General features: G+C 67.3%; 61 protein-coding genes, 5 tRNA genes and 2 pseudogenes. 1 reads left to right on the plus strand and 67 read right to left on the minus strand.

Translation table 11 applies throughout. From position 1 onward, the window contains the following. The 60 genes and pseudogenes from carB to rplM form a co-directional block, all read right to left on the minus strand. The coding region (gene carB / locus HY049_06035; protein MBI3448462.1) for a carbamoyl phosphate synthase large subunit at positions 1-656 on the minus strand (656 nt) is incomplete at its 3' end. Continuing rightward, positions 657-1,187, minus strand: coding sequence for a 50S ribosomal protein L17 (gene rplQ / locus HY049_06040; protein MBI3448463.1), 531 nt, complete (start codon positions 1,185-1,187; stop codon positions 657-659). It abuts the gene before it with no gap. A 70-nt stretch (positions 1,188-1,257) separates the two neighbouring features. Beyond that, the gene (locus HY049_06045) at positions 1,258-2,289 is read right to left on the minus strand and encodes a DNA-directed RNA polymerase subunit alpha (protein MBI3448464.1); all 1,032 of its coding nucleotides are present in this window, start codon (positions 2,287-2,289) and stop codon (positions 1,258-1,260) included. 61 nt (positions 2,290-2,350) lie between these two features. Then, positions 2,351-2,977: a 30S ribosomal protein S4 gene (gene rpsD / locus HY049_06050; GenBank protein ID MBI3448465.1), complete on the minus strand. Its 627-nt coding sequence runs from the start codon at positions 2,975-2,977 to the stop codon at positions 2,351-2,353. An 18-nt stretch (positions 2,978-2,995) separates the two neighbouring features. After that, positions 2,996-3,391, minus strand: coding sequence for a 30S ribosomal protein S11 (gene rpsK / locus HY049_06055; protein MBI3448466.1), 396 nt, complete (start codon positions 3,389-3,391; stop codon positions 2,996-2,998). A gap of 8 nt (positions 3,392-3,399) precedes the next feature. Further along, the gene (gene rpsM / locus HY049_06060; GenBank protein MBI3448467.1) at positions 3,400-3,786 is read right to left on the minus strand and encodes a 30S ribosomal protein S13; all 387 of its coding nucleotides are present in this window, start codon (positions 3,784-3,786) and stop codon (positions 3,400-3,402) included. 58 nt (positions 3,787-3,844) lie between these two features. Beyond that, on the minus strand, positions 3,845-3,958 hold the full coding sequence (gene rpmJ, locus HY049_06065; protein ID MBI3448468.1) for a 50S ribosomal protein L36: 114 nt from the start codon (positions 3,956-3,958) through the stop codon (positions 3,845-3,847). 22 nt (positions 3,959-3,980) lie between these two features. Then, entirely contained in the window at positions 3,981-4,199 is a 219-nt protein-coding gene (infA, locus tag HY049_06070) for a translation initiation factor IF-1 (GenBank protein MBI3448469.1), read from the minus strand. A gap of 21 nt (positions 4,200-4,220) precedes the next feature. Further along, entirely contained in the window at positions 4,221-4,985 is a 765-nt protein-coding gene (map, locus tag HY049_06075; GenBank protein MBI3448470.1) for a type I methionyl aminopeptidase, read from the minus strand. Next, the gene (locus HY049_06080) at positions 4,982-5,629 is read right to left on the minus strand and encodes an adenylate kinase (GenBank protein ID MBI3448471.1); all 648 of its coding nucleotides are present in this window, start codon (positions 5,627-5,629) and stop codon (positions 4,982-4,984) included. Before HY049_06080 ends, map begins: the two co-directional genes overlap by 4 nt. A gap of 22 nt (positions 5,630-5,651) precedes the next feature. Then, a complete protein-coding gene (gene secY / locus HY049_06085; protein ID MBI3448472.1) occupies positions 5,652-7,031 on the minus strand; it encodes a preprotein translocase subunit SecY in 1,380 nt (459 codons plus the stop codon). Then, positions 7,028-7,489 (minus strand): 50S ribosomal protein L15, encoded by a 462-nt coding sequence (rplO, locus tag HY049_06090; GenBank protein MBI3448473.1) that lies wholly within the window; start codon positions 7,487-7,489, stop codon positions 7,028-7,030. Before rplO ends, secY begins: the two co-directional genes overlap by 4 nt. Then, positions 7,482-7,712, minus strand: coding sequence for a 50S ribosomal protein L30 (rpmD, locus tag HY049_06095; protein ID MBI3448474.1), 231 nt, complete (start codon positions 7,710-7,712; stop codon positions 7,482-7,484). Before rpmD ends, rplO begins: the two co-directional genes overlap by 8 nt. Further along, positions 7,709-8,236, minus strand: a complete 528-nt coding sequence (rpsE, locus tag HY049_06100) for a 30S ribosomal protein S5 (protein MBI3448475.1) — start codon at positions 8,234-8,236, stop codon at positions 7,709-7,711. The genes rpmD and rpsE overlap by 4 nt, the downstream gene beginning before the upstream one ends. 16 nt (positions 8,237-8,252) lie before the next feature. After that, positions 8,253-8,621 (minus strand): 50S ribosomal protein L18, encoded by a 369-nt coding sequence (locus HY049_06105; GenBank protein ID MBI3448476.1) that lies wholly within the window; start codon positions 8,619-8,621, stop codon positions 8,253-8,255. A gap of 85 nt (positions 8,622-8,706) precedes the next feature. Continuing rightward, positions 8,707-9,246: a 50S ribosomal protein L6 gene (gene rplF, locus HY049_06110; protein ID MBI3448477.1), complete on the minus strand. Its 540-nt coding sequence runs from the start codon at positions 9,244-9,246 to the stop codon at positions 8,707-8,709. Between the two features lie 9 nt (positions 9,247-9,255). After that, positions 9,256-9,657 carry a 30S ribosomal protein S8 gene (rpsH, locus tag HY049_06115; GenBank protein ID MBI3448478.1) on the minus strand — a complete coding sequence of 134 codons (402 nt, stop codon included), beginning with the start codon at positions 9,655-9,657 and terminating at the stop codon, positions 9,256-9,258. An 11-nt stretch (positions 9,658-9,668) separates the two neighbouring features. After that, positions 9,669-9,854, minus strand: coding sequence for a type Z 30S ribosomal protein S14 (locus HY049_06120; GenBank protein MBI3448479.1), 186 nt, complete (start codon positions 9,852-9,854; stop codon positions 9,669-9,671). Between the two features lie 19 nt (positions 9,855-9,873). Further along, a complete protein-coding gene (gene rplE, locus HY049_06125) occupies positions 9,874-10,425 on the minus strand; it encodes a 50S ribosomal protein L5 (GenBank protein MBI3448480.1) in 552 nt (183 codons plus the stop codon). A gap of 16 nt (positions 10,426-10,441) precedes the next feature. Continuing rightward, the gene (locus HY049_06130; protein MBI3448481.1) at positions 10,442-10,774 is read right to left on the minus strand and encodes a 50S ribosomal protein L24; all 333 of its coding nucleotides are present in this window, start codon (positions 10,772-10,774) and stop codon (positions 10,442-10,444) included. A 3-nt stretch (positions 10,775-10,777) separates the two neighbouring features. Beyond that, positions 10,778-11,146 carry a 50S ribosomal protein L14 gene (rplN, locus tag HY049_06135; protein MBI3448482.1) on the minus strand — a complete coding sequence of 123 codons (369 nt, stop codon included), beginning with the start codon at positions 11,144-11,146 and terminating at the stop codon, positions 10,778-10,780. A gap of 197 nt (positions 11,147-11,343) precedes the next feature. Next, positions 11,344-11,592: pseudogene (gene rpsQ, locus HY049_06140) on the minus strand (30S ribosomal protein S17). Between the two features lie 177 nt (positions 11,593-11,769). After that, positions 11,770-11,952, minus strand: a pseudogene (rpmC, locus tag HY049_06145) (50S ribosomal protein L29). Positions 11,953-11,963: 11 nt separating this feature from the next. Further along, complete coding sequence (rplP, locus tag HY049_06150; protein MBI3448483.1) at positions 11,964-12,392, minus strand: 50S ribosomal protein L16; 429 nt, start codon at positions 12,390-12,392, stop codon at positions 11,964-11,966. A gap of 7 nt (positions 12,393-12,399) precedes the next feature. After that, positions 12,400-13,080 (minus strand): 30S ribosomal protein S3, encoded by a 681-nt coding sequence (gene rpsC, locus HY049_06155; protein ID MBI3448484.1) that lies wholly within the window; start codon positions 13,078-13,080, stop codon positions 12,400-12,402. Between the two features lie 76 nt (positions 13,081-13,156). After that, on the minus strand, positions 13,157-13,723 hold the full coding sequence (gene rplV, locus HY049_06160) for a 50S ribosomal protein L22 (GenBank protein MBI3448485.1): 567 nt from the start codon (positions 13,721-13,723) through the stop codon (positions 13,157-13,159). Between the two features lie 61 nt (positions 13,724-13,784). Next, a complete protein-coding gene (gene rpsS / locus HY049_06165; protein MBI3448486.1) occupies positions 13,785-14,087 on the minus strand; it encodes a 30S ribosomal protein S19 in 303 nt (100 codons plus the stop codon). A gap of 1 nt (position 14,088) precedes the next feature. Next, on the minus strand, positions 14,089-14,913 hold the full coding sequence (gene rplB / locus HY049_06170) for a 50S ribosomal protein L2 (GenBank protein MBI3448487.1): 825 nt from the start codon (positions 14,911-14,913) through the stop codon (positions 14,089-14,091). 3 nt (positions 14,914-14,916) lie between these two features. Continuing rightward, positions 14,917-15,216, minus strand: coding sequence for a 50S ribosomal protein L23 (locus HY049_06175; protein ID MBI3448488.1), 300 nt, complete (start codon positions 15,214-15,216; stop codon positions 14,917-14,919). Continuing rightward, a complete protein-coding gene (gene rplD / locus HY049_06180; protein ID MBI3448489.1) occupies positions 15,213-15,842 on the minus strand; it encodes a 50S ribosomal protein L4 in 630 nt (209 codons plus the stop codon). Before rplD ends, HY049_06175 begins: the two co-directional genes overlap by 4 nt. A gap of 18 nt (positions 15,843-15,860) precedes the next feature. After that, the gene (rplC, locus tag HY049_06185) at positions 15,861-16,526 is read right to left on the minus strand and encodes a 50S ribosomal protein L3 (protein ID MBI3448490.1); all 666 of its coding nucleotides are present in this window, start codon (positions 16,524-16,526) and stop codon (positions 15,861-15,863) included. A 51-nt stretch (positions 16,527-16,577) separates the two neighbouring features. Then, positions 16,578-16,895 carry a 30S ribosomal protein S10 gene (rpsJ, locus tag HY049_06190; GenBank protein ID MBI3448491.1) on the minus strand — a complete coding sequence of 106 codons (318 nt, stop codon included), beginning with the start codon at positions 16,893-16,895 and terminating at the stop codon, positions 16,578-16,580. A gap of 33 nt (positions 16,896-16,928) precedes the next feature. Further along, positions 16,929-18,131, minus strand: coding sequence for an elongation factor Tu (gene tuf, locus HY049_06195; GenBank protein ID MBI3448492.1), 1,203 nt, complete (start codon positions 18,129-18,131; stop codon positions 16,929-16,931). A gap of 10 nt (positions 18,132-18,141) precedes the next feature. After that, a complete protein-coding gene (gene fusA, locus HY049_06200) occupies positions 18,142-20,232 on the minus strand; it encodes an elongation factor G (protein MBI3448493.1) in 2,091 nt (696 codons plus the stop codon). An 18-nt stretch (positions 20,233-20,250) separates the two neighbouring features. Next, positions 20,251-20,721 (minus strand): 30S ribosomal protein S7, encoded by a 471-nt coding sequence (gene rpsG, locus HY049_06205; protein MBI3448494.1) that lies wholly within the window; start codon positions 20,719-20,721, stop codon positions 20,251-20,253. Positions 20,722-20,823: 102 nt separating this feature from the next. Beyond that, positions 20,824-21,198 (minus strand): 30S ribosomal protein S12, encoded by a 375-nt coding sequence (locus HY049_06210; protein MBI3448495.1) that lies wholly within the window; start codon positions 21,196-21,198, stop codon positions 20,824-20,826. 211 nt (positions 21,199-21,409) lie between these two features. After that, positions 21,410-25,615 (minus strand): DNA-directed RNA polymerase subunit beta', encoded by a 4,206-nt coding sequence (gene rpoC / locus HY049_06215; GenBank protein ID MBI3448496.1) that lies wholly within the window; start codon positions 25,613-25,615, stop codon positions 21,410-21,412. A 25-nt stretch (positions 25,616-25,640) separates the two neighbouring features. After that, complete coding sequence (gene rpoB, locus HY049_06220) at positions 25,641-30,047, minus strand: DNA-directed RNA polymerase subunit beta (GenBank protein MBI3448497.1); 4,407 nt, start codon at positions 30,045-30,047, stop codon at positions 25,641-25,643. 37 nt (positions 30,048-30,084) lie between these two features. Next, complete coding sequence (gene rplL, locus HY049_06225) at positions 30,085-30,465, minus strand: 50S ribosomal protein L7/L12 (GenBank protein ID MBI3448498.1); 381 nt, start codon at positions 30,463-30,465, stop codon at positions 30,085-30,087. 45 nt (positions 30,466-30,510) lie between these two features. Next, positions 30,511-31,044: a 50S ribosomal protein L10 gene (gene rplJ / locus HY049_06230; GenBank protein MBI3448499.1), complete on the minus strand. Its 534-nt coding sequence runs from the start codon at positions 31,042-31,044 to the stop codon at positions 30,511-30,513. A 1-nt stretch (position 31,045) separates the two neighbouring features. After that, positions 31,046-31,741: a 50S ribosomal protein L1 gene (locus HY049_06235; protein MBI3448500.1), complete on the minus strand. Its 696-nt coding sequence runs from the start codon at positions 31,739-31,741 to the stop codon at positions 31,046-31,048. An 84-nt stretch (positions 31,742-31,825) separates the two neighbouring features. Next, positions 31,826-32,254, minus strand: a complete 429-nt coding sequence (gene rplK / locus HY049_06240) for a 50S ribosomal protein L11 (protein MBI3448501.1) — start codon at positions 32,252-32,254, stop codon at positions 31,826-31,828. Positions 32,255-32,265: 11 nt separating this feature from the next. Then, positions 32,266-32,796: a transcription termination/antitermination protein NusG gene (gene nusG, locus HY049_06245; GenBank protein MBI3448502.1), complete on the minus strand. Its 531-nt coding sequence runs from the start codon at positions 32,794-32,796 to the stop codon at positions 32,266-32,268. Between the two features lie 11 nt (positions 32,797-32,807). Beyond that, positions 32,808-33,023, minus strand: a complete 216-nt coding sequence (secE, locus tag HY049_06250; GenBank protein ID MBI3448503.1) for a preprotein translocase subunit SecE — start codon at positions 33,021-33,023, stop codon at positions 32,808-32,810. Between the two features lie 88 nt (positions 33,024-33,111). Beyond that, positions 33,112-33,189 (minus strand) — tRNA-Trp (locus HY049_06255). Between the two features lie 19 nt (positions 33,190-33,208). After that, complete coding sequence (rpmG, locus tag HY049_06260; protein MBI3448504.1) at positions 33,209-33,358, minus strand: 50S ribosomal protein L33; 150 nt, start codon at positions 33,356-33,358, stop codon at positions 33,209-33,211. Between the two features lie 61 nt (positions 33,359-33,419). Then, a tRNA-Thr gene (locus HY049_06265) sits at positions 33,420-33,494 on the minus strand. A 19-nt stretch (positions 33,495-33,513) separates the two neighbouring features. After that, positions 33,514-33,589 (minus strand) — tRNA-Gly (locus HY049_06270). A 57-nt stretch (positions 33,590-33,646) separates the two neighbouring features. Further along, positions 33,647-33,732 (minus strand) — tRNA-Tyr (locus tag HY049_06275). 94 nt (positions 33,733-33,826) lie between these two features. After that, a tRNA-Thr gene (locus HY049_06280) sits at positions 33,827-33,902 on the minus strand. 62 nt (positions 33,903-33,964) lie between these two features. After that, the gene (gene rlmB, locus HY049_06285) at positions 33,965-34,720 is read right to left on the minus strand and encodes a 23S rRNA (guanosine(2251)-2'-O)-methyltransferase RlmB (GenBank protein ID MBI3448505.1); all 756 of its coding nucleotides are present in this window, start codon (positions 34,718-34,720) and stop codon (positions 33,965-33,967) included. After that, a complete protein-coding gene (locus HY049_06290; GenBank protein ID MBI3448506.1) occupies positions 34,717-36,240 on the minus strand; it encodes a glutamate--tRNA ligase in 1,524 nt (507 codons plus the stop codon). Before HY049_06290 ends, rlmB begins: the two co-directional genes overlap by 4 nt. Then, complete coding sequence (locus HY049_06295; protein ID MBI3448507.1) at positions 36,237-36,788, minus strand: 2-C-methyl-D-erythritol 2,4-cyclodiphosphate synthase; 552 nt, start codon at positions 36,786-36,788, stop codon at positions 36,237-36,239. Before HY049_06295 ends, HY049_06290 begins: the two co-directional genes overlap by 4 nt. Positions 36,789-36,820: 32 nt before the next feature. Next, positions 36,821-37,537 carry a 2-C-methyl-D-erythritol 4-phosphate cytidylyltransferase gene (gene ispD, locus HY049_06300; GenBank protein ID MBI3448508.1) on the minus strand — a complete coding sequence of 239 codons (717 nt, stop codon included), beginning with the start codon at positions 37,535-37,537 and terminating at the stop codon, positions 36,821-36,823. 21 nt (positions 37,538-37,558) lie between these two features. Continuing rightward, positions 37,559-38,116: a ribosome recycling factor gene (frr, locus tag HY049_06305; GenBank protein MBI3448509.1), complete on the minus strand. Its 558-nt coding sequence runs from the start codon at positions 38,114-38,116 to the stop codon at positions 37,559-37,561. A gap of 1 nt (position 38,117) precedes the next feature. Further along, positions 38,118-38,840, minus strand: a complete 723-nt coding sequence (locus HY049_06310; protein MBI3448510.1) for a UMP kinase — start codon at positions 38,838-38,840, stop codon at positions 38,118-38,120. A 14-nt stretch (positions 38,841-38,854) separates the two neighbouring features. Further along, positions 38,855-39,460 carry a translation elongation factor Ts gene (gene tsf, locus HY049_06315; protein ID MBI3448511.1) on the minus strand — a complete coding sequence of 202 codons (606 nt, stop codon included), beginning with the start codon at positions 39,458-39,460 and terminating at the stop codon, positions 38,855-38,857. 48 nt (positions 39,461-39,508) lie between these two features. Further along, on the minus strand, positions 39,509-40,411 hold the full coding sequence (rpsB, locus tag HY049_06320) for a 30S ribosomal protein S2 (GenBank protein ID MBI3448512.1): 903 nt from the start codon (positions 40,409-40,411) through the stop codon (positions 39,509-39,511). A 51-nt stretch (positions 40,412-40,462) separates the two neighbouring features. Further along, the gene (gene rpsI / locus HY049_06325) at positions 40,463-40,858 is read right to left on the minus strand and encodes a 30S ribosomal protein S9 (protein MBI3448513.1); all 396 of its coding nucleotides are present in this window, start codon (positions 40,856-40,858) and stop codon (positions 40,463-40,465) included. 65 nt (positions 40,859-40,923) lie between these two features. Continuing rightward, positions 40,924-41,370, minus strand: a complete 447-nt coding sequence (gene rplM, locus HY049_06330; GenBank protein ID MBI3448514.1) for a 50S ribosomal protein L13 — start codon at positions 41,368-41,370, stop codon at positions 40,924-40,926. A 221-nt stretch (positions 41,371-41,591) separates the two neighbouring features. Here rplM and ubiE point away from each other — a divergent pair, with 221 nt between their 5' ends. Continuing rightward, positions 41,592-42,281 carry a bifunctional demethylmenaquinone methyltransferase/2-methoxy-6-polyprenyl-1,4-benzoquinol methylase UbiE gene (gene ubiE / locus HY049_06335; GenBank protein ID MBI3448515.1) on the plus strand — a complete coding sequence of 230 codons (690 nt, stop codon included), beginning with the start codon at positions 41,592-41,594 and terminating at the stop codon, positions 42,279-42,281. Here ubiE and argF read toward each other — a convergent pair. The 7 genes from argF to HY049_06370 all read right to left on the minus strand — a co-directional run bounded on the left by argF (position 42,214) and on the right by HY049_06370 (position 49,168). Continuing rightward, on the minus strand, positions 42,214-43,242 hold the full coding sequence (gene argF / locus HY049_06340; protein MBI3448516.1) for an ornithine carbamoyltransferase: 1,029 nt from the start codon (positions 43,240-43,242) through the stop codon (positions 42,214-42,216). The genes ubiE and argF overlap by 68 nt on opposite strands. A gap of 34 nt (positions 43,243-43,276) precedes the next feature. Continuing rightward, positions 43,277-44,263 (minus strand): carbamate kinase, encoded by a 987-nt coding sequence (locus tag HY049_06345; GenBank protein MBI3448517.1) that lies wholly within the window; start codon positions 44,261-44,263, stop codon positions 43,277-43,279. A gap of 1 nt (position 44,264) precedes the next feature. Beyond that, the gene (locus tag HY049_06350; GenBank protein MBI3448518.1) at positions 44,265-45,554 is read right to left on the minus strand and encodes a GTPase; all 1,290 of its coding nucleotides are present in this window, start codon (positions 45,552-45,554) and stop codon (positions 44,265-44,267) included. Between the two features lie 246 nt (positions 45,555-45,800). Then, positions 45,801-46,709, minus strand: a complete 909-nt coding sequence (locus HY049_06355; protein ID MBI3448519.1) for a hypothetical protein — start codon at positions 46,707-46,709, stop codon at positions 45,801-45,803. Beyond that, entirely contained in the window at positions 46,706-48,076 is a 1,371-nt protein-coding gene (locus HY049_06360; protein MBI3448520.1) for a sigma-54-dependent Fis family transcriptional regulator, read from the minus strand. The genes HY049_06355 and HY049_06360 overlap by 4 nt, the downstream gene beginning before the upstream one ends. Beyond that, entirely contained in the window at positions 48,073-48,663 is a 591-nt protein-coding gene (locus tag HY049_06365; GenBank protein MBI3448521.1) for a hypothetical protein, read from the minus strand. The genes HY049_06360 and HY049_06365 overlap by 4 nt, the downstream gene beginning before the upstream one ends. 40 nt (positions 48,664-48,703) lie before the next feature. Then, positions 48,704-49,168: a hypothetical protein gene (locus tag HY049_06370; protein ID MBI3448522.1), complete on the minus strand. Its 465-nt coding sequence runs from the start codon at positions 49,166-49,168 to the stop codon at positions 48,704-48,706. Between the last annotated feature and the right edge of the window lie 55 nt (positions 49,169-49,223).

Below are 49,223 nucleotides of genomic sequence, written 5' to 3' on the forward strand. Positions count from 1 at the left end.
TCCAGCTCGAACTCTTTCCACCCGATCACCGACTCTTCGACGAGCACGGTGCCCACCGGCGACTGCTGGAGCCCCCAGCGCACGGCCTCCTCCAGCTCCTCGGCGTTCCAGGCGATGGAGCCCCCGGTGCCCCCGAGGGTGAAGGAGGGCCTCACGATCGCGGGGAAACCAACCTCGGCCAGCACCTCCTCGGCCGCGGCCACCGAGTCGGCGTAGCCGGAGAGGGGCACCTCGAGGCCGATCTTCTGCATGGTCTTCTTGAAGAGGAGGCGATCCTCGGAGAGCCGGATCGCCGGGAGGGAGGCGCCGATGAGCTTCACGCCGAAGCTGTCGAGGACCCCCTCGTCGCCGAGGCGCATCGCGATGTTGAGCGCGGTCTGGCCGCCGACGGTGGGGAGGAGGGCGTCCGGCCGCTCGCACTCGATGACGCGCGCGACCATCTCGGGGGTGAGGGGCTCGACGTACGTCCGATCCGCGAACTCCGGATCGGTCATGATCGTCGCCGGGTTCGAGTTGATGAGGACGACTTCGTAACCCTCCTCGCGGAGGGCCTTGCAGGCCTGCGTGCCGGAGTAGTCGAACTCGCAGGCCTGCCCGATGACGATCGGTCCGGAGCCGACGATCAGGATCTTGCGGATGTCGGTCCGCTTGGGCACCTACTTCTTCGTGCGCGGGGCGCGCGCCTTCTTCGCGGCTCCCGCCTCGGGCGCGTCCGGCCCCTCGGAGGCGGCGTCCCCTTCGGGGGCGGCGTCCTTCTTCTTGCCGCGGAGCCGCTCCGCCAGGCGCCCGCCCATCGTGGTCTTCTTCTCGGGAGCCTTGTTGAAATCGGGCTCGGAGCCGAGAAGCTCGACGATGGCCATCTCGGCATTGTCCCCCTGACGATGGCCCAGCTTCAGGATGCGCATGTACCCCCCGTGCCGATCCACGTACCGGGCGGACAGGGTGTCGAACAGCTTCTTGACGATCTTCGGGTCACGGATCTGCCGCGCGACGAGACGGCGCGCGTGAAGGTCCTCGCGCTTCGACATGGTGATGAGCTTCTCCGCGTACGGGCGGAGCGTCTTGGCGCGGGGGAGCGTGGTCGTGATCCTCTCGTGCTCGAACAGGGAGGTCGACAGCGACCGCAACGCGGCGTTCCTGTGGGCCGTCTTCCATCCGAGCTTGCTTCCGATCTGTCGGTGGCGCATCGTCTTTCCCTCGCGTTCCGGGGCTTGCTTTCGTTCAGGCGGCGCTGGGCGTTCAGGCGGCGCTGGGCGTTCAGGTGGCGCTGGGCGTCGGCGTCGGCCCGAGCATCGGCGGCGCCGGCGCGGCGCCGAGCCGCTTCAGGCGCTTCTCGTCGATCTTCATGCCGAGACCGAGGTCCATCTTGGTGAGGATCTCCTTGATCTCGTTGAGCGACTTGCGGCCGAAGTTCTTGGTCTTCAGCATCTCGGCCTCGCTCTTCTGAACGAGCTCGCCGATGGTGCGGATGCCCGCGTTCTTCAGGCAGTTGTACGAGCGGACGGAGAGCTCCAGCTCGTCCACGCTGCGGGAGAAGTACTCCGCGAGCCGGTCGTCCTCGGGGGTGCGCTCCTCGTCGGACTCCTCGACCTGCTCCTCGAAGTTGATGAAGATGCTGAGGTGGTCCTTCATGAGCTTCGCCGCGAGGGCGACGGCGTCCTGCGGGAGGACCGCCCCGTTCGTCCACACCTGCATCGTGAGCTTGTCGTAGTCGGTCGCCTGGCCGATGCGGGCGTCCTCGACGGCGTAGTTGACCTTCTTCACCGGCGAGTGGACGGAGTCGATCGGGATGTAGCCGATGTCGAGGTCAGCGTCGAAATTGCGGTCGGCCGAGACGTATCCGCGGCCGGGCTTGACGCGCATCTCAATCGTCAGGCGCCCCTCCTCGGAGAGCGTGGCGATGTGGATGCCCGGATCGAGGATCTCGACGTTCGAGCTGGTCTCGATGTCGGACGCCTTGACCTCGCGGGGCCCCTCGGCGCGGATGAAAATCGTCTCGGGGTGATCGACGTTGATCTTCAGCGGGATCGACTTGAGGTTCAGGATGATGTCGGTCGTGTCCTCGTTGACGCCCGGGAGCGAGGAGAACTCGTGGAGCACCCCCTCGATCTTCACGGCGGTGATGGCCGCCCCCTCGATGGAGGAGAGGAGCACCCTCCGGAGGGCGTTGCCGACGGTGGTCCCCCACCCGCGCTCGAACGGCTGCGCGTGGAACTCACCGTACAGGTTCGTCAGCGAATCCCCACTTGACTCGAGCCGCTTGGGCTTCTGAAAGCCTTTCCAGAGCATGTCACCTCTCCGGGGGAGTTCCCCCCAACCTGAAGTCCTGTGGCGCGCTTGTTCGCTCCGGCTACTTCGAGTAGAGCTCGACGATGAGCTGCTCCGTGATGGGCATCGTGATGTCCTCGCGTCGCGGCATCGTCGTGACGGATCCCGTGAAGTTGGCGGCGTCGAGCGAGAGCCAGCCCGGCAGGCCGCGCCCGCGCGCCGACTCGACCGACGCCTTGACCCCTTCGTTCTTGCGCGTCGCGTCCTTGAGGCTGACCGAGTCCCCCATCCGCACCTGGAAGCTCGCGACGTCGACCTTGTGGTTGTTCACGCGGATGTGGCCGTGCGCGATCAGCTGGCGCGCCGCGGCCCTGGAGGTGGAGAAGCCGAGACGGTAGACCACCGTGTCGAGCCTCCTCTCGAGCATCAGGAGGAGGTTCGCCCCCGTGATCCCCTTCTTCCGCTCGGACTCGCGGAAGTAGCGGCGGAACTGCCGCTCGAGGAGGCCGTAGATCCTCTTCACCTTCTGCTTCTCGCGAAGCTGGATCCCGTACCCCTCGATCTTGGTGCGCCGGTTGCCGTGCTGGCCCGGAGCGTACCCTCTCTGCTCGATCGCGCAGGAGGGCTTGAAGCAGCGCTCGCCCTTCAGGAAGAGCTTGAGCCCTTCGCGACGGCACAGCCTGCAGACCGGACCTCGATGTCTCGCCACGTGCTTCTCTCCTTTAGGTCAGACCCGGCGCCGCTTCGGGGGCCGGCAGCCGTTGTGCGGAATCGGCGTCACGTCCTTGATGGCCTTGATGTCGTACCCGGCGGCCTGGAGGGCGCGGATGGACGATTCGCGCCCCGCGCCCGGCCCGCTGACGCGGACCTCGACCTGCCTCAGCCCGTGCTCGCGCGCCGCGGTCGCGGCCGCGGTGGCGGCCTGCTGCGCGGCGAACGGCGTTCCCTTGCGCGAGCCCTTGAAGCCCTGGATGCCGGCGGACGACCACGCGAGGACGTTCCCGTCGAGATCGGTGATGCTGATCACGGTGTTGTTGAACGTCGCGTGGACGTGAGCCACTCCCACGGGGATGTTCTTCTTTTCCTTCTTCTTTCCGGTGGCCTTCTTCTTGCCGACAGCCATGGTCTACCTCAACCCTTCTTGCCGACGGCGCGCTTCTTGCCGGCGATCGCCATGCGGGGTCCGCGCTTCGTGCGGGCGTTCGTGTGCGTGCGCTGGCCGTGACACGGGAGGTTCCTCCGGTGCCGGTAGCCGCGGTAAGAGCCGATCTCGATCAGGCGCCGCACGTCCTGCTGGATGTTCTTGCGGAGATCTCCTTCGACGCCGCCCTCCTCGGTGATGACCTGGCGGATGCGGGAGACCTCCTCCTCCGACAGATCCTTCACCTTGGCGTTCACGCCGACGCGGGCCTTGCCCAGGATCGCGTTCGAGCGCGCCCGGCCGATCCCGTAGATGTACGTCAGCCCGATCTCCACCCGCTTGTTCTGCGGGAGGTCCACTCCGGCGATGCGTGCCACGTCTTACGCCTCCTGTTGACGGGGAGCCCTTCGGGCTCCCTTGCCGGGGCCCTGAGGGCTATCCCTGGCGCTGCTTGTGCTTCGGATTCTCGCAGATCACCCGGATGATTCCCTCGCGCCGGATGATCTTGCACTTGTCGCAAATCTTCTTGACGCTGCTGCGGACCTTCATTCAATCCCACCCACGCTGCGGCTCACTTGAGCCGGTAGACGATTCGGCCTCGGGTCAGGTCGTACGGCGAGAGCTCGACCAGAACCCTGTCCCCGGGGAGGATGCGGATGAAATTCTTGCGCATCTTTCCCGAGATGTGCGCCAGGACCCGATGCTTGTTCTCCAGCTCGACGCGGAACATGGCATTGGGCAGCGGCTCCACGACCGTCGCCTCGACCTGAATCGCGTCCTCTTTCGGCATCCATTCCTCCGACTGCTGCGGTCAGCTCGCCGCGGGCGGCGGCGTTTCGCCGAGAATCCACGGACCCCTCGGCGTCACCGCCACGGAGCGCTCGAAATGCGCCGCGAGGCTCCCGTCGGCGGTCCGCGCCGTCCACTGATCGTCCTCGACGACGACCTCGCTGCTCCCGGCGCAGAGCATCGGCTCGATCGCCAGGACCATCCCGTCGGTGAGCCGCTCGCCGAAGCCCGGCTTCCCGTAGTTCGGAACCTGAGGGTCCTCGTGGAGGCGCCGGCCGATCCCGTGGCCCGTGAACTCGAGGACCACGGTGTAGCCGTGCTTCTCCGCGTGGGTCTGGACCCGGTGGCCGATGTCCTGGACCCGGTTCCCGATCTTCACCTCTTCGATGCCGAGGTACAGGCTCTCTTCCGTGACCTTCATGAGCTTTTCGGCGGCGGGGCTGACCGTTCCCACCGGAAGGGTCATGGCTCCGTCGCCGTAGAATCCGTCGATGATCACGCCGTAGTCGAGCCCGATGATGTCCCCGTCGCGCAGCGCCCGCTTCGACGGAATGCCGTGCACGATGACGTCGTTCGGAGAGGCGCACAGGGACTTCGGGTAGCCGCGGTATCCCTTGAACGCGGGGATCGCGCCCGCCTGCTTCGTCCACTCCTCCGCCTTCCGATCCAGATCGTCGGTCGTGACGCCGGGGGCGACGATCTCCTTGAGACGCTGGAGGACGTCCAGGACGACCCGGTTGCACCGGTCCATCGTCTGGATCTCCGACCACGTCTTGCAGAAGATCATGCCGCACCGAGCGCCGCGAGCGCGCGCCGCTTCACGTCTTCGATGCTGCCGGTCCCGTCAATCTCGCGGAGAAGCCCCCTCTTCGCGTAGTGAGCCGCAAGCGGGGCCGTCTGCTCGCGATAGACCTCGAGACGCTTCCGGATGACGTCCTCCCTGTCGTCGTCGCGCTGCGTGAGGCTCGTGCCGCACGCGTCGCAGATGCCGTCGCTCTTCGGCGGCGAGAAGGCGACGTGGAACGAGGCGCCGCACTTCCCGCACGTCCGGCGCCCCGAGAGCCGCCTCACCACCTCGTCGTCCGCCAGGTTCAGCTTGACGACGTGATCGAGCGACTCCTTCCGCGCCTGGAGCACCACCTCGAGGATCTCCGCCTGACGCAGCGTGCGCGGAAACCCATCGAGCAGAAACCCCACCCTCGCGTCGGCGCGCGCGAGCCTCTCGGCCACGATCTCGCCGACCACCTCGTCGGGAACGAGAGAACCGGCCCCGACGAGGGCCTTCACCCTCAGTCCGACCCGGGTGCCGGCCGCGATCGCCTCCCGGAGCATGTCCCCCGTCGAGATGTGGGGGACACCGAGCTTCGCCCGGATGGCCGCGGCCTGCGTCCCTTTCCCCGCTCCCGGCGGGCCGAACAGAATCAATCTCAACGCCACCAACCCGCTTCGCCTCTCAGGCGCGCCGGCCGCGCACGCGGGATCCCTTCAGGAACCCGTCGTAGTGCCTCATGATGAGCTGCGACTCGACCTGCTGGACGGTGTCCATCGCGACACCGACCACGATGAGGAGCGACGTGCCTCCGAAGTAGAACTTGACCCCGAGGCCGCTCGTCATCCATTCCGGCAGCGTCCTCTGCAGCATGGGCCCCACCCCCGGCAGCGCGCCGACGTTCAGCCCGCTGATGAGGAAGACCGGGAGCAGCGCCACGAGCGCGAGGTAGATCGCCCCGCCGAAGGTGATGCGCGAGAGGATGCGATCGATGTACTCGGCGGTGCGGCGGCCGGGGCGGATGCCGGGGATGAAGCCGCCGTACTTCTTCAGGTTGTCGGCCGTGTCCACCGGGTTGAAGATGATCGACGTGTAGAAGTAGCAGAAGAAGACGATGAAAACCAGGTAGAGCAGGTTGTAGAGCGGCATGTTGTAGTCGATCTGCCGCAGCGCCGCGCCGAGCCACGAGACGTCGCTGAGCCCCACCGCCTGCGCGAACATCCTGGGGATCGAGAGGATGGACGACGCGAAGATGACCGGGATGACGCCGCCGGTGTTCACCCGCAGGGGCAGGTGCGTCGCGACGCCGCCGTACATGCGCCGCCCGACGACCCGCCGGGCGTACTGGACGGGGATGCGCCTCTGGGCCCGCTCGACGAAGACGACCACCGCGACGACGGCGATCATGACGGCGACCAGCGCCAGGATCGCGAAGAGGTTCAGCGAGTGGCTCTGGTAGTCCTCGTACGTCTTCACGATCGCGCGCGGGAGGCCGACGACGATCCCCGAGTAGATGATGAGGGAGATGCCGTTCCCGATCCCCCGCTCGGTGATCTGCTCGCCCAGCCACATGATGAACGCGGTTCCGGTCGTGAGCGTGAGGATGGTGCATATCTGGAATTTCAACGCCCCGTACGACACCGCGTCGGGAAACTGCTTGCGGATCCACACCGCGATGCCGGCCGACTGGATGAGGCTGAGGACGACCGTGCCGTAGCGGGTGTACTGGGTGATCTTCCGGCGGCCGATCTCCCCCTCCTTCGAGAGCTTCTCGAGGTAGGGCCAGATGACCGTGAGGAGCTGGAGGATGATCGACGCGGAGATGTACGGCAGGATCCCGAGGGCGAAGATCGTCAGCCGGCTGAGGTTCCCGCCCGAGAAGAGATCGACGAGGCCGAGCATGTTGCCCGCCTGCGCGCGGAAGAACTTCTCGAGGGCCACCGAGTCGACGCCGGGCGTCGGGATGTGGGCGCCCACGCGGTAGACGGCCAGGAGGCCGAAGGTGTAGAAGACCCTCCGCCTCAGGTCGGGAATCGCGTAGATGTTCTTCAGGCTCTCGATCACAACAGCTCGACCTTTCCGCCCGCGGCCTCGATCTTCTTCTTCGCGTCGGCCGACGCGGCGTGCACCTTCACCGTCAGGGCGCGCGTGACCTCACCGCGCCCGAGGAGCTTGACCTTCCCCTGGGCCTTCCGCACGAGGCGGCTCTTGCGCAGCGCTTCGGGATCGACCGTGGCGCCCTTCTCGAACCGCGCCTCGAGGTCGTCCACGTTCACCACGAGGTACTCCTCGCGGAAGATGTTCGTGAAGCCGCGCTTCGGCACGCGCCGGTGGAGGGGCATCTGGCCCCCCTCGAAGCCGCGCTTCTGCGACGAGCCCGAGCGGGACCAGAATCCCTTGTTGCCGCGGCCGGCCGTCTTCCCCTGGCCGGAGCCCGGCCCGCGGCCGAGCCGCTTGCGGTTCTTGGTCGAGCCCTTCGCGGGCGACAGGTTGTTCAAACGAAGCGGGGTCTTCTCAGCCACGCGGGCCTCCCGTCGCGGGTCCGACGACGCGGACGAGGTGGGGGATCGCCCCTACCATCCCGCGGATCGCGGCGTTGTCCGGCCGCTCGACCCGCTGGTTGAGCTTGCGGAAGCCGAGCGCGCGGAGCGTCCGCTTCTGCTGCTCCTGGCAGCAGATGCCGCTCCGGTACTGCTCGATCACGATCGTGCCCGCCTTCTTCGTCGGCTTTGCCCTGGCTGTCACGGCTCTCCCCTGCCTCGCGACTCGGAAAGATCGGGAACGTTCTTCCCGCGCAGCCTGAGCTGCGTGTCGGGATCCTTCAGGCTCGCGAGACCGGCGAAGCACGCCTTGACGACGTTGTGCGGGTTCGCGCTCCCGAGCGACTTGGTCAGGATGTCCTGGACGCCGAGCGACTCGAGGACGGCGCGGACCGCGCCTCCCGCGATGACGCCCGTTCCCGGCGACGCCGGAAGCATCAGCACCCGCCCCGCCCCGAACCGTCCGGTGACCGGGTGCGGGATCGTGGTCCCCTTCAGCGCGACCTTCATGAGCGTGCGCTTCGCCCTCTCGATCCCCTTCGCGATCGCCGACGGGACCTCCTTGGCCTTGCCCATGCCGTATCCGACGTTTCCCCTGCCGTCGCCGACCACGACGAGAGCACTGAAGGAGAAGTTCTTGCCGCCCTTCACGACCTTGGTGACGCGGTTGATGTGGACGACCGTGTCCTTCAGGTCGAGCCCGGACCTGTCTACCCTCGGGTTCGCCATGAAACTGCTGCCTCCGTCAGAACTTGAGTCCCTTCGCGCGCGCGCTGTCCGCGATCGCCTTGATGCGGCCGTGGTACTGGTAGCCTCCGCGATCGAAGGTCACCGTCGGCACGCCCTTCTCGGTGAGCCGCGCCGCAATCACCTCGCCGACGATCTTCGCCGCCGCGATGTTGCCGCCGTTCTTGATGCGCGACTTGACCTCGGCGTCGAGGGTCGAAGCCGCCGCGATGACCCGGCCTGCCGTGTCGTCCACCACCTGCGCGTAGATGTGATTGAGGCTGCGGTACACGCACAGCCTCGGCCGCGCGGGAGTCCCCGCCACCTTGGCGCGGTAACGAAGGCGCCGGCGGCGCCGAATGACCTGTCGATCCCGTCTGGTTTCCATCTCTCTCTAAGCTCCGGTCGTTCTTTCGCCCGGCTACGCGCCGGACATCTTTCGCCCGGCTACGCGCCGGACATCTTTCGCCCGGCTACGCGCCGGTCTTGCCAACCTTCTTCTTGACGTACTCGCCGGCGTAGCGGATCCCCTTCCCCTTGTAGGGCTCGGGGGGCCTGAAGCCGCGGATCTCGGCCGCGACCTGCCCGACCCTCTGGCGATCGGTCCCCGCGACCATGATGCGGGTCTGCTTCTGGTCCACGGAGATCGCGACCCCCTCCGGAACCGGGTAGACCACCTGGTGCGAGAAGCCGAGAGCCATCTCGAGGTTCTTTCCCTGGACCTGCGCCTTGTATCCGATGCCGATGATCTCCAGCTCGCGCGTGAACCCGTCGGTGACGCCCTTCACCGCGTTCGCGAGGAGCGCCCGCGCCATGCCGTGCAGCGCCTTGTCGCGCTTCCCGTCGGCGCGGCGCTTGAGCGTCGCGGCGGTCGCGGTGACGTCGCAGGAGATACCGTCGGGGAGCGGCGTGTGGAGCGTTCCCTTGGGCCCCTTCACCTGGATCGCCGACGGGGTCACGGTGAGCGTGACTCCCTTCGGGAGGGTGACGGGGAGCTTTCCGATTCGCGACATGATCCGCTCCTACCAGATCTTACAGAGGACTTCGCCGCCGAGACGGCGCTGCCGGGCGTCGTCGCCCGACATCAGGCCGCGGGACGTCGACAGGATGGAGATGCCGATGCCGCCGAGGACCTTCGGGATCTCGTCCATGCCGGCGTACACGCGGCAGCCCGGACGGCTCACGCGCTCCAGGCCGTTGAGGACGCGCTCGCCGCGCGGACCGTAGCGGAGATCGAGCACGAGCCGGCTGTGCCTTCCCTCCTCGTCGACGACCTTGAAGTTGTCGATGTACCCCTCCTCCTTGAGGATCTTGGCGATCTCCACCTTGATCTTGGAGGCGGGCATCTCGGTGCGCGCGTGCTTGCCCATCAGCGCGTTCCGCACGCGGGTCAGCATGTCCGAAATCGGATCCGTCATCACCATGGCTTCTTTTCCTACCAGCTCGACTTGGTCACGCCGGGGATCTCCCCGGAGAGCGCCAGCTTGCGGAAGCAGAGCCGGCAGAGCGCGAACTTGCGAAGGAAACCGCGGGGCCGGCCGCAGGAGCGGCAGCGATGCCGCACCCGGACCATGAACTTCGGCTTCCTCTCCATCTTTGCGAAGAACTTCGTGCTTGCCATACCGCCTCTGCCCCGCGACTCAGGGCTTTCTGAAGGGGACGCCGAACGCCTGGAGGAGCGCGCGCGACTCGTTGTCGGTCCTCGCCGTGGTCACGATCGTGATGTTCATTCCCTTGATCTTCTCGACCTTTCCCGTCGTCACTTCCGGGAAGATCGACTGGTCCGTGACGCCGAGCGTGTAGTTGCCGCGGCCGTCGAACGCCTTCTCCGAGACGCCCTTGAAGTCGCGCACGCGCGGCAGCGCGATGCTGACGAGGCGATCGAGGAACTCGTACATCCGGTTGCCTCGGAGCGTCACGCAGCACCCGACGGGGACTCCCTCGCGCAGCTTGAAGTTCGCGATGCTCTTCTTGGCGCGGCGCAGCGCGGGGCGCTGGCCCGTGATGAGCCCGAGCTCCTCCACCGCGGCGTCGAGAATCTTGATGTTCTCCTTCGCCTCTCCGACGCCCATGTTGACGACGATCTTCGTGATGCGGGGCGCCGCCATCGGGCTCGGATAGGCGAACTGCTTGGTGATCTCCGGGAGGATTTCCTTGCGGTAGCGCTCCTGGAGTCTCGGCGTCGTGGCCATGTCGGTCTCGCTCTCCCTACTTTCGATCCAGCATTCCCTGGCACTTCCGGCATACCCGGTGCCGCTTGCCGTCCTCGAGCATCTTGCGGGCGACCCGCACCGGCTTGCTGCACTCCGGGCAGATGACCATCAGGTTCGAGACGTGGATGGGGGCCTCGCGCTCCACGATGCCGCCCTTGATGTTCTTCGAAGGGTTCGGCTTCGTGTGCTTCTTGATGAAGTTGACCCCCTCGACGATCGCCCGCATCTTCGCGGGGTAGACCCTCAGCACCTTGCCCCGGGGCCTCTCCTTGCCGCGCTTGCCGGCGATGACGAGGACCATGTCGTCCTTGCGCACGTGGAGACTCATCGGTTAGAGGACCTCCGGGGCGAGCGAGACGATCTTCATGAACTTGCGCTCTCTCAGCTCGCGGGCCACGGGACCGAAGACGCGCGTCCCGACCGGCTCCTTGGCGTCGTTGATGAGGACGGCGGCGTTCTCGTCGAAGCGGATGTACGTGCCGTCCTTGCGGCGCTGCTCTTTCTTCGTGCGGACGATGACCGCGCGCACGACCTGTCCCTTCTTGACGGTTCCGTCGGGGCTCGCCTCTTTGACGTTGGCCGTGATGATGTCGCCGAGCCTCCCGTAACGGCCGATGGATCCGCCGCGGACGTGGATGCACGAGATCCGGCGCGCTCCCGAGTTGTCGGCGACCTCGAGGATCGTCCGCATCTGGATCATGGCGCCTTCACCTCATCCTTGGCGGGCTTCGCCGTCTTCCCGGCCGCGCGCTTCCCGCCTGCCGCCTTCGGCGCCTTGACGGCAGCCTGCGGCGATGCCGCGTCCGCGGCGGCGGCCGCGGCGGCGCGGCGCCTGAGCTTCGGGCTCGGGGCCGCCGGGGCGGCGACCGCGGCCGCGGCCGTCACGGTCCGATCCACGGGCTGGCCGCCGCGCAGGATGGAGCGCACGCGCCACCTCTTCAGGCGGCTCAGCGGCCGCGTCTCGACGAGCGTGACGACATCGCCGATCTTGCAGGCGTTCGCCTCGTCGTGCGCGTGGAACTTCGACGTTCTCTTCACGACGCGGGAATAGCGCGGATGCGAGACGCGCCGCTCGACCGCGACGACGATGGTCTTGTCCATCTTGTCGCTGACGACGATTCCCACCGTGGTTCGGCGCCGCCTCAGGGCGACGCCTTCGGTCTGATCGGACATCTCTGTTGGCTCCAACTAGGCACCCTCACTCTTCGCACGACGCGGGCGCTTGCCCGACTTTTCCTTCACGGCCGCGCCCGCCGCGGCGCCCGCGGAGACCGGCTCCGCCGCCTTCGACTCCGCCCCGGCGCCCCCCTCGGCCTCCCGGTGCCGCTCGATGCCGAGCTCGCGCTCCCGGAGGAGGGTCTTCACCCTCGCCAGGTCGCGGCGCGTATGCCCGAGCCTCGACGGATTCTCGACGTTTCCCGTCTGGAGCTGGAACCGGAAGCGGAAGATCTGCTCCGAGAGCTTCGCTTCCTCGACGCGCAGCTCGTCGACGCCCAGCTCGGCCATCTTCTGGATCTTCACGCGTGCTCCTCGCCCGCACCGGGCCGCTTCACGAACTGGGTCCTGACGCCGAACTTGTGCGACGCCAGGCGCAGAGCCTCGGTGGCGTCCGCCAGCGGAACCCCCTCGATCTCGTACATGATCCTGCCGGGCTTCACGACGGCCACCCATTCCTCGGGCGGCCCTTTCCCCTTGCCCATGCGCGTCTCGGCCGGTTTCTTCGTGACCGGCTTGTCGGGGAAGATCCGGATCCAGAGCTTGCCGCCGCGCTTCATGTGGCGCGTGATCGTGACGCGGGCCGCCTCGATCTGGCGGCTGGTCACCCAGCCGGCCGAGAGCGACTTGAGCCCGTAGTCGCCGAACGCGAGCGTGGACCCGGTCCACGCCTTCCCGGCCCTGCGCCCGCGCTGCTGCTTGCGGAACTTGACCTTCTTGGGCATCAGCATGGCGCGATTACCTCAGGCCTTCCTGCGGCACGAGCCGTCCGCCCTGGTCGCGACGGCGGCCGAGCTGGTCCAACTCTCCCTTGTAAATCCACACCTTCACGCCGATCTTCCCGTACGTCGTCTGCGCCTCGGCGAAGCCGTAGTCGATGTCGCTCCGGAGCGTGTGCAGCGGAAGCCGGCCGTTCAGGTACCACTCGGATCGGGCGATCTCAGTCCCCGCGAGGCGGCCGGAGCAGCGGATCTTGATGCCCCGCGCGCCGAACCTCACCGCGGCCTCGATCGCCTTGCGCATGGCGCGCCGGAACGCGACGCGCTTCTCGAGCTGCATCGCCACCGACTCGCCCACGAGCTGCGCCTCGAGCTCGGGCTTGAGGATCTCCTGGATATTGATGAAGACCTCGCGCCCTGTCTTCTTCTGGATCTCGTCCCTGAGCTTGTCCACCTCGGAGCCGCGCTTGCCGATGATGATGCCGGGGCGGGACGTGAGGATGTTGATCTTCAGCTTGTTCGCCGCGCGCTCGATCTCGATGCTCGAGATGCCGGCGTGCGCGAGCCTCTTCTTGAGCTCCGCGCGGAGCCTGAGGTCCTCGTGCAGCCACTCGGCGTACTTCCGCTTCTCGTACCAGCGCGATCGCCACGGCTTGTTGAACCCAAGCCGGAACCCGTAAGGGTGAACCTTCTGTCCCAAGGAAACTCCTCGCACGCCCAGAGGCCCCGCCCCGGTGAGGGGGCGCGGCCCATCGGTCATTCGGATGATGACGCTGTTACTTCTTCACCTTCGTGGTCTTCGTCGATTCGGATTTCGTCGTTCCGGGCTTCGCGGTCGCCGGCTTAGCGCTTCCCGTCCTCGCGCCCGCCTCGGCCTTCGCGCCGCCCTGAGCCTTCTCCCCCGATCCCTTCGCGACCTTGTCGCCGGCGGCTTTCGCGGACCTGTCACCGGCGGCTTTGGCCGACTCGGCGCGGCGCCTGGCGCGCGACTCGCGCGGCCTCGCCTCCTCGCGGGCGTCGAGCTCCAGCGTGATGTGGCACGTCCGGCGCAGCACGCGGAAGGCGCGGCCGAACGTGGCCGGCCGGATCCGCTTGAACGACGGCCCGCCGTCCACCACCGCGCGGCTCACGTAGAGCGTGTCGGCGTCGACTCGCTGGTCGCCCTTCTCGGCGTTCGCCACCGCGGAGCGCAGGACCTTGACGACGTCCCGCGAGACCGCCTTCGGGCTCTCGCGCAGAAGCGCCACGGCGCGGTTCACGCCCAGACCCCGGATCTGGTCGATGACGAGGCGCGTTTTCTGCGCCGACGATCTCAGGTACCGCATCCTTGCCCTGGCGATCATGTTCCCCTTGCCTCGAGTGGGTCTTCGTGATCCACGACGGGTCGAGCGACGACGGGTCGAGCTAAGACGGGGTCTCGGGGGTTCCCACGGCGGCGGTCTTTTCACCCTTCGCCGTGTGACCCTTGAACGTCCTGGTGAAGCTGAACTCGCCGAGCTTGTGCCCGACCATGCTCTCGGTCACGTAGACGGGGATGAACTTCCTCCCGTTGTGCACCGCGATCGTGTGGCCGACGAAGTCGGGGACCACCGTGGATCGCCGCGACCACGTCTTGACGACCTTCTTCTCGAACTTGCGGTTCATCTCGTCGATGCGCTTCTTGAGGTGCCCGTCGACGAAGGGGCCCTTGCTTATGGATCGGCTCATGCTACCGCTGCCGCCTCCTGACGATTTGCGCGTCGGTTCTGGGGTTGTTGCGCGTCTTGTACCCCTTCGTGGGCTTGCCCCACGGCGTGACGGGGTGACGGCCGCCGCTGGTCTTTCCCTCGCCGCCGCCGTGCGGGTGGTCGATGGGGTTCATCGAGACGCCGCGGTTGATCGGGCGCCGTCCCATCCACCGCTTGCGCCCCGCCTTGCCGATGGAGACGTTCTCGTGATCGAGGTTGCCGACCTGCCCGATCGTCGCCATGCAGTCGAGGTGGACGAACCGGACCTCGGTCGAGGGGAGCCTCACCTGCGCGTACTTCCCTTCCTTCGCGAGGATCTCGGCGGAGCCGCCGGCCGAGCGGACCATCTGCCCGCCCTTTCCGATCTTCAGCTCGATGTTGTGGATCGGGATTCCCGGCGGGATGTTCCGCAGCGGGAGCGCGTTGCCGACCTGGATGTCGGCCGCAGCCCCCGAGACGATCTTCTGTCCCACCTGGAGCCCCGCCGGCGCGATGATGTAGCGCTTCTCCCCGTCGGCGTACACGAGGAGCGCGATGCGCGCGGAGCGGTTCGGGTCGTACTCGATCGTCGACACCGTGGCGGGGATCCCGAGCTTGTCGCGCCGGAAATCGATGATGCGGTACTGGCGCTTGTGGCCGCCCCCGCGGTGGCGGATCGTCATCCAGCCGCGGTTGTTCCGGCCGCCCGTGCTCTTCTTTGGCTCGAGCAGGCTCTTGAGCGGCGTGTGGACGGTGATCTCGTCGTTGGTGAGCCGCGTCTGGAAGCGCACGCCCGGCGATGTCGGGGAGAGCGTTCGGATGGGCATCGCCTACGTCCCCTCGAAGTATTCGATCATTTTTTCGCCGTCCTTCAGCGTCACGTAGGCCTTCTTCCAGCTGGACTGGTACCCCTGGGTCTTTCCCCGCCGCTTCATCTTGCCGGCGACGTGGATCGTCCGGACCCCGCTGACCTTGACCTTGAAGAGCATCTCGACGGCGCGCTTCACGTCGATCTTGTTTGCGTCGGGGTGGACGCGGAAGCACAGCGTCCGGGTCCTGTCCTTGAGCTCGGTCGTCTTCTCGGTGACCACGGGGCCGAGAATCGTCTGGTGGAGCGGGCGCAGGCTCATGCCGCGAGCACCTCCGCGAGCACCTTCGCCGCCGACGTGGACATGACGAGGTACTCGTACTTGAGGAGATCGACGATGTTGAGCGACGCGGAGCGCAGCACCTTGCACCGCGGCAGGTTCCGGGCCGCGAGCATCAGGTTGCGGCCGATCGGCTCGTCGAGGATCAGCGCCCCCTTGACCACGCCGAGCGCCTCGAGGGACTTGACGAGCTCGGCGGTCTTGTGGGACGAAAGCTCGAGGTCCCTCACCACGAGAATTCTCCCCTCGCGAAGCTTCTCGGAGACGGCCGCGCGGAGCGCGCCCTGCCTCTTCTTCTTCGGGAAGGCGAAGCCGTAGGAGCGGGGCGTCGGGCCGTGCACCGTGCCGCCGTGCCGCCACAGCGGTGAGCGGATGGAGCCGATGCGGGCCTGCCCCGTCTTCTTCTGCTTCCAGAGCTTGCGTCCCGCGCCCTGGACCTCGCCGCGCGTCTTCGTGTCGTGCGTTCCCGAGCGCGCCTCGGCGAGATAGTGCTTCACGGCCTCGTGGACGAGGGCGCGGTTGGTCGCCGCGCCGAAGACGTCCTCGGGCAGCGATTCCTCGCCGACCTCGTGCTTCGCCAGATCGTAGACCTTCACGGTGGATTCCATCTCGAGACTCCGCGGGCCCTAGGACTTCTTGGACTTCTTACTGACCACTCCGCGCGACGACTTCGCCTTCTTGATGTACAGGATCGCCCCGCGGGCTCCCGGGACCGCGCCGCGCACGACGAGCAGGTTGTTCTCCTCGTCCACGCGCACGACCTGGAGGTTCTTGACGGTGACCGTGTCCCCGCCCATTCGGCCGGCCATCCTCTGTCCCTTGAAGACGCGGGACGGGAACGACGAGGCGCCGATCGAGCCGGGGGCGCGGTGGAACATGGAGCCGTGCGACGCGGCGCCCCCGCTGAAATGGTGCCGCTTCATGACGCCCTGGAACCCCTTCCCCTTGGAGGTGCCCACGACGTCGACGGTGTCGGCCGGAGCGAACATGGTCACGAGCACGCGGTCGCCGACGTTGACCTCGGCCTCGTCGAGGCGCGAGAACTCCTTCTGCGTGCGAAGGAGGGGAAGCGAGTGCTTCTCGAGGTAACCGCGCTGCGGCTTGTTGACCCGGCGCGTGTTCACCTTCTCGACGTAGCCGAGGCGCACGGCCTCGTAGCCGTCGCGCTCTTTCGTGCGCTTCGCGACGACGACGCAGGGGCCGGCCCGGAGCACGGTGACGGGCACAGCGGTCCCGTCCGGCTCGTAGAGCTGGGTCATTCCCACCTTGCGCCCGATCAATCCTTCGACCACTTCGCTGCTCCGTTCGCCGTCAGGCTCCGAAAAATCCCTCTGTCATCTCTCTCAGGAACCGAATGCCTTGATCTCGACGTCCACGCCCGCCGGCAGATCGAGCTTCATCAGCGCGTCCACCGTCTGAGGGGTCGGCTCGAGGATGTCGAGGAGCCGCTTGTGCGTCCTCATCTCGAACTGCTCCCGCGACTTCTTGTCGACGTGCGGCGACCTCAGAACGCAGATCATGTTCCGGTCCGTCGGCAGCGGGATCGGCCCCACGACCCTCGCCCCGGTCCGCTTGGCGGTGCCCACGATTTCGCTCGTGGACTGGTCGAGGATCCTGTGGTCGTACGCCTTCAGCCGGATTCTGATCTTCTGGTTCAACATCAACTCTCCAGTCTCGACGCGGCAGCGCGCCCTCTACTCGACGATGTCCGTGACCGTGCCCGCGCCGACCGTCCGGCCCCCCTCGCGGATCGCGAAGCGGAGCCCGCGGTCCATGGCGATGGGCGTGATCAGCGTGATCTCGAGCGTCGTGTTGTCGCCCGGCATGACCATCTCGACGCCGGCCGGCAGCGTGGCGCTTCCCGTGACGTCCGTCGTCCGGAAGTAGAACTGCGGACGATAGCCGTTGAAGAACGGGGTGTGGCGGCCGCCCTCCTCCTTCGTGAGGATGTAGACCTCGGCCTTGAACTTGGTGTGCGGCGTGATCGACCCCGGCTTGGCGCAGACCTGGCCGCGCTCGACGTCCTCGCGCTCCGTGCCGCGGATGAGCAGCCCGACGTTGTCGCCGGCGAGTCCCTCGTCGAGGAGCTTCTTGAACATCTCGACGCCGGTCACCGTCTTCTTCTGCGTGTCGCGAACGCCGATGATCTCGATCTCCTCGTCGACCTTCACCTTCCCCTGCTCGATGCGGCCCGTGACGACGGTGCCCCGGCCGGAGATGCTGAAGATGTCCTCGACGGGCATCAGGAACGGCTTGTCGAGAGCGCGCACGGGGATCGGGATGTACTCGTCGACCGCGTTCATGAGCTTCACGATGGCGCCGCAGTCGGCGCAGTCGTCCTTGCCGCAGCCGTGCTGGCCGGCCTTGAGCGCGGAGCCGCGGATGATGGGCGTCTCGTCGCCGGGGAACTTGTACTTGTTGAGGAGGTCGCGCACCTCGAGCTCGACGAGCTCGAGCAGCTCGGGATCGTCGACCATGTCGACCTTGTTCAGGAAGACGACGATCTTCGGCACGCCGACCTGGCGGGCGAGCAGGATGTGCTCGCGCGTCTGGGGCATCGGGCCGTCGTTCGCCGCGACCACGAGGATGGCGCCGTCCATCTGCGCCGCGCCGGTGATCATGTTCTTGATGTAGTCGGCGTGGCCCGGGCAGTCGACGTGCGCGTAGTGGCGCTTGTCGGTCACGTACTCCACGTGGGCGGTCGCGATGGTGATGCCGCGCTCGCGCTCTTCGGGAGCGTTGTCGATCGAGTCGAACGTGCGCACCGCGCTCTTCGGATTACGGGCGTGCAGGATCGTCGTGATCGTCGACGTCAGCGTGGTCTTGCCGTGGTCGATGTGGCCGATCGTGCCGATGTTGACGTGCGGCTTGCTCCGGTCGAACTTTTCCTTCGCCATCTATCTCCTCCTAGGGGGCTGGCGTGCCCTGAATGCCGGCCACGACCTCCTCGGCGATGTTGCGCGGCGCTTCTTCGTATCTGAGGAACTGCATCGTGTAGTTCGCGCGGCCCTGGGTCCGCGAGCGGACGTCGGTCGCGTACCCGAACATCTCCGAGAGGGGCACGGTCGCCGACAGGACCTGGAATCCCGCGCGCGGCTCGATGTGGTTGATGCGGCCCCGGCGGGAGTTCAGATCGCCGATGACGTCGCCCATGTACTCCTCCGGGAGCACCACCTCGACGGCCATGATCGGCTCGAGAAGGACGGGGTGGGCCGCCTTGCACGCGGCCTTGAAGCCCATGGAGGCCGCGATCTTGAACGCCATCTCGGACGAGTCGACATCGTGGTACGAACCGTCGATGAGCGAGACCTTGATGTCCTTCATCTCGAACCCCGCGAGGATGCCGCCGGTCATCGCCTCCTTGATGCCGGCCTCGATCGGCGAGAAGAACTCGCGCGGGATCGACCCACCGGTGATCTGGTTGTCGAACTCGAACCCCTTGCCCGGCTCGAGGGGCTCGACGTGGAGCTTCACGTGGCCGTACTGCCCCTTGCCGCCCGTCTGCCGGATGTACTTCCCCTCGGCGTTCGCCGGCTTGCGGATCGTCTCCTTGTACGCGACCTGCGGCTTGCCGACGTTCGCCCCGACGCCGAACTCGCGCACGAGTCGGTCGGTGATGATCTCGAGGTGCAGCTCGCCCATCCCGCGGATGATCGTCTGGCCCGTCTCGTGGTCGAGGTGGACGCGGAAGGTCGGATCTTCCTGGGTGAGCTTGTTGAGCGCCGCGCCGAGCTTCTCCTGATCGGACTTCGTCTTGGGCTCGATCGCGACCGCGATGACGGGCTCCGGGAACTTCATCGCCTCGAGGATGATCGGTGACTTCTCCTCGCAGACCGTGTCGCCCGTGCGGGCGGCCTTCAGCCCGACGACGCCGCAGATCTCGCCCGCGTAGACTTCCTTCACTTCCTCGCGCTTGTTCGCGTGCATCTCGAGGAGGCGCGCGACGCGCTCGCGGTTGTCGCGGGTGGCGTTGAGGACGTACGTGCCCGACTTCATCACGCCCGAGTAGATGCGGACGAAGGCGATCTGCCCGACGAACGGGTCGGTCATGATCTTGAACACGAGCCCCGCCATCGGCTCCTTCTCGCTCGGCTCGCGCCGGCCCTTCTCGGCCTGGCCGGGGACGTCCCCCTCGACCGCCTTCACGTCCATGGGCGACGGGAGGTAGTCCACGACCGCGTCGAGCAGGGGCTGGACGCCCTTGTTCTTGAACGCCGCGCCGCAGAGCACCGGCGTCGCGTGGCGCGTGATCGTCGCCTTGCGGAGCGCGCCCTTGATCTCCGCGACCGAGAGCGGCTCGCCCGCGAGGTACTTCTCGAAGAGCTTGTCGTCCATCTCGCACGCGACCTCGGTGAGCTTCTCGCGGCGGAACTTGACCTCCTCGAGGTACTCGGCCGGAACCGGCAGGACGTCGAACTCCTCGCCGTGCTCGTCGTCCTTGTAGACGATCGCCTTCTCCTCGACGAGGTCGATCATCCCCTTGAAGCGCTCCTCGGCCCCGATCGGGATCTGGATCGCCACCGGCCGCGCCCCGAGGCGCGTGGTCATCTGGGTGATGCAGCGGTCGAAGTCGGCCCCCTGCCGATCCATCTTGTTCACGAAGGCGATGCGCGGGACCTCGTAGCGGTCGGCCTGGCGCCACACCGTCTCGGACTGCGGCTCCACGCCGCCCACGGCGCAGAAGACGCCGACGGCGCCGTCCAGGACGCGGAGCGAGCGCTCGACCTCGGCCGTGAAGTCGACATGGCCCGGCGTGTCGATGATGTTCACCTGGTGATTGGCCCAGAAGGCGGTCGTCGCGGCGGACGTGATCGTGATGCCGCGCTCCTGCTCCTGCTCCATCCAGTCCATCGTCGCGGTCCCTTCGTGCACTTCGCCGATCTTGTACGTCTTGCCGGTGTAGTAGAGGACACGCTCCGTGGTCGTGGTTTTCCCCGCGTCGATGTGCGCCATGATTCCGATGTTCCGCACTCTATCGAGCGGAGTTCGCCTGGGCATGACCTCTGAGCGTCCTTCCTACCAGCGGTAGTGCGCGAAGGCCTTGTTGGCCTCCGCCATCTTGTGCGTGTCTTCTCTCTTCTTGATCGCGCCGCCCGTGTTGTTCGAGGCGTCGACGATTTCCGCCGCGAGCTTCTCGCGCATGCTCTTCCCGCCCCGCTGCGAGGCGTACAGCGTGATCCACCTCATCGCGAGCGAGAGCCGGCGATTGGGGTTCACCTCGACCGGGATCTGGTAGGTCGAGCCTCCGACGCGGCGCGCCTTGACCTCGAGGGACGGGCGCACGTTGTCGACGGCCTTCTTGAAGACCTTCAGCGGATCGTCCTTGGTCCGGTCCTTCACGAGATCGAGCGCGCCGTACAGGATGCGATCGGCCGTGCTCTTCTTCCCGCCCTTGAGCAGAACGTTGACGAACCGTGTCACCAGAGTGGACTGGTAGACCGGATCCGGAAGCACTTCGCGATGCGGAACGACACCCCTTCTCGGCATTCTTTGTTTTCCCGGGCAGCGGCACTTTTCGCCGCGTGCAAGACGAGTCCGGTTCGGTGGGCGCCCTCGCGCGACGAGGACGCGCGTTGCGGCTCGGCCCGATTACCCCTTGGGCCTCTTGGCCCCGTACTTGGACCTGCTCTGCTTGCGGCCCTCGACGCCTGCGGTGTCGAGAGTTCCACGCACCACGTGGTAGCGGACGCCCGGCAGGTCTTTCACACGGCCTCCGCGCACGAGCACAATCGAGTGTTCCTGAAGGTTGTGGCCGACCCCGGGTATGTAGGTCGTGACCTCGATCCCGTTCGTCAGCCTGACGCGGGCGACCTTTCGGAGTGCCGAGTTCGGCTTCTTGGGCGTCTGCGTGTAGACGCGAACGCAGACGCCGCGCTTCTGCGGCGACGAGACAAGAGCCGGGCTCTTGGTCCTGCCGCGCTGAAGCACGCGCCCGAACCTGACCATCTGGCTGACTGTCGGCACTTCGACACCTCTCTTCTGTTCGCCGTTCCGCGACGTCGGGTTGCCACGAGGGCACGTCCGGAAAAGCGCAGAAGAACCCTTGCATTTAGGGGTTTGCGCAAACCCGGCGACTCTAGCAGACTGTCTCTAGCGTGTCAACACTCTCCGTAAAATCCGTGCCATCCGGACCGATCGGCCGCGCTGCCGGCGGGCCCGTGCGCCCTGTGCCCCCTCAGGAGGACGACTCCCCCGCAGCCCTCAGGCTGCTCAGGGCGGCGGTCAGATCCAGGCCCCCCACCTCGAGCGGCCCTTCCTCGATTTCGAGATCGGCCCTCTCCGTCTCGTCGACGGGGATCCGGATCGTCCGGTAGATGTCCATCCCCGTTCCGGCCGGGATCAGCCGGCCCATGATCACGTTCTCCTTCAGGCCGCGGAGATAGTCGATCTTTCCGTTGATGCTCGCCTCGGTGAGAACCCGGGTCGTCTCCTGGAACGAGGCGGCCGAGATGAAGCTCTCGGTCGAGAGCGAGGCCTTGGTGATGCCGAGGAGCAGCGGGCGGCCGGTCGCCGGTTCGCCGCCCTGGGCGAGCACGCGCTCGTTCTCCTCGCGGAACTTGAACTTGTCGACGTGCTCGTCGACGATGAACTCGGTGTCGCCGACCTCCTCGACCTTCACCCAGCGCATCATCTGGCGGACGATGACCTCGATGTGCTTGTCGTTGATGTTGACGCCCTGCAGCCGGTAGACCTCCTGGATCTCGTTGACGAGGTACTCCTGGAGCTGCTTCGGCCCCTTGACGCTCAGGATGTCGTGCGGATCCTTCGGCCCCTCGACCAGCGAGTCGCCGGCGTCCACGCGCTCCCCCTCCTGCACCGAGATGTGCGCGCCCTTCGGGATCTCGTACTCGCGCACCTCGCCGTCGTCGCCCGTGACGGTGATCTTCCGCTTCCCCTTCGCGACGTCGCCGTAGTGCACGACGCCGTCGATCTCGGAGATCCTCGCCGGGTCCTTGGGGCGCCGCGCCTCGAACAGCTCGACGACGCGCGGGAGGCCGCCGGTGATGTCCTTCGTCTTCTTCGCCTCGCGGGGGACCTTCACGATGATGTCGCCGGGGAAGACCTGCTGGCCGTCGGTGACGTTCAGCATCGCCTCGCGCGGGAGGAAGTACTTCTTGATGATCTTCTCGTGGCCGTCGCGGATCTCGATGCGCGGCTGCAGCTTCTCGTCGGCGCTGTCGGTGATGACCGGACGCTGGAATCCGGTGACGTCGTCGGTCTTCATCTTCATGGTCGTGCCCTCGACGACGTCCTTCATGTGGATCGTGCCGCCGAACTCCGTGAGGATGATCGAGTTGAACGGGTCCCACTCGAGGAGCAGCGTTCCCGCCTTGACGTCCTCGCCGTCGTGCACCTTGATGCTGCCGCCGTAGACGACCGTGTGGCGCTCGCGCTCGCGCCCCTTCTCGTCCTGGATGATGATGGTGCCGCTGCGGCTCATCGCGACGAGGCCGCCCTTCTTGTCCTTGACGGTGGGGAGGTTGAGGAACTTCACGACCCCCTCGTTCTTCGTCTCGAGGGTCGACTCCGTGGAGACCTGGCCGACGCCGCCGACGTGGAAGGTGCGCATCGTGAGCTGCGTGCCGGGCTCGCCGATCGACTGCGCGGCGATGACGCCGGTCGCCTCGCCCAGCTCGACCATCCTGCCGGTCGCGAGGTTGCGGCCGTAGCAGCACGCGCAGACCCCGCGCCGCGACTCGCACGTCAGCACGGAGCGGATCTTGACCCGCTCGATGCCGGCCATCTGGACGACGTTCGCCAGATCCTCGGAGATCTCGCCGTTGGCCTCGACGATGGTCGCCTCGGCGTCGGGCGTCTCCTTGATGTCCTCGAGAGCGACGCGTCCCACGATGCGATCCCGGAGCTCCTCGATCGTCTCGCCTCCCTCGACGATCGCGGTGACCTCGATGCCGTCGAGCGTCTTGCAGTCCGGCTCGGTGATGATGACGTCCTGCGCCACGTCGACGAGGCGGCGCGTCAGGTATCCCGAGTCGGCGGTCTTGAGGGCGGTGTCGGCGAGGCCCTTGCGCGCGCCGTGCGTCGAGATGAAGTACTCGAGCACCGTCAGCCCCTCGCGGAAGTTGGCGGTGATCGGCGTCTCGATGATGTCGCCCGACGGCTTCGCCATCAGGCCGCGCATCCCGGCGAGCTGACGCATCTGTTGCTTGCTGCCTCGCGCGCCGGAGTCGGCCATCATGAAGATCGGGTTGAACTCGCCCGTCTTCGCCTCGAGCTTGCCCATCTCCTCGAACATCGCCTCGGAGATCCGCTCGGTCGCCTCGGACCAGATCTGGATGACCTTGTTGTAGCGCTCGTTCTCGGTGATGGCGCCGTCGAGGTACTGCTGCTGGACCTGCACCTGGTCGCGCTGGGCCTGCTCGACGAGTCGGGGCTTGGTCGCCGGGATGACCATGTCCTCGATCCCGATCGAGATGCCGGCCTTGCACGCGTAGTAGAAGCCGAGATCCTTGAGCTCGTCCACGAGCTTGACGGTCCTGTCGTTCCCCCACGTCAGGTGGCAGCGGGTGACGAGCTGGCCGAGGCCGCGCTTCTTGAGGTGCCCGTTGATGTACGGCAGCCCCTCGGGCAGGTGGTCGTTGAAGATGACGCGCCCGACCGTGGTGTTGATGCGCTGCCCCTCGACCCTCACGACCTCGGTGTGGAGCAGATCCTGATCGTCCCTCACGGTCGTGAGATCGAGGAGGTCGCCCGTGTAGCGGAGCTTGATCGGCGCGAGGAGCTCGACCTCCCCCGCCTCGAGCGCGAGGACGACGTCCTCGGGGGTTCCGAAATCGCGTCCCGCCCCCTTCGCCCCGGACTTCTCCTTGGTGAGGTAGTACACGCCGAGGACGATGTCCTGCGTCGGGACGACGATGGGGGCCCCGTTCGCCGGCGAGAGGAGGTTTTGCGTCGAGAGCATCAGGACCTGCGCCTCGATCTGCGCCTTCGGCGACAGGGGAACGTGGACGGCCATCTGGTCGCCGTCGAAGTCGGCGTTGAAGGCCGTGCAGACGAGTGGGTGGATCTTGATCGCCTTCCCCTCGACGAGGACCGGCTCGAAGGCCTGGATGCCGAGGCGGTGGAGCGTCGGCGCCCGGTTCAGCATGACCGGGTGCTCGCGGATCACCTCCTCGAGGTAGTCCCACACCTCGGGGCGCTGCTGCTCGACCATCTCCTTGGCGGCCTTGATCGTCGAGACGAGGCCCACCTGCTCGAGCTTGTTGTAGATGAACGGCTTGAAGAGCTCGAGGGCCATCTTCTTGGGCAGCCCGCACTGGTGGAGCTTCAGCTCCGGGCCGACGACGATGACCGAGCGCCCCGAGTAATCGACGCGCTTGCCGAGGAGGTTCTGGCGGAACCGCCCCTGCTTTCCCTTGAGCGTGTCGGAGAGGCTCTTGAGCGGCCGATTGTTCGTGCCGCGGAGCACGCGGCCCCGGCGCCCGTTGTCGAAGAGGGCGTCGACCGCCTCCTGGAGCATGCGCTTCTCGTTCCGGACGATGACGTCGGGCGCCTTCAGCTCGAAGAGCTTCTTGAGGCGGTTGTTCCTGTTGATGACGCGCCGGTACAGGTCGTTGAGATCAGACGTGGCGAACCGCCCGCCGTCGAGCGGGACGAGGGGGCGCAGCTCGGGGGGGATGACCGGAATGACGTCCAGGATCATCCACTCCGGGCGGTTCCCGCTCCGGCGGAAGGCCTCGACGACCTTGAGCCGCTTCGCGAACTTGAGCTTCTTCTGGGTGGACGTCTCCTTGCGCATCTTGGCGCGGAGCTCGTCGGCGAGCGTCGGGATCTCGACCTTCCGGAGGAGATCCTTGATCGCCTCGGCGCCCATGCGCGCGGTGAAGGCGTCGCGCCCCACCTCGTCCATGAGCTGGCGGTACCGCTCCTCGGAGAGGAGCTCGCCGACCTCGACGTCCACCTTCTCGGGATGCCGGACGTCGGTGACGACGAACGCCTCGAAGTAGAGGATGCGCTCGAGGTCGCGGAGCGAGATGTCGAGGAGGTGCCCGATCCTCGACGGCAGCCCCTTGAAGAACCACACGTGCGAGACGGGGGACGCGAGCTCGATGTGCCCCATGCGCTCGCGCCTCACCTTCGACTGCGTGACCTCGACGCCGCACTTGTCGCAGACGACGCCGCGGTGCTTCATGCGCTTGAACTTGCCGCAGAGGCACTCCCAGTCGACGGTGGGGCCGAAAATCTTCGCGCAGAAGAGGCCGTCGCGCTCCGGCTTGAACGTCCGGTAGTTGATCGTCTCCGGCTTCGTGACCTCGCCGTACGACCAGCTTCGGATTTTCTCGGGCGACGCGATGCTGATCCGGATGCTGTCGAAATCGTTGATGGCTCGCGCCTTCTCACCGAAAGGTGTGTTTCGACTCAACGCCTTTCCTCCTGTCCCCTGGTGTTCAGGAACGCCCGACGCTGCCGGTTCGAAGCTCGACGTCCAGACCGAGGCTCTGGAGCTCGCGGATGAGGACGTGGAACGACTCGGGCAGCCCCGGCTCGACCGTCGCCTCACCCTTCACCAGCGCCTCGTAGATCTTCGTGCGGCCGAACACGTCGTCCGACTTCGCCGTGAGCAGCTCCTGCAGGATGTGGGCGGCGCCGTACGCCTCGAGGGCCCACACCTCCATCTCGCCGAACCTCTGGCCGCCGAACTGCGCCTTGCCGCCGAGGGGCTGCTGCGTGATGAGGGAGTACGGTCCGATCGAGCGGGCGTGGATCTTGTCGTCCACGAGATGACTGAGCTTCAGCATGTAGATGTAGCCGACCGTGACCATCTGGTCGAACTTCTCGCCGGTCTTTCCGTCGAAGAGGTGCGTCTTCCCGTTCTCGCGCACCGTGACCGGGACGCCGGTCGAGCTCTGGAGGGCCACCGCCTCCTTGAGCTTCCCGCGGATCTCCTCCTCCGAGGCGCCGTCGAAGACGGGGCTGGCGAAGTACAGCCCGAGGCAGCGCGCGGCCCACCCGAGGTGCGTCTCGAGGATCTGACCGACGTTCATGCGGGAGGGCACGCCGAGCGGGTTGAGCACGATCTCGCACGGGGTGCCGTCGGGCAGCATCGGCATGTCCTCCTCGGGGAGGATCTTCGCGATGACGCCCTTGTTGCCGTGGCGGCCCGCCATCTTGTCGCCGACCTGGAGCTTGCGCTTCATCGCGACGAAGACCTTGACCATCTTGATGACGCCGGGGGAGAGCTCGTCGCCGCGCTTCAGCATCTCGCGCTTCTCGTCGAAGATCTTCTTGAGAATCGCCTCCTTGCGCTCGGTGCGCGCGAGGATGTTCTGGAAGTCGTCGAGGATCTCGCTCTTTCTCGGCTTGAACTCGATCCGGCGGAGATCGTCGTACGACAGCCGGCTGAGGATCTCGCGCGTGAGCTTGGTCGCGGCCGGAAGCTTCTCCTTCGTGGAGCGGTACTCCTTGAGCGGGTTCGTGAGCTTCTCCCCCTCGAGGAGCGTGATGAGCTTCTTGCGGGACTCCTCGCGGATGATGCGCTCCTCGTCCTTGAGGTTCTTGCGCATCCGCTCGACCTGCTCGTCCTCGATCGCCTGCGCGCGGGCGTCCTTCTCGACCCCCTTGCGGCAGAAGATCTTCACCTCGACGACGGTCCCCTCGATCCCGGGGGGGCAGGTGAGCGACGCATCCCTCACGTCGCCCGACTTCTCGCCGAAGATGGCCCGGAGGAGCTTTTCCTCCGGCGTGAGCTGCGTCTCCCCCTTCGGGGTGATCTTGCCGACGAGGATGTCCCCGGGCTTCACGTGCGCGCCGATGCGGACGATGCCGCTCTCGTCGAGGTCGCGAAGCGCCTCCTCGCTCACGTTCGGGATGTCGCGGGTGATCTCCTCGGGGCCGAGCTTCGTGTCGCGCGCCTCGATCTCGAACTCCTCGATGTGGATGGAGGTGAAGTAGTCCTCCTTCACCAGCTTTTCGGAGACGAGGATGGCGTCCTCGAAGTTGTACCCGCGCCAGGGCATGAACGCGACGAGGACGTTGCGGCCGAGCGCGAGCTCGCCGCGCTCGGTGCAGGGGCCGTCGGCGAGGATCTCGCCCTTCTTCACGGGCTGGCCCTTCTTCACGAGCGGGCGCTGGTTGATGCACGTGTTCTGGTTCGATCGCTTGAACTTCGTGAGGGTGTAGATGTCGGCGCCGAAGTCCTCCTCTTCCTTCCCCTTAGAGACGCCCACGACCCTGACGATGATGCGCTGGCTGTCCACCGAGTCGACGAACCCGTCCCTGCGGCAGACCACCACGGCGCCGGAGTCCTTCGCCGTGATCCCCTCCATGCCGGTGCCGACGAGCGGCGCCTCGACCCTGAGGAGCGGGACGGCCTGCCTCTGCATGTTCGCGCCCATCAGCGCGCGGTTCGCGTCGTCGTTCTCGAGGAACGGCACCAGCGAGGCGGCGACGGAGACGAGCTGCTTCGGGCTGACGTCGATGAAATTCACGTCCTCGCGCGGCACGAGCTTGAACTCGCCGTTCATCCGGACGCGGGCCTGGTCGTGGACGAACCTCCCCTTCTCGTCGAGCTGGGCGTTCGCCTGCGCGATGATCCCCTTGTCCTCCTCCCACGCGGAGAGGTAGAAGATGTGCGGCTCGATCTCGGCCGGGGTGTCCCCCTTGCGCGCGACCTTCCTGTTCTCGGCCTCGCAATCGCCGACTTCGACGATCTCGCCCGTGGCGTAGGTGGTGTCGCCCGGGTTCAGGACCTTCACGAAGTCCCGGACGCGCCCCTCCTCGACCTTGCGGTAGGGCGACTCGATGAAGCCGAACTCGTTGATGCGCGCGTAGCACGAGAGGCTCGAGATGAGGCCGATGTTCGGCCCTTCCGGCGTCTCGATGGGGCAGATGCGGCCGTAGTGCGTGGCGTGGACGTCGCGCACCTCGAACCCCGCCCGGTCGCGCGAGAGGCCGCCCGGCCCGAGGGCCGACAGGCGCCGCTTGTGCGTGACCTCGGAGAGGGGGTTCGTCTGATCCATGAACTGCGAGAGCTGCGACGAGCCGAAGAACTCCTGGATCGCGGCCATGACGGGCTTGGCGTTGATCAGGTCGTGGGGCATCGCCGTCGTCATCTCTTGGTAGACCGACATCTTCTCCTTGATGGCGCGCTCCATGCGGACCAGGCCGATGCGGAACTGGTTCTCGAGGAGCTCGCCCACGGCGCGGACGCGGCGGTTGCCGAGGTGATCGATGTCGTCGATGGCGCCGAGGCCTTTCTTGAGCTTCAGCAGGTACCGGATGACCGAGGTGAAGTCCTCGTCGCGCCCGGCGACGCACTCCGCGAACTTGCCGGCCTCGTCGCGCTTCGGGCGGTAGAGAACGTGCATGTCGAGGGGGAGGTCGGTGCCGAGCTTGGTGTTGTACTTCAGCCGGCCGACGCGCGAGAGGTCGTAGCGGCGCGGGTCCTCGAACATCCCCTTGAAGAGGCTCTCGGCCGACTCGCGGGTCGGCGGGTCGCCCGGGCGCATCCTCTTGTAGATCTCGAGGAGCGCCTCCTCGCGCGGATCCTTCGGCTTGGCGCCCTCGGGCGGAGGGGTCTTGCCGATGGTGTCCTTGCGCGTCGTGTCGAGCATGATGCGCCCGACCTCGTCCTGCTCGGGGTGGAAGAACTCGAGGCTGGAGACCCCCTTGAGGGCGAGCGCCTCGATCTCGTTCGGCCCGATCTCGGCGCCGCTCTCGAGCAGCACCTCGCCGGTCGCCGGATCGGCGACGTCGGACGCCGAGCACGCGCCCGCGAGCTCGACGACGTCCACCGGCACGCTCTGGATCTTCGCCTTCGTGAGGGCGGCGTAGACCCCCTGCGTGATCCTCTTCCCCTTCTTGATGATCGACTCGCCGCTCTTCGGATCGTCGACGTCGGCCCGCACGCGGAGCTTCCACGCCGCGAGGCGCGGCGAGGTCTTCACGGCGAGCTTCTTGCCGTCGATCTGGAGGGTCTCGATCCCGTAGAAGGTGCGGATGATCTCCTCGTCGGTCCGGATGCCGAGCGCGCGCATGAAGACGCTTCCGAGGAACTTGCGCTTGCGGTCGATGCGGACGTACAGCAGGTTCTTGGCGTCGTACTCGAACTCCACCCACGATCCGCGGTAGGGGATGATCTTCCCCATGAAGATCGTCTTGTTCTCCTGCGCCTGGAAGAAGACGCCCGGGGAACGATGGAGCTGGCTGACGATGACCCTCTCGGTCCCGTTGATGATGAAGGTGCCGTTGTCCGTGAGCATGGGGATCTCGCCGAAGTAGACCTCCTGCTCCTTGATGTCGCGGACGCTCCGGCTCCCGGTCTCGGGGTCCTTGTCCCAGACGACGAGGCGGATCTTGACCTTGAGCGGGACGGTGAAGGTCATTCCCCGCTCCTGGCACTCGAACACGTCGTACTTGAATTTCAGCCCGACGGGATCGCCGCACACGTCGCAGAACTGGATGGTGTTCTTGGCCGCCGCGCCGCAATCCGGGCACGGGATCGTCTTCGCCTTGGGATCCCGGATGATGATCCTCTTGGCGCACGAAGGGCACGGAACGCGGAGCTGCTCGATTCCCTCGAGGCTCCCGCACTTGCACTCCCAGTTGCCGATGGAGTACTCGACGAACTCGAGGCTGCTCGTCTCCCGGAAATCCGAGATCGGGAAGACCGACTTGAAGACAGCCTGGAGACCCGTATCCTCACGATCCTGGGGAGCGGTGAACATCTGCAGGAACCGCTCGTACGAACGCTTCTGCACCTCGATCAGGTTCGGTATCGGCACCGACGTCCTGATCTTCGAGAAGTCGATTCGCTCCCGCGGGCCTGCCGGGTTCACCTCTCCGGTCGCCGTCATCTCAGCCATGCTGATGCCGCCCCTCCAGCCCTGGTGTCTACTTGACTTCGACCTTCGCGCCGGCCTCTTCGAGCTTCTTCTTCATCGTGGCGGCCTCGTCCTTGCCGACGGCTTCCTTCACCGCCTTGGGCGCGCCCTCGACGAGATCCTTCGCTTCCTTCAGGCCGAGCGAGGTCAGCTCGCGGACGACCTTGATCACGTTGATCTTCTTCTCGGGGGCCACGGAGGCGAGGATGACGGTGAACTCGGTCTTCTCCTCGACCGCCGCCGCGGCGCCCGCGCCGGGCATCGACGCCATCGCCATCGGCATCGCGGCCGCGGCGGAGACGCCGAACTCGGACTCGATCTCCTTGACGAGACCCGCGATCTCGAGCATCGGAGCCTCGCGGAGGTACTGCTTGATGTCTTCCTTCGTAATCGCTGGCATGACGTTCACCCCTTCCTTCCGAGAGTACGGCTTCAGTTAGCTCTGGGCCGGTTCCTGCTGCTTCTTCGAGTCGGCGACCTGGCTGAGGACCGAGACGAGGTCCCTCACCGGAGCCTTGAGGACGCTGACGAACTTGACCATCGGCGAGACGATCATGCCGGCGAAGGTCGCGACCAGCTCCGGCCTCGACGGCAGCGTGGTGATGCTGGTGATGTCGGCGACGCCGATCTTCTTCCCCTCGACGACCCCGCCCTTGATCGTGACGGGGGCGGTCTTCGCGAAATCGTGGATCACCTTCGCGAGCGCGACCGGGTCGGTCTCGTTCCAGACGACCGCGGTCATGCCGTCGAAGAGCGCCTCCATGTCGCGGATCGGGGTGTCGCGCGCCGCGATGATCGCGAGGCGGTTCTTCGCGACCCGGTACGACGACTTCGTCGCGCGCACCTTGCGCCTGAGGTCCGAGACCTGCTCGACCTTCAGCCCCCGGTAGTCGAGGAAGAAGGCGTTCCGCGCCCCGGCGAACTGCGCCTTGAGGGCTTCAATCTCCTCTTTCTTCTCGGCTCTGTTCATGTCAGGCGACCTCGAGCGCGGCGGTGTCGATGCGGAGGCTCGGGCTCATCGTGGTGGACATGTAGACCGACCTCAGGTACTTCCCCTTCGCCGTCGCCGGCTTCGCGCGGAGCACGGCGCTGACGAAGGCCTTCGTGTTCTCGATGAGCCGCTTCTCGTCGAACGAGATCTTGCCTACCGGGGAGTGGATGATGGCCGTCTTGTCGACGCGGAACTCGAGGCGGCCGGCCTTGATCTCGCTGACCGCCTTCGTGACGTCCTGCGTCACCGTCCCGGCCTTCGGGTTGGGCATCAGCCCCTTCGGGCCGAGGACCTTCCCGAGCTTGCCGACGTCCTTCATCATGTCGGGGGTGGCGATCACGGCGTCGAAGTCGACCCATCCTCCCTGAATCTTCTCGACGATCTCCTTGCCGCCGACGATGTCCGCGCCCGCCGCCTCGGCCTCCTTCATCTTCTCGCCGGAGGTGATCACGAGGACCTTCTTCGACTTCCCCGTGCCGTGCGGGAGGACGACCGTGCCGCGGACCATCTGGTCGGCGTGCTTGGGGTCGACCCCGAGGAGCAGGGCGATCTCGACCGTCTGGTCGAACTTCGTCGCGGGCATCTTCTTGAGGAGGGGGACGGCCTCCTCGATCGCGTACGGGCGCGACTCGACCAGCTTGGCCGCCGCCTTGTACTTCTTTCCGTGTGCTGCCATGGCGTTGCTCCGTTCAGTCCGGTCCGGACCGGGCCGGTGGCGATGTCTGGTCCCCGCCGACGCGGGGGGTGAAGTTGGCCCCCGCTAAGCGGGGACGATATCGACGCCCATGCTGCGCGCGGTGCCGCGCACGATCTGCTTGGCCGCCTCGAGGTCGTAGCAGTTGAGGTCGGGCATCTTCTGCTTCGCGATCTCCTCGAGCTGCTTCTCGGTGATCTTCCCCACCTTGTCCTTGTTCGGCGCGCCCGAGCCCTTCGCGAGCCCCGCGACCTTCTTGATGAGGATCGAGGCGGGCGGCGTCTTCGTGATGAAGGTGTAGGAGCGATCCTGGAAGACGGTGATCACCACGGGGATGATCATCCCGTCCTCTTTGGCCGTGCGCGCGTTGAACGCCTTGCAGAAATCCATGATGTTCAGGCCGTGCTGCCCGAGCGCCGGGCCCACCGGGGGGGCCGGAGTCGCCTTCCCGCCGGGGATGTGCAGCTTGATGAATCCGGTGACCTTCTTCGCCATTCAGATACCTCTCAGGTCTTCTCGACTTGCAGGAAGTCCAGTTCGACGGGCGTCGAGCGGCCGAAGATCGTCACCATGACCTTCAGCGTGTTCTTGTCCGCGTTCACGTCCTCGACGGAGCCGGTGAAGTTGCTGAAGGGGCCGTCGACGATGCGGACGTGCTCGCCTTCCTTGAAAACGAACTTCGGCTTGGGCTTCTCCTGGGAGACGACGACCTGGTTGATGATCCGGTCGACCTCTTCCTGGCTGAGCGGGCTGGGGGAGTTCCCGGAGCCGACGAAGCCGGTGACCTTCGGGGTGTTCTTCACCACGTGCCACGCGTGGTCCGACATCTCCATGTTGACGAGGATGTACCCCGGGAAAAACTTCTTGGAGCTGACGACCTTCTTCCCGTCGCGCATCTCGACGACCTCTTCGGTGGGGATGAGGATGTCGCCGATGGTCTCCTGCATGCCGAGCGCCTCCGAGCGCTGGCGCAGGCTCTCCTTCACCTTCTGCTCGAATCCCGAGTAGGTGTGAATGATGTACCACTTCTTCGTCATTGAGGACCGCCCTAGTGCTTGAAGAGCCCGAGGACCGCGTCGAGGCCCCGCGAGAGTCCGACGTCGACGATCCAGAGAAAGAGGGCGAAGATGAAGACCGTGATGATGACCACGGTCGTCGTCCCCTGCACCTCCTTGGGGGCCGGCCAGGTGGTGCGCTTGAGCTCCGCCTGGACCTCTTTCAGGAAATCGATCGCCTGCTTGAATGCGTCTTTGAGCCGGTTCACGTTCGTTCCCCGCGATGCATCACCACCTCAGGCCCCGCTTCCGGCACGCCGCGTCCGCTCCGCCCTCACGCGCCGGCGCGTTCGAGGCTGGCGGGCCAGGAGGGATTCGAACCCCCAGCATCCGGTTTTGGAGACCGGCGCTCTAACCAATTAGAGCTACTGACCCGCGGCCGTTCCCCGTCCCGTCACTTGACCTCTTTATGAACGATGTGGCCCCGGCAGGAGCGGCAGAACTTCTTCGTCTCGAGCCGCTCGGTGTGCTTGCGCATGTTCTTGGTCGTCGAGTAGTTCCGGCGCTTGCACGTCGTGCACTGAAGCTGAATGATCTCTCGCATGCCTCGTCCTATCTCTCTCGCCCGTCCGCCGCGCCGTGGCCAGCGAGGACGCCGTCGCGGCTGGAGCCCAGGACCGGGATTGAACCGGTGACCCCTTCCTTACCAAGGAAGTGCTCTACCACTGAGCCACCTGGGCCCTCTCACCTGTTTCGAATTGGAGCGGGAAACGGGACTCGAACCCGCGACCCTCAGCTTGGAAGGCTGACGCTCTACCAACTGAGCTATTCCCGCCCTGTGTCTTCATTGCCGGGATCGCTTTCTCTTGTCAGTCGCGCCGAGTCTCTCGAGTGGTGGGGAGAGGAGGATTCGAACCTCCGAAGGCATTCGCCGGCAGATTTACAGTCTGCTCCCATTGGCCACTCGGGAATCTCCCCGTGAAATCGCCGATTCGTTTCTCTCTGAGCCGGGAGGATTCGCGCCCGGTCGCGCAACGTCAGGAAGACAGGCCGTTTCGTGGGCCGACATCCCTGGAGCTGGCGAAGGGACTCGAACCCCCGGCCTGCTGATTACAAATCAGCTGCTCTACCAGCTGAGCTACGCCAGCTTAGTGAAACGGGCACTCTACACCAGTCCTCGCGGCGTGTAAAGCACATTCTTTGCAACGGATCAACTTCCCTTTCCTGCGCGGTCCTGCCGGAGCGCTTCATAGAGAACCACCGCGGCCGCAACGGACAGATTCAACGATTCGACCCCCGGCGCCAGCGGGATGGCGATCACCGTGTCGCAGAATTGCCGCACCCGCGGCCGGAGCCCCTTGGCCTCCCCTCCGATCACAAGCGCCATCCTCCCCGGGTACTCGACCTCGTCCCAGGCGGCGTCTCCCCGGGCGTCGAGCCCGGCGACCCAGAAGCCCTGCTCCTTCAACTCGTTGGCGAGGTCGGCGGCGTTCCGGCACCGCGCGACGGGAACCTTCGGCAGGGTACCGGCCGCCGCCCGGGCCGCCCCGGGGGAAAGCCCCGCAGCTCGGTGCTCGGGGACGATGACCCCGCGAGCCCCCACCGCCGCCGCCGTCCGGATGACCGCGCCCAGGTTTCGCGGGTCCTCGACGCCGTCGAGGAGAATCAGCCTTCCCTCCGGAGCGCAGGCGCCGACCACCTCCTCGAGCGGCGTGTACGCCGCCGCCGCGGCGGTGGCCGCGACCCCCTGGTGCCGCGACCCGCCGGCGAGGCGATCGAGGCGGTCCCGGTCGACCTCCTCGATGGGGATTCCCGCGCGCTTCGCCGCGTCGAAGATCTCGCGGAAGCGCGGCCCCCCTTTTCCTTTCTCGACGAGGATCCGGTTCAGCGTGCGCGCCCCTCCCGCCATCGCCCCGAGGACGGCGTGGATGCCGACGACGATCGAGTCGTCCCGTGCGTGCGTCACGTCGCGCTCCCCCACCCGCGCCCCTCGCGCCAGCCCCGGGCGCGCTCGACGCACCCGGGGACCGCCGGACGGATCCCGAGCCGCCCCCCCTCCTCGATGAGGGGGACGATCCTGTCGAGCTCGGGCCCGCTCTCCTTCCCGGTGAGGGCGAGCCTCAGAGGGTGGAAGAGCTCGCGCCCCTTCCGCCCGGTCGCCTTCCCGGCGGCGACCGCGCACCCGCGGAAGACCCCCGGCATCGCGAGGTTTTCCCCCGAGGCGAGCTTCTCGAACGTCGCAACCACCGCCGCCTCGACGGGGTCGGGCGCGCTCCCCCCTGCCGACCGGAAGAGGAACTCGACGGCCCCCGGCGCGTCCCTGAGCGTCTCCATCTGGCCGGCGGCGACGGCGACGGCGCGAGCCCACCAGGCCTCGACGTCGGGATCGCCGGCCGGCCGGCCGGCGGAGTCCTCCCCTCCCGCCTTCAGCCCCCCCGCGGCGAGGAAGGGGCGCGCGAGATCGAGGAGGCGCCCGGGATCCATCGTCCGGATGTGGTGCGCGTTCAGGAAGGCGAGCTTCTTCGGATCGAAGGTGGCCGCCGATCCGGAGACGCGGTCGAGCGTGAAGCTGGACGTGAGGGCGTCGAGCGTGAGGATCTCCTCGCCCGACGGGTGCGACCACCCGAGGAGAGCGAGGTAGTTGACGAGAGCCTGGGCGACAATCCCCTCCTCGCGGAACTGGGCGACCGAGACCGATCCGTGCCGCTTGTGGAGCCGCGCCCCGTCGGGGCCGACGATCATCGAGAGGTGGGCGAAGGCGGGGGGCTCGTGCCCCAGGGCGCGGTAGACGAGGATCTGGCGCGGCGTGTTCGAGAGGTGGTCCTCGCCCCGGACGACGTGGGTGATCCGCATCGCGATGTCGTCGACGACGACGGCGAAGTTGTAGGCCGGGCGGGCGTCCGAGCGGACGAGGATCGGATCGCCGATCTGCTCCCACGGAAACTCCACGCGGCCGCGCACGGCGTCGATGAAGGCGATGTTCCCTTCCGGAACCCGGAACCTGAGCGCGAACGGCTCCCCCGCGGCGGCGCGGCGGCCGGACTCCCCGGCGGCGACGCCGCGGCACCTTCCGGAGTATCTCGGAGGGAGGCCCGCCGCGCGCTGCGACGCGCGCTCGGCCTCGATCGCCCCGACCGGGCAGAAGCAGCGGTACGCGTCGCCGGCCGCGAGGAGCTTCGCGCCGGCGTCGGCGTAGTGCGCCGCGCGATCCGACTGCCGGTACGGGCCCAGAGGCCCGCCGCGATCCGGCCCCTCGTCCCAGTCGAGGCCGAGCCACCTCAGGTCCTCGTAGATGCGCGCCTCGGCCCCCGCCTCGTTGCGCTCCACGTCGGTGTCCTCGATGCGCAGGACGAAGGCCCCCCACCGACCGCGGGCGAAGAGCCAGTTGTAGAGCGCGGTCCTGACGTTCCCGACGTGAAGGGAGCCGGTCGGCGACGGGGCGAACCTCACCCTCACCGGGCCGTCGTCGCGGAGCATCGCGCTCATCCCCTCCCGGCGCCGCGCCGGACCTGCGCGAGGAGCTTCGAAAGCGCCCCGCGCGAGGCGACCAGCGCGATCGCCTGGCAGGCGATCCCCTCCCGTCGACCGAGGGCGCCGAGCCCCTCGGGGCGCGTCGCCTTCACGGAGATCCGGCTGGCGTCGACGTCGAGCGCCCCCGCCAGGCGCTCGCGCATCAGCGCGACGTGGGGCGCGATCTTCGGCTCCTCCGTCACGACGATCGAGTCGACGTTCGCGATCCTGAACCCCTCGCGCGCCGCCATCGCCGCGCACTCCCCGAGGAGCCTCAGGGACGAGATTCCCCGGTAGCGCGGATCGGTGTCGGGGAAGTGGGCGCCGAGGTCGCCGAGGGCGAGGGCCCCGAGGAGGGCGTCGCCGATCGCGTGCGCGAGCGCGTCGGCGTCGGAGTGGCCGGCGAGCCCCCTCGGGTGCGGAATCGTCACGCCGCCGAGGACGAGCGGTCGCGCGGCGGCGGCGTCGGCGAAGGGGTGGACGTCGTAGCCGAGGCCGACTCGGAATCCCGTGGGAATGTTCATGCTGGCTCCTCCGGATCGGCCCGGGCCGGGCGTCACTTCGGTCCGCGCATGAAGGCGCGAAGCCTCACGACATCGGCTCGGGTCGTCACCTTGAACGTCTGCGGATCACCGTCGACGACCGTGACCGGCATCCCCGCCGCCTCGACGAGCGACGCGTCGTCGCTCGCGTCGAGCCGCCGGCGGCGCGCGACGGCGTACGCGCGCCTCAGCCACTCGGCGCGGAACCCCTGGGGCGTCTGGATCAGCCGCAGCGAAGATCGATCGAGCGTGCGCTCGACGCGCCCGGCGACCGAGACCTCCTTCACCGTGTCGGCCGGCGCGAGGCCGGGGATCGCGGCTCCGTCGCGGAGCGCCGCGCGGACGATGGCCGACACGACCTTCGGGGAGACGAGCGGGCGGGCGGCGTCGTGGACGAGCACGAGGACCCCCCGGCCCGCGGGGATGGCGGCGAGGCCCCGCTCCACGCTGTCCTGCCTCCTCCGGCCGCCGGCGACGACGGCGACGAGCCTCCTGTGCCGTGCCATCAGGCGGGAGGCGGAGCGCACGCGCGACGCGGGGACGACCGCGACGACGGCGTCGACGTCGGGGTGCCGCGCCAGGCGCGAGATGGCGTGATCGAGGAGCGTGCGGCCTCCCGCCTTCAGGAACTGCTTGGGGACGGATCCGCCGACGCGCGTGCCGCTGCCGGCGGCGGCGACGATGGCGACGACGGGGCGCCGCGGGGCCGTTCTCGACGCGCGCCGGGGCATCGTGAGCGGGCCGGACGCTCCTCAGACTTCGAGGAGGTCCTTCTCCTTGTGCTTGACCATCTCGTCGATGATCTGGATGTGCTTGTCGGTGAGCTTCTGCACCTGGTCGAGCCCGCGCTTTTCGTCATCCTCGGAGATCGACTTGTCCTTGAGGAGCTTCTTCGCGGCCTCGTTCGCGTCGCGCCGGATCTGACGGATGTGGGTGCGCTCCTCCTCCCCCATGTGATCGACTTTCTTCACGAACTCCTTGCGGCGCTCCTCGGTCAGCGGGGGGATCGGGATCTTCACGACCTTGCCGTCGTTGTTCGGGTTGAGGCCGAGATTTCCCGCCCGGATGGCCTTCTCGATCGCCGGCACCATCGTGGCGTCCCAGGGCTGCGCGACGATGAGCGTCGGGTCGGGGATCGAGAGGCTCGCCACCTGGTTGAGCGGCGTCTGCGTCCCGTAGTAATCCACCGTGACCCCGTCGAGGATCGCGAGCGACGCCCGGCCCGTCCGGATCGTGGCCAGCGCGTGCCGGGCGAACTCGAGGCGGTCCTTCATCTTCTTCTCGGTTGACGCGAGGAGATCCTTCAGCATCCTAGCCTCCGACCGTGGAGCCGACCGGCTCGCCGAGGATGACCCTTCGGATGTTGCCCGGCCGGTTCATGTTGAAGACGACGATCTTCATGTCGTTGTCCATGCAGAGGGAGATCGCGGTGGTGTCCATCACCTTCAGTCCCCGCTCGAGGACCTGCAGGTACGTCAGGCGATCGTAGCGGACGGCCTTCGGATCCTTCTCGGGGTCGGCGGAGTAGACGCCGTCGACGCGCGTGGCCTTGAGGAGGATGTCGGCCTTCACCTCCATCGCTCGGAGCGCGGCGGCCGAGTCGGTCGTGAAGTACGGATTGCCCGTGCCCGCGGCGATGATGATGCAGCGCCCCTTCTCGAGGTGCCGCATGGCCCGGCGGCGGATGTACGGCTCGGCGACGGCGCGCATCTCGAGGGCCGACATGACGCGCGTCGAGACGTCGCGCTTCTCGAGAGCATCCTGGAGCGCGATCGAGTTGATGACCGTGGCCAGCATGCCCATGTGGTCGCCGGCGACGCGATCGGTGCCGGACTTCACCGCGTCGAGCCCGCGGAAGATGTTCCCGCCGCCGATCACGAGCGCCATCTGGACGCCCAGGGCGTGGATCTCGCGGAGCTCGTCCGCGATGCGGTGGACGACGCCTGCGTCGATCCCGAAGCCCTGCGCGCCCATGAGGGCCTCGCCGCTCAGCTTGAGGAGAACTCGCTTGTACGCCGGAGTGGCGTCGCTCATGGAGGCCTTGAGGCTCAGACCTCGGCCCCCTCGCCGAGGACGAAGCGGCAGAAGCGGCGTATCCTGATGTTCTCCCCGGTCTTCGAGACCTGCGCGGTGACGAGATCCTGCACCGTCATCGTGGGCTCCTTCACGAACGGCTGCTCGAGAAGGCATGCCTCCGAGTAGAACTTCTCCATCTTTCCCTCGACGATCTTCTCGAGCACCTTCTCGGGCTTGCCGCTGCGCGCCGCCTGGTCGCGGTAGATCTCACGCTCGCGATCGAGGATTTCGGGGGTCACCTCCTCGCGGCTGAGGAAGCGGGGCGCCGACGCCGCGACCTGCATGCCGAGATCCTTCACCAGCTGCTGGAACTCGTCGGTCCGCGCGACGAAGTCGGTCTCGCAGTTCACCTCGACGAGCACGCCGATCCGTCCGCCCGGGTGGATGTACGACCCGACCAGCCCCTCGCTCGTGGCGCGGTGCGCGCGCTTGGCGACCGCCGCGAGCCCCTTCTTGCGAAGGATCGCGATCGCCTCGTCGATGTTGCCCTTGGATTCGTTCAGCGCGTCCTTGCACTCCATCATGCCGGTGCCGGTGCGCTCGCGGAGTTCCTTGACCATTGAAGCGGTGATCTGCATGGAGCCTCTCTTGGGATGCGTTCATCCGATTCCGGTCGGGACTGAAGCTCAGGCGACCGCGCCGCCGGGGGCGACGACCGGCGGCGGGGCGGCCGGCGACGCCTCGACCACGGGCTCGACGATCTCGGCGGCGACGGCGGGGGCGCCGGCGGCTGGACCGCGTCCGCGGGCCCGCATGCCGCGCTTGCCGTCCTCGCCCGGTCCGTCCGATCCCGCGTGGGATTCCTGCCCCTCGCCGCGATCGCCCGACTGGTTGCGGCGGGCGTAGAACGAAGACCCTTCGTTGATGGCGTCGGCGATCTTCGAGGCGAACAGACGGATCGCCCGGATGGCGTCGTCGTTCCCCGGGATGCAGAAGTCGACGAGGTCGGGGTCGCAGTTCGTGTCGACGACGGCGATGACGGGGATGTTGAGCTTCCGCGCCTCGGTGACCGCGATGTGCTCCTTGTTCGGGTCCACGACGAAGATCGCGGCCGGCAGCGAGCTCATGTTCTTGAGGCCGAAGAGGACCTTGGTGAGCTTCGCCCGCTCTTTCTCGAGGCCGATCAACTCTTTCTTGGTGAGGCCTTCCTTCTTGTGGGAGTCGGCCCCCAGGGTCTCGAGGCTCCGCAGCCGCTCGATGCGCTTCTTGATCGTGCCGAAGTTGGTGAGCGTGCCGCCGAGCCACCGGCTCGTGACGTACGGCATCTCGACCCGCGTGGCTTCCTCGATGATCGTTTCCTGCGCCTGCCGCTTCGTGCCGATGAAGAGCACGTTGCCGCCCCGCGACGCGAGATCGGTCGTGAACTCGACCGCGCGCTGGAACCGGCTGAGCGTCTGCTGCAGATCGATGATGTAGATGCCGTTGCGCTTGCCGAAGATGAAGGGCTTCATCTTCGGGTTCCAACGCTTCGTCTGGTGGCCGAAATGCGCGCCGGCCTCCAGCAGATCCTTGATCGTCACCGCCGTCAAGACTGGATCTCCGTCATCACTCGCATGCTCCCTCTCTTACGGTCCTTCCGCCTATCGCTTCGAGAACTGGAAGCGCTTTCTGGCGCCCTTCTGACCGTACTTCTTGCGCTCCTTGGCGCGTGGATCTCGCGTGAGGAACCCCGCGGAACGAAGCCCCTTCCGGAGCTCCGGATTCCACTGGAGCAGGGCGCGCGCGAGACCGTGGCGAATGGCGCCGGCCTGTCCCGAAACGCCGCCGCCCGAAACGTTGATGGTCGCGTCGAACTTCTCCGCCGTCTCCGTGAGCACGAGAGGCTGGCGGCAGATCAGCCTGTGGGACGCCGTCGGGAAGTAATCCTCGAACGTCCGGTCGTTGATGGTGATTTTGCCGGCGCCGGGCCTCAGGAACACCCTCGCGATCGCGTTCTTCCTCTTGCCCGTTCCGTAGTTCTCGCTGATGGTTTCCATCGGTGCTCAGTTCTCCGAGATGATTTCGGGTGCGTCGAGGCCGCCTCCGCGAAGAGCGGATCGGCTCACGCGGACTTCCTGGCTGCGGGGGATTGAAGCGGCTCGGGCCGCTGGGCGACGTGCGGGTGCTCCGGACCGGCGTAGAGCTTGAGGCAGCGGATCATCCTCTTGCCGATACGATTCTTCGGGAGCATTCCCTCGACCGCCCACTGGATCACCTTCACCGGGTGCTCCGCCAGCGCCTTTCGGAGCGGAAGCTCCTTGAGGCCGCCCGGGTAGCTGGTGTGCCAGTAGTAGATCTTCTGGTCGAGCTTGCGGCCCGTTACCTTGATCTTCCCGGCGTTGACGACCACCACGTGGTCCCCGAAGAACTGGTGCGGCGCGTAGTGCGGCCGATGCTTGCCCATCAGGTGCATCGCAATCGAAGTGCTGAGGCGCCCGAGAGTTTTCCCCTCGGCGTCGACGACGTACCACTTCGGCTGGAGCTCGGGCGAGACGGACGTCGGGTCCATCGCTGCTCGCCGGGCGGTATTTTTCCGCGTGGTCGTGGTTCGGGCCACTGTGACTCCTCAAGAAACCCTGAAAACCCTGAAACCGGGTGAGTTGGGGAACAGACTTTGTACTACACACCCCCGCCGAAGTCAAGAAATGGGGCCGTATCGCCCGCCCGGGGGTGGCCGGCGGGGCCGGCATATTAATATGTGGGCCGCCCTCGCGCCCCCGGAGATGCCCGTTGCCCGAAGCCTCGAAGATCCGATCCCTCTTCGCCGGGATATCCCCGCGGTACGACCTGATCAATCGGATTCTGAGCCTGGGGGTCGACCGGAGCTGGCGTCTCAGGACCGTCCGGGCGGTCCGGGACGCGGCGACAGGCGACGCCGTGCTCGACCTGTGCTGCGGAACCGGAGACCTCTCCGTCGCGCTCGCCCTTGGCGGGCTCCGCGTGACCGGCGCCGACTTCTGCCACGAGATGCTCGTGATCGGCCGCGCGAAGGCGGCGCGTCAGAACGAGCGGGTCGAGTTCATCGCGGCCGACGCCCTGACTCTCCCCTTCCCCGACGCCACCTTCGAAGGGGCGACCGTCGCCTTCGGCGTGCGGAATCTCGCGGACCTCGACGCCGGCCTCTCCGAGATCCGCCGGGTGCTGAAGCCCGGCGCGCCCCTCGCCGTGCTGGAGTTCGGCCGGCCTCGCGGAGCGGTGATGGGACCGCTCTACGCGGTCTACCTCAACGCCTTCGTCCCCGTGGTCGGCCGACTGATCTCGGGGAGCCGGGAGGCGTACGACTGGCTCTCCTCCTCGATCCAGGCCTTTCCGGACCAGGAGGCCTTCCCCCGCCGCCTCGAGCGCGCCGGCTTCACCTCCGTCCGCGTCGAGGAGCTGACTTTCGGGATCGCGGCGCTGTACGTCGCGCGGAAGATCTAGCGGAAGATCCCGCCACGCGCGCCCGCGACGGCGCGGCCGCGCTCATCAGGGCCACCATCACCGCCTTCTGCGCGTGCAATCGGTTCTCGGCCTGGTCGAAGATGATGCTCGCCGCGGAGTCGGCGACCGAGTCGGTGACCTCCTCGCCGCGGTGCGCGGGGAGGCAGTGCATGAACTTCGCCTGCGACCCCGCCGCCTTCATCACGGCGTCGTTGATCTGGTAGGGCCTGAAGGCCCGCGCCTTCTCCTCGGCCTGCGACTCCTGCCCCATGCTGGCCCACACGTCGGTGTAGACGACGTGGGCCCCCTTCACCAGCTCCATCACGTCGTGGCCGAGCTCGAACGACGCGCCGGTCTTCCGGCTGTAGGCCACCGCCTCCGCGACGATCTGTGGATTGGGATCGAACCCCGGAGGGGTCGCGACCGACATCCTCGACCCGGTCCGCGACGCGGCGAGGAGGAGGGAGTTGCAGACGTTGTTGCCGTCGCCGACCCACGCCAGCTTGATCTTCGTGAGATCGCCGAAGTGCTCGCGGATCGTCTGGAAGTCCGCGAGGGCCTGCACCGGGTGGAAGTCGTCACTGAGTCCGTTGATGACGGGGACGCGCGCGTAGCGCGCGAGGTCCTCGACGATCTTCTGAGCGAAGACGCGGGCCATGATCCCGTCCACCCACCGGTCGAGGTTGCGCGCGACGTCGGGGACCGACTCGCGCGTGCCCAATCCCGCGTCGCCGGGGGAGATGTAGATCGCGTGGCCGCCGAGCTGGGTCATCCCCGTCTCGAAGGTCACGCGCGTCCTCAGGCTCGGCTTCTGGAAGAGCATCGCGAGCGTCTTCCCCGCGAGCGCGGCGCCGTACTTCTTCGGGTTCTTCTTGATCGCGACGCCCAGGTCGAGGAGCTCCGTCACGTCCTCGGCCGTCAGATCGCGATCGCTGAGCAGGTCGCCCCCCTTCAGGATCATCGTCGTCTCCTCTCGTCGGTTGCCGTTCCGGATCTCAGCTCTTCTTCAGTGGCGGCGCGGTGATCCACGTCCCCGCCTTCCTCGACAGCGCCCGGAGCGATCGCGGCAGCGACGTGATGACGACGGGATTCCGCGTCGCCGACACGAACTCGATCGCCGCCTCGATCTTCGGGCCCATGCTCCCGGGCGGGAACTGGCCGTAGCGGAGCCAGCGCCCCGCCTCGCGGATCGTCATCCCCGGGATCACGGTCTCGTTCTTCTTCCCGTAGTTCAGCCTCACGGCGTCCACGTCGGTGAGGATCACGAGGAGATCGGCGGCGAGCTCGGTCGCGATCAGCGCCGCGGTGAAGTCCTTGTCGATCACCGCCTCGATCCCCCGGAGCTTCCCCGACGCGTCCTCCACGACGGGCACTCCCCCGCCTCCCCCCGCGATCACGACGTCGCCGTCGGCCAGCGCCGCGCGGATCACCTTCATGCCGAGAACCTTGAGCGGCCGCGGGGAGGGAACCACCTTGCGGTAACCCCTTCCCGCGTCCTCCACCATCCGCCACTTCTTCGTCTTGATGAGAAACGAGGCCCGGTACGGCGTGTAGAAGGGACCCACCGGCTTGCTCGGATGGCGGTTCGCGGGATCCTTCTGATCGACCACGACCTGCGTGAGGAGGCAGACCACCTCGCGGTGCAGCCCGGCGCGGGCGAGCTCGTTGCGGAGCGTTCGCTCCAGCAGGTAGCCGATACTCCCTTCGGTCTGCGCGACGCAGACGTCGACGGAGGAGGGGGGCACCTTGGTGATCGCCTCCTCGATCTGGATCAGGAGGTTCCCGACCTGGGGGCCGTTGCCGTGGACCAGGACGAGATCCCATCCGCGCTTGACGATGCGGACGAGGAGGCGCGCGAGGGATTCGGCGTGCGAGATCTGGCGGCGCTGGGAGCCGTCCTCGTCGTGGCGGACGAGCGCGTTCCCGCCGAACGCGAGGACGGCGGTCCTGCGGGGCCGCGGCCGCTGCGCGGGCGAAGCCATATCAGCCCAGGGAGGCGAGGACTTCGCGGAGGGAGGGGCGGCCCCTCTCCTCGAGCTCATACGTCACGCGCTGGGCGGGCTTCTTGAACGTGATGAGGCGCCTCAGGTCTATCGGCGTGCCGATCAGCACGAGGTCGCAGTCCACCCGATCGATCGTCGCCTGGAGATCGCGGATCTGCGCGTCGCCGTAACCCAGGGCCGGCAGCAGCGGCCCGATCCCCGGGTAGTTCCTGAAGGCTTCCTTGATCGATCCGACGGCCGCCGCGCGCGCGTCCACCACCTCGGCGGCGCCGTGCTGGCGCGCGGCGAGCACGGCCGCGCCGTACGTCATCCCGCCGTGCGTGAGCGTCGGCCCGTCCTCGATGGCGAGGACGCGCTTCCCGCGGATGGCGGCGGCGTCCTCCACGCCGAACGGCGAGTCGGCCTCGACGATCGTCGCTTTCGGATTGATGCGGGTGACGTTGTCCCGGACGAGCTGCACCGACGCAGGCGGTGCGGTCGACATCTTGTTGATGACGACGACGTGGGCGCGGTGCAGATTGGTCTCGCCGGGATGGTACGAGAGCTCGTGCCCGGGGCGATGGGGATCGACGACGACGATCTCGAGGGTGGGGCGGTAGAAGGGAAGGTCGTTGTTGCCGCCGTCCCAGACGATGACGTCGGCCTCTTTTTCGGCCCTCTCGAGGATGGCCCCGTAGTCGACGCCCGCGTAGACGATCGTCCCGCGCGCGATGTGGGGCTCGTACTCCTCGCGCTCCTCGATCGTGCACTCCTCGCGATCGAGGTCCTCGTACGTGGCGAAGCGCTGGACCTTCTGCTTCGCGAGATCGCCGTAGGGCATGGGATGGCGGATCGCGACGACCTTCTTTCCCGACTCCTTGAGGAGGGCGCAGACCTTGCGCGTCGTCTGGCTCTTGCCGCATCCCGTCCGAATGGCGCAGATCGACACGACCGGCACCTTCGACGCGAGCATCGTCGCGTTCGCGCCCATCAGCGTGAAGTCGGCGCCGGCGGCGTTCACGAGCGACGCCTTGTGCATCACGTCCTCGTGGGAGATGTCGCTGTACGCGAAGACGGCCTCGTGCACGCCGTGGCTGCGGATGAGATCCCTGAGCTCACGCTCCTCGTGGATCGGGATTCCGCCGGGATAGAGACGGCCGGCGAGGGAGGCCGGGTACCGCCGTCCCGCGATATTGGGTATCTGCGTCGCGGTGAAGGCGACGACCTCGTACAGGTCGTTGTCGCGGAAGAAGACGTTGAAGTTGTGGAAGTCGCGCCCGGCGGCGCCCATGATGACGACTTTTCTCCGGCTCACGAGGAAGCCCCTCTCGGTTCCCGAAGGCGGGATGGCGTGGGCCGCCCGAGGTGGGGTCGCCGGACGGCGTATTAATAATGATGCTCGAGCCCTTGATGGCCGCCGCGACGGGAAGCGGCCAGCTCCTTGGAGGAACGGAAGATATCTCCCCGCCCCGAGAGGTGTCAAGGCGGGCGCGCGCTAAGGCGAATCTTTGCAGAGGGTTATCGGAAGGCAGGGCCCCTAGGGGGCCTTGACGACGACCGTCAGCTCGGCGGTGTCCGACATGCGGGGCTGCCCGTCGTCCACGGCGAGGAGCCTGATGACGTGGGTTCCCACGTCGGCCGCCTTCGGGCGCAGCTCGATGACCGCGTGCCCGCCTCCCACGTTGGTCAGCCGCGTCCACTCCGGCAGGTTCGCAGAGGAGAGGACCACGACGTCGCCGTCGGGATCCGTGGCCTGCACGTGCGCCTCGGCGTAGTCGCCGGCGACCGCGGTGACGGGCTTGAGATCGGCGATCTTCGGCGGGTGGTTGACGGGGGTGACGGCGGCGCGGACCGCCGCCGAGAGATCCCCGTTGCGGAAGACGATCAGCTCCGAGCCTGCGCCGCGGGCTTCCACCATGCCATCGCCGCCGATCGAGACGACGTTCGACCCGCCGCTCTGCACCCGGTACGTCGTGCCCGCGTCCGCCCCCGTGATCTCGGTCTCGGTCGCGTCCGCCGCCACCCCGAAGACGCGCAACGGCTTCCTCTCGCCGACCGTCAGCTCGAACAGAGGGTTCTCTCCGTGGATTCTCGTGAAGGGCTGGGACGGTTTCACGAGGAGGCTCGACGACGCTCTCCGCATCTCACCCGCGGCGCCGAAGGTCTCGGCCTCGATCGCGACGACGCCGGCGAAACCGCTCGGGACGTACACGTAGACGAACGGCCCCGTCCCCTCGATCCTCTCGACGTGCGCGCCGACGCGCAGCACGGCCCCTTCGACCCCTTCGGCCCCCTCGACGGAGAATCGGACCTCGACCGCCTCGCCGATCCGGACGATGGTGCCGGCGGGGGGAAGGAGCTCCACCTTCGCGGCGCCCGCGGCAGGCCCCCACGCCGCGAGGGCGGGGAGCGCGAGGGCCGCCAGCGCGACGAGTCGAGGCGTCACCCCACCCCCAGATCTCGGATGCGGGCGTTGAGGACTCTCGGAGTCATCCTGAGAATCTCGGCGGCGCGGGTGCGATCGCCGTTCGCGCGCTTCAGCGCCTCCCTCACGTAGCGCGCCTCGATCTCCCTCGACGCCCTCTCGATCGCCTCGGGGAGCGGAACCGTGAGGTCGGGCGGGGCGGGGGGCGGCTCGACACGCTCGATGGGCGCGAGGTGGAGGTGCTCGGGGAATATCTCGTCGCCGTCGCACAGGATGAGCGAGCGCTCGATGCAGTTCTGCAGCTCGCGGACGTTTCCCGGCCACCGGCACGCCGAGAGCGCCTCCATCGCGGCCGGCGACACCTTCGGCACGCCGCGCCGCTTGAGGTCCTTCGAGAAGCGCGCGACGAAGTGCTCGACCAAAGACGGTATGTCCGAGGCTCGCTCGCGGAGCGGCGGGATCGTCAGCGGCACGACCGAGAGGCGGAAGAAGAGGTCCTCGCGGAACGTCTTGTCGGCGACCGCCCTGTGAAGGTCCTTGTTCGTCGCGGCGATCAGGCGCACGTCCACGGTCAGCGTGGTGACGCCGCCGACCCGCTCGAACGACTTCTCCTGGAGGACGCGCAGCACCTTCGCCTGGACGTTCTGGGACAGCTCGCCGATCTCGTCGAGGAAGAGCGTCCCCTTGTCCGCCATCTCGAACTTCCCCGCCTTCGCGGCGTTGGCGCCGGTGTACGCCCCCTTCTCGTGGCCGAAGAGCTCGTTCTCGAGGAGCGTCTCGGGGATCGCCGCGCAGTTGATGGCGACGAAGGGGCGCCCGGAGCGGGGCGACAGCTCGTGGAGCGCGCGGGCGAAGAGCTCCTTGCCGGTCCCCGACTCGCCGAAGAGGAGCACCGTCGCGGTGGTCGGGGCGACGCGCCGCACCTGCTCGGTGAGCGCCTTCAGCTTGTCGTCGTTCCCCACGATTCTCGGCATGCCGAACCGCTCGGCAAACTCCTCCTTCAGGAGGATGTTCTCGGCGACGAGGCGCCTCTGGCCGGCGGCGCGCTCGATGAGGACGAGAAGGTGCGCCGTGTCGACGGGCTTCGCGAGAAAGTCGAAGGCCCCCTCCTTCATCGCGCGCACGGCGTCCTCGACGGTGCCGAAGGCGGTCATGACGACGACGGGAAGGAGGGGGTCCTCCGCCAGCGCGGACTTCAGGACCAGGTGTCCGTCACCCTTGGGGATCTTGAGGTCGGTGAGGACCATGAGGAACGGCCCGGTCCTGAGCTTCGCCTGCGCCTCGAGGGCGTCGGCGGCCTCCTCGATCTTGAACCCCTCCACCTCGAGGGTCTTCCGGAGGACGGCCCTCAGGCTGTCCTTGTCCTCGACGATCAGGATGCGGTTCAAGGCTCGGGGGTCGTCGCGGAACCCGCGCTCGTCGCGGAGGTCGCGCCGCCCGGGCGCGTGGGAAGGGCTGAGACCTTCGCGAGGTCGGCCCGGAGCGCCGTGAGCTTTTCCACGAGCGCCGCCTTCTCGGCCTGGAGCGCCTGGTAGGCGTCCTTCTGGCTCATCCCCTTCTGCGCGGCGATCTCGTCGGGGGTGAGCTGCGGGGGCGGGAGGTACGGGTTGGCCATGAAGGCAAGGCGCTTGTCGAGATCGACGGCGCGCGCCTCCCCTTCCTTGATGCCGTTCTGGATCTCGGCGAGGCGGCGGGCCTTCTCGTCGGGGGTGAGCGACTCGTCCGGAGCGGCGGCCGTCGCATCGGCCTTCGCGGTGGTGTCGACGTACACGGTCCTGGGGCCCGTGGCCGACGAGTGGTACTTCGAGAGATCGCGGTTGGTGAAGACCTTCGGGGCGTTCGGATCCGCCGGCTTCGCCGCGGCCTTCTTCGACGCGCCGCCCGCCGGCTCCTCGCCGAACGTCACGCTCGCGACGGCGAGCGGCATCGCGAGGAGAATCGCGGCGACGACGAGTGCGGGACGGCGCTCTCTCATGACCGCAAGCCTAGCATCCACGCGCGCCCCCCTCCAAGCGTCACATCTCGCTTTCCCAGAACGACAGCGTCGTCCGCGGGAGGTTGATCTCGGGGGGCGGCCAGCCGCCCTTGATGAGGCGCTCGTCGAAGTAGACGTCGGGGGAGCCGGTCGAGGGGGAGGGCATCCCTCCCTTGGTCACGAGGCTTCCGAAAACCGAGAGGTTCCCGCTCATGTTGAAGGTGCCGGCGATGTAGAGAACCCCCTGGAGGTGGACCTGCCCCGTGAAGGGAATCCCCTGGCTGTCGCGGGCGTTCGGGTCGGTCGTGTACGTGTACGTCACGCCGTTCGTCGACGTCGCCGAGCCCGTCTGCCCCGCCGCGGCGTTACCCGGAGCGCGGACGGTGAAGGCGCCGCCGAGAGACGTCGGGTACGTCAGGTTCACGTACTCGCCGTTCGGATCGGCGATCTTGTCGCCGTTGGCGTCGGTCCACGGCTCGCCCGGCGGGATGATGACCCGGTTCACGCCCGAGCCTGTCCCGGAAGAATCCCAGTGGCCGTTCAGGTAGATGAACCCCGCA

The organism is Acidobacteriota bacterium (genome assembly GCA_016195325.1).
Taxonomy (GTDB): Bacteria; Acidobacteriota; Polarisedimenticolia; order JACPZX01; family JACPZX01; genus JACPZX01.

Bases quoted from the DNA above. Each gene is read 5' to 3' on its own strand.
- rplQ (MBI3448463.1), bottom strand. From the start codon at position 1,187: ATGCGCCACCGACAGATCGGAAGCAAGCTCGGATGGAAGACGGCCCAC.
- HY049_06045 (MBI3448464.1), bottom strand. From the start codon at position 2,289: ATGCTCTGGAAAGGCTTTCAGAAGCCCAAGCGGCTCGAGTCAAGTGGG.
- rpsK (MBI3448466.1), bottom strand. From the start codon at position 3,391: ATGGCTGTCGGCAAGAAGAAGGCCACCGGAAAGAAGAAGGAAAAGAAG.
- rpmJ (MBI3448468.1), bottom strand. From the start codon at position 3,958: ATGAAGGTCCGCAGCAGCGTCAAGAAGATTTGCGACAAGTGCAAGATC.
- infA (MBI3448469.1), bottom strand. From the start codon at position 4,199: ATGCCGAAAGAGGACGCGATTCAGGTCGAGGCGACGGTCGTGGAGCCG.
- map (MBI3448470.1), bottom strand. From the start codon at position 4,985: ATGATCTTCTGCAAGACGTGGTCGGAGATCCAGACGATGGACCGGTGC.
- rpsE (MBI3448475.1), bottom strand. From the start codon at position 8,236: ATGGCGAACCCGAGGGTAGACAGGTCCGGGCTCGACCTGAAGGACACG.
- HY049_06105 (MBI3448476.1), bottom strand. From the start codon at position 8,621: ATGGAAACCAGACGGGATCGACAGGTCATTCGGCGCCGCCGGCGCCTT.
- rplF (MBI3448477.1), bottom strand. From the start codon at position 9,246: ATGTCGCGAATCGGAAAGCTCCCCGTCACCCTCCCGAAGGGAGTCACG.
- rpsH (MBI3448478.1), bottom strand. From the start codon at position 9,657: ATGGTGATGACGGATCCGATTTCGGACATGCTGACCCGCGTGCGGAAC.
- HY049_06120 (MBI3448479.1), bottom strand. From the start codon at position 9,854: ATGGCAAGCACGAAGTTCTTCGCAAAGATGGAGAGGAAGCCGAAGTTC.
- rplE (MBI3448480.1), bottom strand. From the start codon at position 10,425: ATGGCCACGACGCCGAGACTCCAGGAGCGCTACCGCAAGGAAATCCTC.
- HY049_06130 (MBI3448481.1), bottom strand. From the start codon at position 10,774: ATGAGTCTCCACGTGCGCAAGGACGACATGGTCCTCGTCATCGCCGGC.
- rplN (MBI3448482.1), bottom strand. From the start codon at position 11,146: ATGATCCAGATGCGGACGATCCTCGAGGTCGCCGACAACTCGGGAGCG.
- rplP (MBI3448483.1), bottom strand. From the start codon at position 12,392: ATGCTGATGCCCAAGAAGGTCAAGTTCCGCAAGCAGCAGCGCGGGCGC.
- rplV (MBI3448485.1), bottom strand. From the start codon at position 13,723: ATGATCGCCAGGGCAAGGATGCGGTACCTGAGATCGTCGGCGCAGAAA.
- rpsS (MBI3448486.1), bottom strand. From the start codon at position 14,087: ATGAGCCGATCCATAAGCAAGGGCCCCTTCGTCGACGGGCACCTCAAG.
- rplB (MBI3448487.1), bottom strand. From the start codon at position 14,913: ATGCCCATCCGAACGCTCTCCCCGACATCGCCGGGCGTGCGCTTCCAG.
- HY049_06175 (MBI3448488.1), bottom strand. From the start codon at position 15,216: ATGAGCCTGCGCCCGCTCCACCAGACGATTCTCGGCCCCGTGGTCACC.
- rplD (MBI3448489.1), bottom strand. From the start codon at position 15,842: ATGGAATCCACCGTGAAGGTCTACGATCTGGCGAAGCACGAGGTCGGC.
- rpsJ (MBI3448491.1), bottom strand. From the start codon at position 16,895: ATGTTGAACCAGAAGATCAGAATCCGGCTGAAGGCGTACGACCACAGG.
- tuf (MBI3448492.1), bottom strand. From the start codon at position 18,131: ATGGCGAAGGAAAAGTTCGACCGGAGCAAGCCGCACGTCAACATCGGC.
- fusA (MBI3448493.1), bottom strand. From the start codon at position 20,232: ATGCCCAGGCGAACTCCGCTCGATAGAGTGCGGAACATCGGAATCATG.
- rpsG (MBI3448494.1), bottom strand. From the start codon at position 20,721: ATGCCGAGAAGGGGTGTCGTTCCGCATCGCGAAGTGCTTCCGGATCCG.
- rpoB (MBI3448497.1), bottom strand. From the start codon at position 30,047: ATGACGGCGACCGGAGAGGTGAACCCGGCAGGCCCGCGGGAGCGAATC.
- rplJ (MBI3448499.1), bottom strand. From the start codon at position 31,044: ATGAACAGAGCCGAGAAGAAAGAGGAGATTGAAGCCCTCAAGGCGCAG.
- HY049_06235 (MBI3448500.1), bottom strand. From the start codon at position 31,741: ATGGCAGCACACGGAAAGAAGTACAAGGCGGCGGCCAAGCTGGTCGAG.
- rplK (MBI3448501.1), bottom strand. From the start codon at position 32,254: ATGGCGAAGAAGGTCACCGGATTCATCAAGCTGCACATCCCCGGCGGG.
- nusG (MBI3448502.1), bottom strand. From the start codon at position 32,796: ATGACGAAGAAGTGGTACATCATTCACACCTACTCGGGATTCGAGCAG.
- rpmG (MBI3448504.1), bottom strand. From the start codon at position 33,358: ATGCGAGAGATCATTCAGCTTCAGTGCACGACGTGCAAGCGCCGGAAC.
- HY049_06290 (MBI3448506.1), bottom strand. From the start codon at position 36,240: ATGAGCGCGATGCTCCGCGACGACGGCCCGGTGAGGGTGAGGTTCGCC.
- HY049_06295 (MBI3448507.1), bottom strand. From the start codon at position 36,788: ATGAACATTCCCACGGGATTCCGAGTCGGCCTCGGCTACGACGTCCAC.
- ispD (MBI3448508.1), bottom strand. From the start codon at position 37,537: ATGCCCCGGCGCGCGTCGAGAACGGCCCCGCGGCGCCCCGTCGTCGCC.
- frr (MBI3448509.1), bottom strand. From the start codon at position 38,116: ATGCTGAAGGATCTCCTCGCGTCAACCGAGAAGAAGATGAAGGACCGC.
- HY049_06310 (MBI3448510.1), bottom strand. From the start codon at position 38,840: ATGAGCGACGCCACTCCGGCGTACAAGCGAGTTCTCCTCAAGCTGAGC.
- tsf (MBI3448511.1), bottom strand. From the start codon at position 39,460: ATGCAGATCACCGCTTCAATGGTCAAGGAACTCCGCGAGCGCACCGGC.
- rpsI (MBI3448513.1), bottom strand. From the start codon at position 40,858: ATGGAAACCATCAGCGAGAACTACGGAACGGGCAAGAGGAAGAACGCG.
- rplM (MBI3448514.1), bottom strand. From the start codon at position 41,370: ATGGACCCGACGTCCGTCTCGCCCGAGCTCCAGCCGAAGTGGTACGTC.
- argF (MBI3448516.1), bottom strand. From the start codon at position 43,242: ATGATCCTGAAGGGGGGCGACCTGCTCAGCGATCGCGATCTGACGGCC.
- HY049_06345 (MBI3448517.1), bottom strand. From the start codon at position 44,263: ATGGCTTCGCCCGCGCAGCGGCCGCGGCCCCGCAGGACCGCCGTCCTC.
- HY049_06350 (MBI3448518.1), bottom strand. From the start codon at position 45,554: ATGGGCGCCGCCGGGCGCGACTTCCACAACTTCAACGTCTTCTTCCGC.
- HY049_06365 (MBI3448521.1), bottom strand. From the start codon at position 48,663: ATGAGAGAGCGCCGTCCCGCACTCGTCGTCGCCGCGATTCTCCTCGCG.